This is a genomic window from Ensifer sp. 22460 (assembly GCF_052044935.1).
Taxonomy (GTDB): domain Bacteria; phylum Pseudomonadota; class Alphaproteobacteria; order Rhizobiales; family Rhizobiaceae; genus Ensifer.
The window spans coordinates 116,488-174,158 of record NZ_JBQENZ010000002.1 but is presented as its reverse complement, the minus strand read 5'-3'; the positions used below and the strand labels follow the sequence as shown (position 1 = coordinate 174,158).

At 63.3% G+C, this 57,671-nt stretch carries 48 protein-coding genes (2 of these 48 only partly in view); 29 read left to right on the top strand and 19 right to left on the bottom strand.

Annotated elements, in window-relative coordinates:
* Window positions 1-1,703: the 3' portion of a dihydroxy-acid dehydratase gene (gene ilvD, locus ACTJKM_RS03065; protein WP_058325924.1), read on the top strand. It extends 136 nt beyond the left edge of the window; only the last 1,703 of its 1,839 coding nucleotides appear in the window; its start codon lies off the left edge, out of view; its stop codon occupies window positions 1,701-1,703.
* Between the two features lie 158 nt (window positions 1,704-1,861).
* On the top strand, window positions 1,862-2,290 hold the full coding sequence (locus ACTJKM_RS03060; RefSeq protein ID WP_058325925.1) for a lipocalin-like domain-containing protein: 429 nt from the start codon (window positions 1,862-1,864) through the stop codon (window positions 2,288-2,290).
* A 20-nt stretch (window positions 2,291-2,310) separates the two neighbouring features.
* Here ACTJKM_RS03060 and ACTJKM_RS03055 read toward each other — a convergent pair whose 3' ends face one another.
* A complete protein-coding gene (locus ACTJKM_RS03055) occupies window positions 2,311-2,715 on the bottom strand; it encodes a GFA family protein (RefSeq protein ID WP_440659918.1) in 405 nt (134 codons plus the stop codon).
* Window positions 2,716-2,784: 69 nt separating this feature from the next.
* Window positions 2,785-3,084, bottom strand: coding sequence for a hypothetical protein (locus tag ACTJKM_RS03050; RefSeq protein WP_058325927.1), 300 nt, complete (start codon window positions 3,082-3,084; stop codon window positions 2,785-2,787).
* A 98-nt stretch (window positions 3,085-3,182) separates the two neighbouring features.
* Between ACTJKM_RS03050 and ACTJKM_RS03045 the strand changes: the two genes are divergently transcribed.
* Window positions 3,183-3,656 (top strand): MarR family winged helix-turn-helix transcriptional regulator, encoded by a 474-nt coding sequence (locus ACTJKM_RS03045; RefSeq protein ID WP_057254611.1) that lies wholly within the window; start codon window positions 3,183-3,185, stop codon window positions 3,654-3,656.
* Between the two features lie 113 nt (window positions 3,657-3,769).
* Here the strand turns inward: ACTJKM_RS03045 and ACTJKM_RS03040 are convergent, their stop codons facing one another.
* Window positions 3,770-4,216, bottom strand: coding sequence for a MarR family winged helix-turn-helix transcriptional regulator (locus ACTJKM_RS03040; RefSeq protein WP_057254610.1), 447 nt, complete (start codon window positions 4,214-4,216; stop codon window positions 3,770-3,772).
* 61 nt (window positions 4,217-4,277) lie between these two features.
* Here ACTJKM_RS03040 and ACTJKM_RS03035 point away from each other — a divergent pair, with 61 nt between their 5' ends.
* From ACTJKM_RS03035 to ACTJKM_RS03020, 4 genes are all read left to right on the top strand, one after another.
* Window positions 4,278-5,006 (top strand): DUF899 domain-containing protein, encoded by a 729-nt coding sequence (locus ACTJKM_RS03035; protein WP_058325928.1) that lies wholly within the window; start codon window positions 4,278-4,280, stop codon window positions 5,004-5,006.
* A gap of 103 nt (window positions 5,007-5,109) precedes the next feature.
* A complete protein-coding gene (locus ACTJKM_RS03030; RefSeq protein WP_058325929.1) occupies window positions 5,110-5,586 on the top strand; it encodes a DUF1579 domain-containing protein in 477 nt (158 codons plus the stop codon).
* Window positions 5,587-5,713: 127 nt separating this feature from the next.
* A complete protein-coding gene (locus ACTJKM_RS03025; protein ID WP_058325930.1) occupies window positions 5,714-6,481 on the top strand; it encodes a VOC family protein in 768 nt (255 codons plus the stop codon).
* Between the two features lie 305 nt (window positions 6,482-6,786).
* On the top strand, window positions 6,787-8,604 hold the full coding sequence (locus ACTJKM_RS03020; RefSeq protein WP_058326671.1) for a GGDEF domain-containing protein: 1,818 nt from the start codon (window positions 6,787-6,789) through the stop codon (window positions 8,602-8,604).
* Here the strand turns inward: ACTJKM_RS03020 and ACTJKM_RS03015 are convergent.
* Window positions 8,576-9,487 carry a LysR family transcriptional regulator gene (locus tag ACTJKM_RS03015; RefSeq protein WP_058326672.1) on the bottom strand — a complete coding sequence of 304 codons (912 nt, stop codon included), beginning with the start codon at window positions 9,485-9,487 and terminating at the stop codon, window positions 8,576-8,578. The two genes, ACTJKM_RS03020 and ACTJKM_RS03015, sit on opposite strands and share 29 nt — an antisense overlap.
* Window positions 9,488-9,619: 132 nt before the next feature.
* On the opposite strand from ACTJKM_RS03015, the gene ACTJKM_RS03010 reads away from it, so the two are divergent.
* The 12 genes from ACTJKM_RS03010 (at window position 9,620) to ACTJKM_RS02955 (ending at window position 30,863) form a co-directional block, all read left to right on the top strand.
* The gene (locus tag ACTJKM_RS03010; RefSeq protein ID WP_058326673.1) at window positions 9,620-10,654 is read left to right on the top strand and encodes an aldo/keto reductase; all 1,035 of its coding nucleotides are present in this window, start codon (window positions 9,620-9,622) and stop codon (window positions 10,652-10,654) included.
* Between the two features lie 162 nt (window positions 10,655-10,816).
* Entirely contained in the window at window positions 10,817-14,143 is a 3,327-nt protein-coding gene (locus tag ACTJKM_RS03005) for a transglutaminase family protein (RefSeq protein WP_058326674.1), read from the top strand.
* On the top strand, window positions 14,144-16,552 hold the full coding sequence (locus ACTJKM_RS03000) for a circularly permuted type 2 ATP-grasp protein (RefSeq protein WP_058326675.1): 2,409 nt from the start codon (window positions 14,144-14,146) through the stop codon (window positions 16,550-16,552).
* Window positions 16,553-16,569: 17 nt separating this feature from the next.
* On the top strand, window positions 16,570-17,448 hold the full coding sequence (locus tag ACTJKM_RS02995) for a transglutaminase family protein (RefSeq protein WP_058326676.1): 879 nt from the start codon (window positions 16,570-16,572) through the stop codon (window positions 17,446-17,448).
* 178 nt (window positions 17,449-17,626) lie between these two features.
* Window positions 17,627-18,868, top strand: a complete 1,242-nt coding sequence (locus tag ACTJKM_RS02990) for a vWA domain-containing protein (RefSeq protein WP_058326677.1) — start codon at window positions 17,627-17,629, stop codon at window positions 18,866-18,868.
* A gap of 219 nt (window positions 18,869-19,087) precedes the next feature.
* On the top strand, window positions 19,088-21,553 hold the full coding sequence (locus ACTJKM_RS02985) for a glycogen/starch/alpha-glucan phosphorylase (RefSeq protein WP_113513263.1): 2,466 nt from the start codon (window positions 19,088-19,090) through the stop codon (window positions 21,551-21,553).
* On the top strand, window positions 21,550-23,760 hold the full coding sequence (gene glgB, locus ACTJKM_RS02980; protein ID WP_058326678.1) for a 1,4-alpha-glucan branching protein GlgB: 2,211 nt from the start codon (window positions 21,550-21,552) through the stop codon (window positions 23,758-23,760). Before ACTJKM_RS02985 ends, glgB begins: the two co-directional genes overlap by 4 nt.
* A gap of 120 nt (window positions 23,761-23,880) precedes the next feature.
* Complete coding sequence (glgC, locus tag ACTJKM_RS02975; protein ID WP_057254598.1) at window positions 23,881-25,143, top strand: glucose-1-phosphate adenylyltransferase; 1,263 nt, start codon at window positions 23,881-23,883, stop codon at window positions 25,141-25,143.
* 7 nt (window positions 25,144-25,150) lie between these two features.
* Entirely contained in the window at window positions 25,151-26,593 is a 1,443-nt protein-coding gene (gene glgA, locus ACTJKM_RS02970; RefSeq protein ID WP_058325247.1) for a glycogen synthase GlgA, read from the top strand.
* Between the two features lie 6 nt (window positions 26,594-26,599).
* Window positions 26,600-28,228, top strand: a complete 1,629-nt coding sequence (locus tag ACTJKM_RS02965; protein ID WP_057254596.1) for an alpha-D-glucose phosphate-specific phosphoglucomutase — start codon at window positions 26,600-26,602, stop codon at window positions 28,226-28,228.
* 107 nt (window positions 28,229-28,335) lie between these two features.
* Window positions 28,336-30,300 (top strand): glycogen debranching protein GlgX, encoded by a 1,965-nt coding sequence (gene glgX / locus ACTJKM_RS02960; protein ID WP_440659917.1) that lies wholly within the window; start codon window positions 28,336-28,338, stop codon window positions 30,298-30,300.
* Between the two features lie 74 nt (window positions 30,301-30,374).
* Window positions 30,375-30,863 (top strand): MaoC family dehydratase, encoded by a 489-nt coding sequence (locus tag ACTJKM_RS02955; protein WP_057254595.1) that lies wholly within the window; start codon window positions 30,375-30,377, stop codon window positions 30,861-30,863.
* A gap of 103 nt (window positions 30,864-30,966) precedes the next feature.
* Here the strand turns inward: ACTJKM_RS02955 and soxG are convergent, their stop codons facing one another.
* The 4 genes from soxG to ACTJKM_RS02935 are packed head-to-tail and all read right to left on the bottom strand — an operon-like array spanning window position 30,967 to window position 36,085.
* Complete coding sequence (gene soxG / locus ACTJKM_RS02950) at window positions 30,967-31,518, bottom strand: sarcosine oxidase subunit gamma family protein (protein WP_058326846.1); 552 nt, start codon at window positions 31,516-31,518, stop codon at window positions 30,967-30,969.
* Entirely contained in the window at window positions 31,511-34,504 is a 2,994-nt protein-coding gene (locus ACTJKM_RS02945; RefSeq protein ID WP_058326847.1) for a sarcosine oxidase subunit alpha, read from the bottom strand. Before ACTJKM_RS02945 ends, soxG begins: the two co-directional genes overlap by 8 nt.
* Window positions 34,501-34,821, bottom strand: coding sequence for a sarcosine oxidase subunit delta (locus tag ACTJKM_RS02940; protein WP_057254592.1), 321 nt, complete (start codon window positions 34,819-34,821; stop codon window positions 34,501-34,503). Before ACTJKM_RS02940 ends, ACTJKM_RS02945 begins: the two co-directional genes overlap by 4 nt.
* Window positions 34,822-34,831: 10 nt before the next feature.
* The gene (locus tag ACTJKM_RS02935; RefSeq protein WP_058326848.1) at window positions 34,832-36,085 is read right to left on the bottom strand and encodes a sarcosine oxidase subunit beta family protein; all 1,254 of its coding nucleotides are present in this window, start codon (window positions 36,083-36,085) and stop codon (window positions 34,832-34,834) included.
* 324 nt (window positions 36,086-36,409) lie between these two features.
* Between ACTJKM_RS02935 and rpsU the strand changes: the two genes are divergently transcribed.
* The 3 genes from rpsU to ACTJKM_RS02920 all read left to right on the top strand — a co-directional run bounded on the left by rpsU (window position 36,410) and on the right by ACTJKM_RS02920 (window position 38,597).
* Window positions 36,410-36,622, top strand: a complete 213-nt coding sequence (gene rpsU, locus ACTJKM_RS02930) for a 30S ribosomal protein S21 (RefSeq protein ID WP_012709405.1) — start codon at window positions 36,410-36,412, stop codon at window positions 36,620-36,622.
* A 363-nt stretch (window positions 36,623-36,985) separates the two neighbouring features.
* The gene (locus ACTJKM_RS02925; RefSeq protein ID WP_057254590.1) at window positions 36,986-37,873 is read left to right on the top strand and encodes a tetratricopeptide repeat protein; all 888 of its coding nucleotides are present in this window, start codon (window positions 36,986-36,988) and stop codon (window positions 37,871-37,873) included.
* A 247-nt stretch (window positions 37,874-38,120) separates the two neighbouring features.
* Window positions 38,121-38,597: a DUF992 domain-containing protein gene (locus tag ACTJKM_RS02920; protein WP_058326849.1), complete on the top strand. Its 477-nt coding sequence runs from the start codon at window positions 38,121-38,123 to the stop codon at window positions 38,595-38,597.
* Window positions 38,598-38,716: 119 nt separating this feature from the next.
* On the opposite strand, the gene ACTJKM_RS02915 is transcribed toward ACTJKM_RS02920, so the two are convergent.
* The 6 genes from ACTJKM_RS02915 to ACTJKM_RS02890 form a co-directional block, all read right to left on the bottom strand.
* Window positions 38,717-40,117: an NAD(P)(+) transhydrogenase (Re/Si-specific) subunit beta gene (locus ACTJKM_RS02915; protein ID WP_058326850.1), complete on the bottom strand. Its 1,401-nt coding sequence runs from the start codon at window positions 40,115-40,117 to the stop codon at window positions 38,717-38,719.
* Between the two features lie 10 nt (window positions 40,118-40,127).
* On the bottom strand, window positions 40,128-40,538 hold the full coding sequence (locus ACTJKM_RS02910; RefSeq protein ID WP_057254587.1) for an NAD(P) transhydrogenase subunit alpha: 411 nt from the start codon (window positions 40,536-40,538) through the stop codon (window positions 40,128-40,130).
* Window positions 40,538-41,683, bottom strand: a complete 1,146-nt coding sequence (locus tag ACTJKM_RS02905) for a Re/Si-specific NAD(P)(+) transhydrogenase subunit alpha (protein ID WP_058326851.1) — start codon at window positions 41,681-41,683, stop codon at window positions 40,538-40,540. The genes ACTJKM_RS02910 and ACTJKM_RS02905 overlap by 1 nt, the downstream gene beginning before the upstream one ends.
* Window positions 41,684-42,134: 451 nt before the next feature.
* Window positions 42,135-42,359 (bottom strand): aa3-type cytochrome c oxidase subunit IV, encoded by a 225-nt coding sequence (locus ACTJKM_RS02900; RefSeq protein WP_057254585.1) that lies wholly within the window; start codon window positions 42,357-42,359, stop codon window positions 42,135-42,137.
* A 236-nt stretch (window positions 42,360-42,595) separates the two neighbouring features.
* Window positions 42,596-43,369 carry an N-acyl amino acid synthase FeeM domain-containing protein gene (locus tag ACTJKM_RS02895; RefSeq protein WP_058325254.1) on the bottom strand — a complete coding sequence of 258 codons (774 nt, stop codon included), beginning with the start codon at window positions 43,367-43,369 and terminating at the stop codon, window positions 42,596-42,598.
* A 228-nt stretch (window positions 43,370-43,597) separates the two neighbouring features.
* Window positions 43,598-45,907, bottom strand: coding sequence for a putative bifunctional diguanylate cyclase/phosphodiesterase (locus ACTJKM_RS02890; RefSeq protein WP_058326852.1), 2,310 nt, complete (start codon window positions 45,905-45,907; stop codon window positions 43,598-43,600).
* A gap of 429 nt (window positions 45,908-46,336) precedes the next feature.
* Here ACTJKM_RS02890 and ACTJKM_RS02885 point away from each other — a divergent pair, with 429 nt between their 5' ends.
* Window positions 46,337-47,095, top strand: coding sequence for a gamma-glutamyl-gamma-aminobutyrate hydrolase family protein (locus tag ACTJKM_RS02885; RefSeq protein ID WP_057254824.1), 759 nt, complete (start codon window positions 46,337-46,339; stop codon window positions 47,093-47,095).
* Window positions 47,096-47,143: 48 nt separating this feature from the next.
* Here ACTJKM_RS02885 and ACTJKM_RS02880 read toward each other — a convergent pair whose 3' ends face one another.
* From ACTJKM_RS02880 to ACTJKM_RS02870, 3 genes are all read right to left on the bottom strand, one after another.
* On the bottom strand, window positions 47,144-48,106 hold the full coding sequence (locus tag ACTJKM_RS02880) for a 2-hydroxyacid dehydrogenase (RefSeq protein ID WP_058326901.1): 963 nt from the start codon (window positions 48,104-48,106) through the stop codon (window positions 47,144-47,146).
* A 32-nt stretch (window positions 48,107-48,138) separates the two neighbouring features.
* Complete coding sequence (locus tag ACTJKM_RS02875) at window positions 48,139-49,161, bottom strand: LacI family DNA-binding transcriptional regulator (protein WP_057254582.1); 1,023 nt, start codon at window positions 49,159-49,161, stop codon at window positions 48,139-48,141.
* A 177-nt stretch (window positions 49,162-49,338) separates the two neighbouring features.
* Complete coding sequence (locus ACTJKM_RS02870) at window positions 49,339-49,836, bottom strand: MarR family winged helix-turn-helix transcriptional regulator (RefSeq protein ID WP_057254581.1); 498 nt, start codon at window positions 49,834-49,836, stop codon at window positions 49,339-49,341.
* Window positions 49,837-49,950: 114 nt separating this feature from the next.
* On the opposite strand from ACTJKM_RS02870, the gene ACTJKM_RS02865 reads away from it, so the two are divergent.
* The 3 genes from ACTJKM_RS02865 to ACTJKM_RS02855 all read left to right on the top strand — a co-directional run bounded on the left by ACTJKM_RS02865 (window position 49,951) and on the right by ACTJKM_RS02855 (window position 53,164).
* Window positions 49,951-50,742: a creatininase family protein gene (locus ACTJKM_RS02865; RefSeq protein ID WP_058326853.1), complete on the top strand. Its 792-nt coding sequence runs from the start codon at window positions 49,951-49,953 to the stop codon at window positions 50,740-50,742.
* A 78-nt stretch (window positions 50,743-50,820) separates the two neighbouring features.
* Window positions 50,821-52,224, top strand: a complete 1,404-nt coding sequence (locus ACTJKM_RS02860) for a hypothetical protein (protein WP_058325257.1) — start codon at window positions 50,821-50,823, stop codon at window positions 52,222-52,224.
* A 61-nt stretch (window positions 52,225-52,285) separates the two neighbouring features.
* Entirely contained in the window at window positions 52,286-53,164 is an 879-nt protein-coding gene (locus ACTJKM_RS02855; RefSeq protein ID WP_057254578.1) for a glycosyltransferase family 2 protein, read from the top strand.
* 24 nt (window positions 53,165-53,188) lie between these two features.
* Here ACTJKM_RS02855 and ACTJKM_RS02850 read toward each other — a convergent pair whose 3' ends face one another.
* A complete protein-coding gene (locus tag ACTJKM_RS02850) occupies window positions 53,189-54,280 on the bottom strand; it encodes a glycosyltransferase family 4 protein (protein WP_057254577.1) in 1,092 nt (363 codons plus the stop codon).
* A 189-nt stretch (window positions 54,281-54,469) separates the two neighbouring features.
* On the opposite strand from ACTJKM_RS02850, the gene ACTJKM_RS02845 reads away from it, so the two are divergent.
* The 3 genes from ACTJKM_RS02845 to cysE are packed head-to-tail and all read left to right on the top strand — an operon-like array spanning window position 54,470 to window position 57,385.
* Window positions 54,470-55,558 carry a CobW family GTP-binding protein gene (locus ACTJKM_RS02845; protein WP_058326854.1) on the top strand — a complete coding sequence of 363 codons (1,089 nt, stop codon included), beginning with the start codon at window positions 54,470-54,472 and terminating at the stop codon, window positions 55,556-55,558.
* Window positions 55,558-56,547 carry a WD40 repeat domain-containing protein gene (locus ACTJKM_RS02840; RefSeq protein ID WP_058326855.1) on the top strand — a complete coding sequence of 330 codons (990 nt, stop codon included), beginning with the start codon at window positions 55,558-55,560 and terminating at the stop codon, window positions 56,545-56,547. Before ACTJKM_RS02845 ends, ACTJKM_RS02840 begins: the two co-directional genes overlap by 1 nt.
* A 10-nt stretch (window positions 56,548-56,557) precedes the next feature.
* Window positions 56,558-57,385, top strand: coding sequence for a serine O-acetyltransferase (cysE, locus tag ACTJKM_RS02835; RefSeq protein WP_113513267.1), 828 nt, complete (start codon window positions 56,558-56,560; stop codon window positions 57,383-57,385).
* 33 nt (window positions 57,386-57,418) lie between these two features.
* On the opposite strand, the gene ACTJKM_RS02830 is transcribed toward cysE, so the two are convergent.
* On the bottom strand, window positions 57,419-57,671 hold the end of the coding sequence (locus tag ACTJKM_RS02830) for a ZIP family metal transporter (RefSeq protein WP_440659916.1). Its footprint extends 935 nt past the window's final position; the window shows 253 of its 1,188 coding nt (coding positions 936-1,188); the start codon falls outside the window, past its right edge — the gene reads right to left on this strand; its stop codon occupies window positions 57,419-57,421.

Below are 57,671 nucleotides of genomic sequence, written 5' to 3'. Positions count from 1 at the left end.
TCGTGCCGGGCCACGTGCACCTCAAGGATCTCGGCCAGCTCGTCGCCCGCGAGATCGAGGCGGCCGGCGGCGTCGCCAAGGAATTCAACACCATCGCCGTCGACGACGGCATCGCCATGGGCCATGACGGCATGCTCTATTCGCTGCCGTCGCGCGAGATCATCGCCGACTCGGTCGAGTACATGGTCAATGCCCACTGCGCCGACGCCATGGTCTGCATCTCGAACTGCGACAAGATCACGCCCGGCATGCTGATGGCGGCGCTCCGCCTCAATATCCCCGCCGTCTTCGTCTCCGGCGGCCCGATGGAAGCCGGCAAGGTCGTGCTGCACGGCAAGACGCATGCGCTCGATCTGGTCGACGCCATGGTCGCAGCCGCCGACGACAATGTTTCCGACGAGGACGTCAAGGTCATCGAGCGCTCCGCCTGCCCGACCTGCGGTTCCTGCTCCGGCATGTTCACCGCCAATTCGATGAACTGTCTGACCGAGGCCCTCGGCCTGTCGCTGCCCGGCAACGGCTCGACGCTCGCGACCCACGCCGACCGCAAGCGCCTGTTCGTCGAGGCCGGCCATCTGGTCGTCGATATTGCCCGCCGCTACTACGAGCAGGAGGACGAAAGCGTCCTGCCGCGCAACGTCGCCTCCAAGCAGGCTTTCGAAAACGCCATGGCACTCGATATCGCCATGGGCGGCTCGACCAATACCGTGCTGCACATCCTCGCCGCCGCCCATGAGGGCGAAGTCGATTTCACCATGGCCGACATCGACCGGCTGTCGCGCAAGGTTCCCTGCCTGTCAAAGGTGGCGCCGGCGAAAAGCGACGTGCACATGGAAGACGTGCACCGCGCCGGCGGTATCATGTCGATCCTCGGCGAACTCGAGAAAGGCGGCCTCATCAACCGCGATTGCCCGACCGTCCACAGCGCCACGATCGGCGACGCCATCGACCGATGGGACATCACTCGCACATCGAGCGAAACGGTGCGCAACTTCTTCCGCGCGGCGCCGGGCGGCATCCCGACGCAAGTTGCCTTCAGCCAGGAGGCGCGCTGGGACGAGCTCGACACCGACCGCGAAAAGGGCGTCATCCGCTCGGTCGAACATCCCTTCTCCAAGGATGGCGGCCTCGCCGTGCTCAAGGGCAACATCGCCATCGACGGCTGCATCGTGAAGACCGCTGGCGTCGACGAGAGCATCCTGAAGTTCTCCGGCCCGGCCCGTGTCTTCGAAAGCCAGGATGCATCGGTCAAGGCGATCCTCGGCAACGAGATCAAGGCCGGCGACGTGGTCGTCATCCGCTACGAAGGCCCGAAGGGTGGCCCGGGCATGCAGGAAATGCTCTATCCGACGAGCTACCTGAAGTCGAAGGGCCTCGGCAAAGCTTGCGCGCTGATCACCGACGGCCGCTTCTCCGGCGGCACCTCCGGCCTCTCGATCGGCCACGTTTCTCCGGAAGCGGCCAATGGCGGCACGATCGGTCTCGTGCGCGAAGGCGACATGATCGATATCGACATCCCGAACCGCACGATCAGCCTGCGTGTCGACGAGGCGGAGCTTGCGAGCCGGCGCGCCGAACAGGACGCCAAGGGCTGGAAACCGGCCGAGCAGCGCAAGCGCAAGGTAACGACGGCACTCAAGGCCTATGCCGCATTCGCCACCTCGGCCGACCGCGGAGCAGTGCGCGACCTCGGCGACCGCTGAGACGAAAAAAACAGAGACAGTCCGAAGGCCCCCGATGTTCGGGGGCCTTTTTTCTTTGGCCGGATGTCAGGCTCTGGCCTGTTGCGCATCGCTGCCTTCTTTGCCCGGCAGCGTGCATCTGTTATTTTAGGCTACCCTAAGATTAAAACAGGTGGGTCATGGCGAACGCTTCCGAACTGCTCGGCACCTGGAAGATGCTCTCCTGGAAACGCAAGGTTGTCGCCACCGGCGAAACCAGCGATGCCATGGGGGCCGATCCTATCGGCTACCTCTCCTACTATCCCGATGGCCGCGTCAGCGCCGTCGTGGTGAGGCGTGATCGCCCCGCATTGAAAGGCGCCGTACCGACGAGCGACGAAAAGGCGGCGCTGTTCGACTCGATGCTCGCCTATGCCGGATCCTACAGGCTTGAGGATGGCCGGGTCATCCACCAGCTGGATGCGAGCTGGAACCCGGCCTGGGGCATGTCCGATCTGATCCGCCCGTTCTACGTGGAAGGCGACAGGCTGGTGATCTACGGCGCACCAGCCATCGACCCCCGGACTGGAGAAGAGGTCACATACAATCTCGAGTTTCGTCGGATATGACCAGCCGCCATTGCCAGACGTCAGAGATGACGCGTCTCGGCCGGCGCGTGGAACCAGTTGTTGTTGCGTCCGTCCATATATTGCGCCGGCACCTCGGCGAGCACCGCCGGATCGAGGTCGTCGAGGCAGGCGACGTTGACCGAATAATAGGCACCGCCGATCTCCTCGATGTAGCCGTGGCCGAAGGCCGCGACGCCACAGATCTTGCAGAAACGGTGATGCACGCTGTTGCTGCTAAACTGGTAGTCGGCGATGTTGGCTTCGTCACACTGCAAGCGGAAACCGTCGGGCTTTACGATTGCCCCCCAATAGCGCCGCTTCCAGCAGATCGAGCAATTGCACTTGCCGGTGCCGGCATCGAGGTCGACATCGGCCTCATAGCGGATATTTCCGCAATGGCAGCTTCCCTTATAGGTCAGTTTCATAACCGTCACTCCTGCTTTCCGGGCCCAGGCAGACCCCACTTTGCCACCCACCAATTTGACAACACGCTGTCAGATGAAGCTTATACAATGCATTTGCCACATTGACAATATGTTGTCAACTGAAAGCAATTGCTCGGTGCGCCCGTCAGAGATGGCGAACCTCGACAGGTCTTTCATCCCATCGGTCGTTGCGGCCATCCAGATATTCCACCGACACCTGGGCGAGGACGGACGGATCGACATCATCCAAGCGGCAACATTGATACAGAAGGCGCAATTGCACTTGGTCGTCCCGGCATCGAGATCGAAAGTCGCCTCGTATCGCACCTTGCCGCAATGGCAGCTGCCCTTGTAAGTCCTCTTCGCCATGCTCTCCTCTCCCTTGCTGAAAGGGCTTGCTGAAACGAGAGCATCATGACAACATGATGTCATGCAAAAATTTTCACACAACGGGTGGCACTGTCAACATGAAAGACCCTGAACGCACGCACGCCGGCGACGCCTTTGCGGAATTTGCGATAACCGCGTTGCGGCTTGCCGGTCCGCTGACGCAGGCCGGCGACGCACTCGCCAAACCTTCCGGACAAACGAGCGCCCGCTGGCAGGTACTGGCAGCGGCAAACCACGCCCCCATGTCGGTCGCCGATGCCGCGCGCGCCCTCGGCCTCGCGCGCCAGGGCGTGCAGCGCATCGCCGACCTGTTGGAAGCGGAAGGCCTGATCGCCTACAGAGACAATCCGACCCACCAAAGGGCAAAACTCATGGTCCTGACGGCGGCCGGCGAAACGGCGCTGCACGAAATCAAAGAGCGGCAGGCGGCTTGGGCCGACAGGCTCGGTGCCGAATTGGGTGAAAGACGCCTGCGACAGGCCTCGGCCTTGATGGCGGAGATCATCGAAGTCCTCAAGGAACGATCCTCACCGGAAGATCCCGCCCCCTAGAGCATCCCGCTCTCAAGTGGAATCACTGGAGGCGGAAAGATGCTCTAGATTCAAAGTGCTAGAGCGTCCTTTGTGCGTTCACTTGAACGCACGGCGTTCTAAGCAACCGCCGTTCAAGCCAGTGTCAGGAGATCCGCGCGCAGGCGGTCCGGTCCACCTTCGCCAAGCACCGGATCGAGCGCCTCATGCAATGCCTTCCAGATGGGTATGGCACGCGCCAGCAGCGCTGCGCCCTCCTGCGTCAGCCGCAGCCGCCGCGACCTTCGGTCCTCCGGATCGGGAAAGCTCTCGATCAGGCCGCGCCGTTCCAAGGGCTTCAGCGCCGCAGTCAGCGTCGTCCGGTCCATGGCGAGCAGCGACGCAACCGATCCCATGTTCGGAGGCGCCGGACGATTGAGCGACATCAGCAGGGAGAACTGCCCGTTGGTGATATCGAGGGACCGCAGCGCCTCATCGAACCGGCGGGCTATGGCACGCGCGGCACGCTGCACATGCAGGCAGAGGCAGGTATCCTTCACATGCAGGGTGGTCTCGAATGGAATTAAAGGCATCTTTGACATGGCTGATTAATGTTGATATCAACGTAATTAGTCAAGTGCAACGTTGGAAGGAGGAACGGGCATGAGACAGGACCACGCAGTCGTATCGCCTCGGGAGTGGTTGGAAGCGCGCAAAGCACTGCTCGCGCTTGAAAAGGAACACACCCACGCACGCGACAAGGTCAATGCCGCCCGGCTGGCTCTGCCCTGGGTGAAAATGGAAAAGACCTACGTTTTCAACACGGTGACCGGGCGCAAGTCGCTGTCCGAACTGTTCGACGGTCGCAGTCAGCTCATTGTCTACCATTTCATGTTCGGCCCCACCTGGGAGGCCGGCTGCCCCGGCTGCTCCTTCCTGGTCGACCACTTCGCCGGCATGCTGCCACACCTCAACCACCACGACGTGACGCTGATCGCCGCATCGAATGCGCCGCTGGCGAAGATCGAAGCCTACAGGAAGCGCATGGATTGGCACTTCCCCTGGGTCTCTGCGGAGGGCAACGGCTTCAACCATGATTACCACGTCGCCTTTTCTCCGGACGAACTGGCAAGCGGCAAGGTCGCCTACAATTTCACCGAGATCGAAAGCGCCAACGCGCATGAGGAACTGCCAGGACTGAGCGCCTTCCAGAAAGGCGAGGACGGCGCGATCTATCACACCTATTCGTCCTATGCCCGCGGTCTTGAGGAACTGGTCGGCACGCTGATGCTGCTCGACCGCGCGCCGAAGGGCCGCAACGAAGACCACACCATGAGCTTCGTCCGCCGCCACGACGAGTACGAAAAGGTGCGCGGGCGCAAGGCAGGCTGATCCTCCTCGTCCTTCGCGGGCGGAACCTTTCGCCTGCGAAATCGTTTCCAGAACGCTCGCGTGCCGGGCCGATGACCTGCGCCCGGACCAAGAAGGAAATCCCGTGAAAGCAGAACCGGAAGAAGCGCATCGCTGGCTCGAACAAATGCTGGGCGACTGGCAGGTTCGCACGGCCGGATCCGATGGCGAGCCCGACGGGAGCGGCCCCTGGACCGAACACGTTCGCTCGCTTCATGGCCTTTGGATCGTCTGCGAAGGTCAGGGAACGATGCCGGGCGGCAGCTTCGGCGAAACGCTCATGACGCTCGGCTACAATCCCGAGACGAAACGCTACATCGGTACCTGGGTCGGCTCCATGCTGACCCATATGTGGGTCTATGACGGCGAACTGGATGCGGAAGGCAGATCCCTGTCTCTCTACTGCGATGGACCGGATTTCGAAAACCCCGGCAGAACCGCGCGGTACCGGGACGTCATAACGCTCCTCGATCACTCCCGGCGCTTGCTGACGGCGCAAGTGCAGGCGCCGGACGGAAGCTGGAAAGACATGATGACGGCGGAATACCTGCGCCGGGATTGACCGCGGGACGAGCGACCGTGCCCGGTTCCCGGCCGCGTCCCGCTTCAACCCGCTCCGACGTCGGCCCATTCGAACATGCAACCAAGCGGCACGAAATGCGCCGCGCCAAGCAAACTGGAGGAAGGCAATGGCAGATCACGGCAAATTTGTTTGGTATGAACTGATGACGACGGACATGGCCGCGGCGGAGACCTTCTATAAGGACGTCGTCGGCTGGAATGCCCGCGATTCCGGCATGCCCGGCATGAGCTACACGCTGTTCAATATCGGCGAGCTGCCGGTTGCCGGATTGATGACGATGCCGGAAGGTGCGCTCGAAATGAAGGTACCCCCGGCCTGGCTCGGTTATGTCGGCGTCGACGATGTCGATGCGACCGCCGCCAAGATCGCCGCCAAGGGCGGCAAGGTTCATCGGGCGCCGGATGATATCCCGGGCATTGGGCGCTTTGCCGTCGTCACCGACCCGCACGGCGCCGTGTTCGCGATCTTCAAGGGAACGGGCGATCCGCCGCCGGTCACCGATCCGATGGCGCCCGGTCTCGTCGGCTGGCACGAACTCGCGTCCGGCGACCTCGACACCGCCTTCCCCTTCTACGCCGAGCTCTTCGGCTGGACGAAGGACCAGGGCATGGACATGGGCGAGATGGGCACCTACCAGATCTTTGCCCATGGCGCCGCCCCGATCGGCGGGATGATGACCAAGCCGAAGGAAGTGCCCGCGCCCTACTGGCTCTACTACATCAACGTGCCTGCGCTCGACGCATCGATCGAGCGTATCAAGGCCGGTGGCGGCAAGGTCGTGCTCGAGCCGATGGAGGTGCCCGGCGGCGCCTGGATCGTCCAGGCGCTCGACCCGCAAGGCGCCCTTTTCGCGCTGGTCGCGCCGAAGCGCTGAACGGTCGCGTCAACCGACAAGCACGCGCATGAGACAGGGCCCGCCTCCCATCAGGAGGCGGGCCTCTTTTCTATCCGATGGGCGCTGTGCGGTGACGGAATGCAAGCCGCTGCCCTGCACCACGCGCATCCCTCGGTTGCGGCGCGACCCGTAGTATTTCAGGGTATTTCAAGGTTATTTAACACCTTATACGATAACAGGGGCAACGAGCACACTGATTTCGGATGGGTTTCTTGTCACACGACAAGAATTGTCGCGACAGCCCAAGCGATGAGCGGCGACATGAGTGGAGCAACTTCGCGTAAATGAAGAACAAAGGCGGCAGCTATACGCCCCCGGAAACGGGCGTTGCAGAAGCGCGCACGGCGAAGGCGCTGCGCCGCAAGCTCCAATGGCTGCTCGCCATCGTCGTTGCCTGCACCGGCGTGCTCGCCACCGAGATCATCGCCGCCTCCTATAGCGATTTCGTCATCGCTCGCCGCAACCTGACCGAAGTCATGGCCTTCTGCCGCGTGCTCGACGCTGCAAACTACCTCTCGGCCGAGCGCGGCCCGTCCAATGGCGTGCTCGGCATCGGCGTGGCACCCGGTTCGCCGGTCCAGGCCCGGCTTGCCGAGTTTCGTACCCGCAGCGACGCGGCGCTCGCCAAGCTCACCGAGGACATCGACGGTGCCAGCCGCACCGAACCTGCCGGCGCCCTCTCCCCCATTCTCGTCGAAGTTCGCCGCCGCCTGATGCTGGCGCGCGCCGAGATCGACCGCATTGCCGCGCTTCCGCCCGAACAGCGGGACCTGACGGAGATCCAGGCTACGATCGAGGCAATGTTCGGCGTCATCGACGCGCTTCGCCCGGCGATCGACTGGAACATCCAACGCCTGACCAACACCGACCCGAACCTTGCCGGCATCGCACTTGCGGCACAGATGCTCGCCAATCTGCGCGAGGACGGCGGTCGCCTCGGCTCGCAGGTCATGGCCCCGGTTGCTGTCGGCCAGCCGCTCGAAGCAAAGAACATCGCCGATAGCGAGCGCACACGCGGCAGGCTGCAGGAAATCTGGTCCATCGTCGGCAAGCCCGGCGCCCTTCCCGGTCTGAAACCGGCCAATATCGCAGATCTCGCCAGGATCGACCGCGAGTTCTTCGGCGAAGGATTTGCGATCATCGACAGCATCGTCGCCATCGGCAGACAATCGGGCGCCTATCCGATGACCGCCGAGCAATTGACCGACCGCTTCGTCCCGAAGATGAAGCCGCTCGAGGATCTTCGCCGCGCCTTCATGGATGCGACCGTCGAGCGGCTTGCGGCAAACAAGACGCGGGCCTCGGTCAAGCTGGCGGTCGCCAGCCTTGCAACCTTCGCCCTGTTCCTAGTCTTGCTGGTTTTGATGCGCCGCGCCCGCTCGCTGGTCTTCGAACCGCTGCTCATCGCACGCCACAGCATCATCGAGCTCGCCAACGACCGTCCGATCGCCCGCCTTCAGGGCAAGGGCGGTGAAGGCGAGATGGGGCGCCTGTTCGACGCGATCGACGTGCTGCGCAAACGCCTCGACGAACGCGCGCTGTTGATGCAGCACCTTGAACATCAGGCTGAAACCGATGAGCTGACCGGCCTGCTCAACCGCCGGGCGCTGGAGCTCATCGGCGGCGCGGAAGACACGGCCGACAGCAGCCAGGACGCCTGCCTGATCCTGATGGACATCGACCATTTCAAGCAGATCAACGATACCCACGGCCATCTGGTCGGCGACATCGTGATCAAGGAAATCGCCCGCGTCATCCGCAACTCCGTGCGCAACTCCGATCTCGTCGCCCGTTTCGGCGGCGAGGAGTTCGCGGTCATCACGCCCGGCGACAACATCGAGTCGGCCCTTGCGCTGGCGGAGCGGATCCGGGCCAACCTTGCGCGCGAGCCGATCGTCGTTGCGGATGGACAGCAACTGAAGGTCACCGCCAGCTTCGGCGTGGCGGAGGGCCGAACCGCAAACGGCGGCTGGAAGCACCTGATCGAGTGCGCCGACACGGAGCTCTATCGCGCCAAATCCGAAGGCCGCAACCGCGTCTGCGGCCACCCGGCAGAGGCGACCCTTTCCCGCTTCACAAAGACGAAATCCGCGCGCGCGTAGCCAGAAAATCGAGCACGACCCGCACACGCGACGGCAAGGCTCCGCCTTGGCCGAGAAACACGGCATGAAAAGTCTCGATATCACCGGGATTGAGATGCTCGACCAGCGGCAGCAGCCGGCCGGCCTGGATATCTTCCCTGACCGTGAAGGTCGGAAGCCGGGCAAGGCCCACACCCGCAAGCGCAAGCTGGCGCAAGCCCTCGCCATCGCTGACCCGCACCCGTTCCGTCGGCGGCAGAACGATCTGCTTTTCATTCGACAGCAACGGCCAGCCATCGAACGCCCGTGTGTAGCTATGGCTCAGCCGGTTGTGCACCTCGATATCCTCGATGGTCTGAGGCACGCCAAAACGATCGAGATAGGATGGGGCACCGACGATCGTCATCGATGTGGTGCCGAGCTTGCGTGCGATCAGGCTCGATGTCTTGAGCGGTCCGGCGCGCACGGCGATATCGACCCGCTCCGCCATCAGGTCGACCACGGCATCCGTCTGCAGGATATCGAGGGAGACCGACGGAAACGCCGCCAGGAATTCGGGCAGCACCGGCATCAACGCATGCGTCGCATAGGACGCGCTGACATTGAGGCGCACCCGGCCCTCCGGCGTTTCGCCGGCGCCCGCCGAGCGCTCCGCTTCATCAATGTCGGCGAGGATGCGTACGACCCGCTCATAGAAGACGCAGCCTTCCGCCGTCAGTTGCAGCCGCCGCGTCGACCGGTTGACGAGCCGGACACCAAGCCTTTCCTCCAGTCGCTGGACGAGTTTGCTGACAGCCGAGGGCGTCATGCAGCAGACTTTTGCCGCAGCCGAGAAGCCGCCAAGCTCCACCACCTTGGCAAAAACCGCCATCTCCCCAGAACGATTGATCGTCAAGCGCGACATGTGACTTCAACTCACAAATGATGTTCCTTCATGAGGTCTACATCGCAAATGACCCCAACACCACGTTCTCCTTGAAGCGAGCATCGACGGCCGGTGTCTCGCGCGAACAAAGCCAACGAGGAGATTGAAGACATGGAATACAGACGGCTTGGATCATCGGGACTGAAGGTGCCGGCCTTGAGCTTCGGCGCTGGGACCTTCGGCGGCAAGGGGCCGCTTTTCAGCGCCTGGGGCAACAGCGACGCAGCCGAAGCGCGACGACTGATCGACATTTCGCTGGAAGCCGGCGTCAACCTCTTCGACACGGCCGACGTCTACTCGGACGGCGCCTCCGAGAGCGTGCTCGGCGCCGCGATCAAGGGACGGCGCGATGCCGTGCTGATTTCGACCAAGATCGCGCTGCCGATGGGCGACGGGCCGAATGATGCCGGCACGTCGCGAGCGCGCCTGATCAAAGGCGTCGACGACGCCCTCAAGCGGCTCGGCACCGATTACATCGACCTCCTGCAACTGCACGCCTTCGACGCCGGCACGCCGGTCGATGAGGTGCTATCGACTCTCGATAACCTCGTTACCGCCGGCAAGCTACGCTACATCGGCGCCTCCAACTTCGCCGGCTGGCAGTTGATGAAATCTCTGGCCGTCTCGGAGAAGCACGGCCTCGTGCGCCATGTCGCCCACCAGGTCTACTATTCGCTCGTCGGCCGCGACTACGAATGGGAACTGATGCCGCTCGGCGCCGACCAGGGCGTCGGCGCGCTGGTCTGGAGCCCGCTCGGCTGGGGCCGCCTCACCGGCAAGATCCGCCGCGGCCAGCCCTGGCCGGAAGGAAGCCGCTTGCACGATACGGCCGCTTACGGCCCGCCCGTCGACGACGGCAAGCTCTACGATGTCATCGACGTGCTCGGCCAGTTGACCGAGGAGACCGGCAAGACGGTTCCGCAGATCGCCATCAACTGGCTCCTGCGGCGCCCGACCGTTTCGAGCGTCATCATCGGCGCCCGCAACGAGGAGCAGCTCCGCCAGAACCTTGGTGCCGTCGGCTGGTCGCTGTCGCCGGAACAGATCGCCCGGCTCGATGAAGCGAGCAAGACGACGCCGGCCTATCCCTACTTCCCCTATTACCGCCAGGAAGGGTTTGCCCGCATCAACCCCCCGCTCGTCTAACCGCAATGGAGCCAGTCTTTCGCACGCCTGAACGGGCGTGCGAAAGCGCTGCAGCGCCTTGATTTTCCTCAGCCACTTTCGCGCTTGCTTTCTTACTTTGCATTGCACAAACTTCCCGGAGATGGGGGCGCAAGACCTACCACGAAGGGGATCAAATTCGGCATGTCGATCAAGGCCAGTATCTATCACCTGACCCACTACACCTATGACCGTCCCGTAAGGCTGTCGCCGCAGATCATCCGGCTGAAGCCTGCGGCTCATTCCAAGACGAAGGTCATCAGCCACTCGCTGAAGGTTTCGCCCGCCAATCATTTCGTCAACCTGCAGCAGGATCCCTACGGCAACTACCTTGCCCGCTTCGTCTTTCCCGATCCGGTCAGCGAGTTGAAGATCGAGGTCGATCTCGTCGCCGACATGACCGTCTACAATCCTTTCGACTTTTTCGTCGAAGAAGAGGCGGAACACTGGCCCTTCCCCTATCCTGCAGATCTCAGCGATGATCTTGAGATCTATATGACGCCGGAACCGGTCGGGCCGGCGCTTGGCGCTTTCCTCGCGACAGTCGACCGCGCGCGGCAACGCACGATCGATATGGTGGTCGGGCTCAATGCGCGCCTGCAGCAGGAGATCGGCTACGTCATCCGCATGGAGCCCGGGGTCCAGACGCCGGAGGACACCTTGACGTCGGCCCGCGGTTCCTGTCGCGATTCGAGCTGGCTGCTGGTCCAGATCCTGCGCAATCTCGGCTTCGCCGCCCGTTTCGTCTCTGGCTATCTCATCCAGCTCACGCCCGATCTCAAGGCGCTCGACGGCCCCTCGGGCACCGACCACGACTTTACCGACCTGCATGCCTGGGCCGAGGTCTACCTGCCCGGCGCCGGCTGGGTCGGGCTCGACCCCACCTCGGGCCTCTTGACCGGCGAAAGCCACATTCCGCTTGCCGCAACGCCCCATTATCGCAACGCCGCGCCGATCTCCGGCGGCTTCTTCGGCGATCCCGACACCCGAACCGATTTCGCCTTCGACATGAAGGTGACACGTGTCGCGGAACATCCGCGCATCACCAAGCCGTTCTCCGACGAAAGCTGGGAAGCCTTGAACGCGCTCGGTGAACAGGTCGATCGCGTGCTCCAGGAAAACGACATACGGCTGACGATGGGCGGCGAGCCGACCTTCGTTTCGATCGACGACTTCGAGTCCGAGGAGTGGAACACTGACGCGGTCGGCCCAACCAAGCGCGAGAAGGCGGACGCGTTGATCCGCCGCCTGCGCGAACGCTTCGCGCCCGGCGGTTTCCTGCACTATGGCCAGGGCAAGTGGTATCCCGGCGAAAGCCTGCCGCGCTGGACCTTCTCGCTCTACTGGCGCAAGGACGGCGTGCCGATCTGGCGCCGCCCCGACCTCATCGCCGAGGAGGCAGGCCACCACGACGTCACCGCGAAGGACGCCGAACGTCTGTTGCATCTGATGGCAGGCGAATTGAGCGTGCCGACCGAGATGGTCCAACCGGCCTTCGAAGATCCCGCCGACTGGCTGCTGAAGGAGGCAAACCTCCCCGAGAACGTCGATCCCTCCAATTCCAAGCTGAAGGACCCCGAAGAGCGCAGCCGCATGGCCCGCGTCTTCGAACGCGGCCTGACGGCACCGACCGGCTACGTGCTGCCTGTGCAGGCCTGGAATGCGCGTGCCACTGGCGTGCGGTGGATGAGCGAGAAATGGCAGACGCGCCGCGGCCGCATCTTCCTCGTTCCCGGCGACAGCCCCGTCGGTTATCGCCTGCCGCTCGGCGCCTTGCCCTATGTCGCGCCCTCCGCCTATCCCTATATCCATCCGGTCGACCCGACCGTTCCCCGGAACGATCTGCCTGATTTCGCCGAAAGCAGCGCCCGCCCGCAGCATTCCCGCTTTCAAGCCGCGGAAGTACCGGAAAGCCCGCAGGCACAGCCACGCGACGAAATAGCCGGGCTGGTGCGCACCGCCATCAGCGTCGAGCCGCGCGACGGCAGGCTCTGCGTCTTCATGCCGCCGATGGCCAGCGTCGAGGAATATCTCGACCTCATCGCGTCCGCGGAACGCGCTGCAGCCGCGATCGGACTGCCCGTGCACATCGAGGGCTATGCGCCGCCTCAGGACGAGCGCATCAACGTCATCCGCGTTGCGCCGGATCCGGGCGTGATCGAGGTCAACATCCATCCGGCTGCCAGCTGGCAGGATTGCGTCGACATCACCACGGCGGTCTACGAAGAGGCGCGGCGGAGCCGGCTTGGCGCCGACAAGTTCATGATCGACGGGCGCCACACCGGTACCGGCGGCGGCAACCATGTGGTCGTGGGCGGCGCCAATCCCAATGACAGCCCGTTCCTGCGTCGTCCGGATCTTCTGAAGAGCGTCGTCCTGCACTGGCAGCGCCACCCGTCGCTTTCCTATCTGTTCTCCGGCCTCTTCATCGGCCCGACGTCGCAGGCGCCGCGCATCGACGAGGCCCGGCACGATCAGCTCTATGAGCTTGAAATCGCGCTTGCCCAGGTGCCGATACCGGGTTCGGCGACCCCGCCACCCCTGCCCTGGCTGATCGACCGGCTGTTCCGCAATCTGCTCGTCGATGTCACCGGCAACACCCACCGTGCCGAGATCTGCATCGACAAGCTGTTCTCGCCGGATGGTCCGACCGGGCGTCTCGGCCTCGTCGAGTTCCGCGGCTTCGAGATGCCGCCGAACGCCCGCATGTCGCTTGCCCAGCAATTGCTGGTGCGCGCGCTCATCGCCCGCTTCTGGAAGCACCCTGTTGATGGCCGCTTCGTGCGCTGGGGGACGACGCTGCATGATCGCTTCATGCTGCCGCACCATGTCTGGCAGGATTTTCTCGAAGTGCTCGCCGATCTTCGCGCCCACGGCTTCGACTTGAAGCCCGAATGGTTCGAGGCCCAGCTCGAGTTCCGTTTCCCCTTCTGCGGCGAGGTCGAATACCAGGACGCCAGGCTCGAAATCCGTCAGGCGCTCGAACCTTGGCACGTGATGGGCGAACAGGGCGCGATCGGCGGCACAGTGCGCTATGTCGACAGCTCGGTCGAGCGCCTCCAGGTCAAGCTCGATACCGCCAACCCCGAGCGTTACGCGGTCGCCTGCAACGGCCGGCCCGTGCCGCTGACGCGCACCGGCTCCAACGGCTCGGCTGTTGCCGGCGTCCGCTACAAGGCCTGGCAGCCTGCCTCGGGCCTGCACCCGGTCCTGCCGGTCAACACTCCCCTTACATTCGATATCTATGATACATGGTCGAATCGGGCGATTGGCGGATGCATCTACCACGTCGCCCATCCGGGTGGGCGCAGCTACGACACGTTTCCGGTCAACGGCAACGAGGCGGAGGCGCGGCGCCTGTCGCGGTTCGAGCCCTGGGGTCATACGCCAGGAGGATATCCGCTACGCCCGGAAAGCCCGTCGATGGAATTCCCGATGACGCTTGATCTCAGGCGTCCGCCAGGAGCGTAAATGGCGAAAAAGCAAACAGCCGCCGAGAGCCATCGGGGCACCGAGGACGATCCGGTCTTCGGTTACCGCGCCCTTCCTGATATCGCCGACGAGATGCTCGACCGGGAAGGCAATGTCCGCCCCGTCTGGCAGCGGCTACTCGCGACCCTGGGGCGGCTCGACGAAACGGAACTTGCCAACCGCTTCGCCCGCGCCGACCGCTACCTGCGCGATGCTGGCGTCTTCTATCGTGTCTACGGTGCCAAGGAGGCTTCTGACCGGAACTGGCCGCTGTCGCATATCCCCGTCCTGATAGACGAGAAGGAATGGGCAACGGTTTCGCAAGGGCTCGTGCAGCGTGCCGAACTGCTGGAGAAGGTGGTCGCCGATGTCTACGGCGAGAACCGGCTGGTGCGCGAGGGCCTCCTGCCGCCGGCACTGGTCGCCTCAAACCCGGAGTTCCTGCGGCCGCTCGTCGGCGTGAAGCCGGCCGATGGTCATTTCCTGCATTTCGTATCCTTCGAGATCGGCCGCGGCCCCGACGGCAATTGGTGGGTGCTTTCGGATCGCACGGAAGCGCCCTCCGGCGCCGGCTTCGCATTGGAGAACCGGGTCGCGACCACGCGCGCCTTCTCCAATCTCTACGCCGAATCCCATGTCCACCGACTGGCGGGCTTCTTCGGTGAGTTCCGAGACGCGCTTCAGAGCCGCAAGCTGCATCCGGATGACCGCATCGCCGTGCTTTCGCCCGGCATCGCCAACGAGACCTATTTCGAACACGCCTATATCGCCCGCTACCTGGGCTTCATGCTGCTTGAAGGTGAAGACCTGACGGTCCTGGGCGGCCGGGTGATGGTGCGAACCGTCGCAGGCCTCAAGCCGGTGGGCGTGCTCTGGCGCCGCCTTGATGCCGCCTTTGCAGATCCCCTCGAGCTCAACCAGTCCTCGCATATCGGCACACCCGGCATCGTCGAGGCGCTTCGCGCCGGCTCCGTCTCGATCGTCAACGCACTCGGCACCGGCATCGTCGAGACACGCGCCTTCCTCGCCTTCCTGCCGGCGATCTGCCACCATTTGCTCGGCGAAGAGCAGAAGCTGCCCTCGATCGCCACCTGGTGGTGCGGACAGCCGGCCGAGCGCGAACAGGTCGCTGCCAACCTCGATCGCATGGTCATCGGCCCGGCCTATGCGACGCGCCCCTTTTTTGATGACAACGGCCAGTCGGTGCTCGGCGCCACGCTCGACGAGAATGCCCGCGCCTCGATCGCCGATTGGCTCGGCGCCGAGGGCGGCAATCTCGTCGGCCAGGAGGTCGTCACGCTCTCGACCACCCCCGCCTGGGTTCGCGGCCGGCTGACGCCACGGCCCATGAGCCTGCGCGTCTTTGCAGCACGCACCCGTGACGGCTGGCAGATCATGCCCGGCGGTTTCGCCCGCATCGGCTCCGGCGACGATGTCGCGGCAATCGCCATGCAGGCAGGCGGCACCGCCGCCGACGTCTGGATCGTCAGCGACCGGCCGGTGGAACGCACGACGCTGCTTCCGGCCGAAGAGAGCTTCACCCGCAACATGCCGGGGAGCCTGCCGAGCCGGGCAGCCGACAATCTCTTCTGGCTCGGCCGCTACATCGAGCGTTCGGAAGGGGCGCTGCGCATCCTGCGCGCCTGGCATGGCCGCTTCGCCGAAACTGCGGACCCGGACCTGCCGCTCCTGAGGGATGTCAGCGACTATCTCGGCGCGCTGGACATCGACACGCGCCAGGCGGTGCCCGACAGCCTGCTTGCCAACATCTCCAGCGCCCTTTTCAGCGCCGGCAACATTCGCGACCGGTTCTCCCCGGACGGGTGGTTGGCGCTCAACGACCTGTCGCAGACGGCGCGCAAGTTTCACGCGACGGTGCAGGCCGGCGACGATGCGACCCGCGCGATGACGGTGCTGCTCCGCAAGCTCGCCGGCTTTGCCGGTCTCGTGCATGAAAACATGTACCGTTTCACCGGGTGGCGCTTTCTGTCGATCGGCCGATACCTGGAGCGCGGCCTTCACATGACGCGGCTGCTCGGCCATATGTCGGGCCCGGATGCGCCCGACGGCGCCTATGACATGCTGCTCGAGATCGGCGACAGCGTCATGACCCACCGCCGGCGCTACAATGTCAGCACCGCCGCCTTGACCGTGACCGACCTTTTGGCGCTCGACCCGCTCAACCCGCGCTCGGTGCTCTACCAGTTGAACGAGATCAAGACCGAGGTGGAACTGCTGCCGAACGCCTTCGTCAACGGGCAGATGTCACCCTTCTACCGCGAGGCGATGCGCCTGCATTCGGGCCTCGCGGTGATGACGCCGGAAGCGATGAACCTGGGTGTCTACAATCGCCTGGAGCGGGATCTCGAAAGCCTGTCCGATCTGCTCGCGCGAACCTATCTCGGCTAGCGGGCGAAGGGACGGACATGCTCTACGATATCAGCCTGAAGATCACCTATGACTATGAAGTACCGGTTTCCGGCGGGCGCCATCTCGTGCGCGTGATGCCGGCGACGCTCCCCGGTCGCCAACGCCTCATCGTCGGTTCGCTGAGCTGCCAGCCAATGCCGGCCGAGCGCGCCGAAAGCGTCGACTTCTTCGCCAACCCGTTCACCTCGATCCTGTTTCGGTCCTCTCACGACGACCTGACGATCCGCATGCAAGCGCGGGTACAAGTAGAGCCGCAGCCCTTGACCGCGGACTTTTCGCCTGACCTCGCCGGCCTGCCGGCCGAGCTCTCCGCTTGCTGGTCCGTCGACGCCGAAGCACCGCACCACTTCACGGGACCAAGCCCGCTCCTGCCGGAAGCACCTGACATTGCCGCCTATGCGCGGGCAATCGTCACGGACACCATGACGGTCCGACAGATCGCCGCGGCAGTTTGCAAGCGCATCCACCACGATTTCACCTATGACGGCGAGGCCACGACGGTGAACACGACACCGGGCGAGGCGTTCAAACTGAAGCGCGGCGTCTGCCAGGATTTCGCCCATGTAATGATCGTGGCGCTGCGAAGCCTCGGCATCCCCGCCGGCTATGTCAGCGGCTTCCTGCGGACAATCCCTCCACCCGGCAAGGAACGCCTCGAGGGTGCCGACGCCATGCACGCCTGGGTGCGGATCTGGTGCGGTACCACAGGCGGCTGGCTCGAACTCGACCCGACCAACAATATTCCGGCAGGAACCGACCATATCGTCGTCGGTCACGGGCGCGACTATGGCGACGTTGCGCCCGTCATCGGGGTCCTGAAGAGCTATGGCAGCCAGACGACGAAACAGGCCGTCGACGTCATTCCCGTGCCCTGACCCGAATTGACACACCACAATTCTCATTTTCATACACGGCATATGCCGCGGAACCCGCTGTAAGCACTGGTTTTCCTGCATTCCGTTAAAATTGCAGCGATCGCCGGAACGAAATCGTAAGCCATCGACGCTATTGATGCCCGCAAGCTTGCAACGTGTTCCTTTGGGGTGTGCAAAGATGGGAAGACGATACACTGTAGGCCGGTCCTTCGTAGCGATGCTCAAGGACCGGGGTGGCAATTTCGGCATTATGGCCGCACTCGCAGCGCCATTGATATTGGCAGCCGGCGGCGTCGCCATAGATATGGCCGGCATGATGACGGCCAAGAACCAAATGCAGGATGCAGCGGATGCCGCAGCGCTTGCGGCGGCCTCTTCTCTGGTTGCGAAGGATCCACCGACGATTGCGAAGGCAAAGGAAATAGCCGCGGCCTTCCTCAAGAACCAGTCGGGCGGCACCGCCGTCGACGTTCCTGGCGGGCAGGATCCAGGCGGCACGGGATCGCTGGCCAAAACCGCTTCGGCGGAAGCGTCGACGGCCGGCCAGCCGGTCATCGACATCATTGAAAGCAGCAATGGCCCTACCGGTAGGGCCTACAACGTCACGGTCCTGAACAAGCAGACGTTCCAGTTCAACGCGATGACACGCCTGCTCGGAAAGACATCAATCAACATCGAAACCCGTGCCACCGCCGAAAGCGCGACAGAGAGCAAGAATGCGCTCTCGATGTATCTGGTGCTCGACCGCTCCGGCTCCATGGCCTGGAAGACCAATACCAAGGACACGACCAAGACGTCGTGCCCGAACTACACGGAATCGAACTGGAGCAAGTATCCGAACCTGAAGGCAAGCAACCCCTGCTACGTGACGAAGATCGACGCGCTGAAAAGCGCTGTCGGCGATTTGGTCAAGCAGCTGAACACCGCCGACCCGAACACTCTGTATGTCCGCACGGCGGCCGTCTCCTACAATTCCGCGCAGGACACGGCAGGGAACCTCGCATGGGGTACAACCGGCACCTCGACTTATGTGAACGCCCTTGTCGCAACAGGTGGCACTGCATCGGGCAACGCGTTCAAGACAGCCTACAACCGCGTTGCCGCGACGACCGAGGATGACGCCCACAAGGCTAAGAACGGCCAGGTTCCCACAAAGTACATCGTCTTCATGACCGACGGCGACAACAACAACACGAGCGACGACACGACAACCCTGACGTGGTGCGACACCGCACGAAAGAACAAAGTTCAGGTCTATACCGTCGCCTTCATGGCGCCCGATCGCGGCAAGGCGTTGCTCAAGGCCTGCGCTACGACCGAAGCGAATTACTTCCAGGCGGAAGAAGCCGCCGATCTGATCGCAGCCTTCAAGGCGATCGGCGAAAAAGCCTCGGCCATGGCTACGCGCCTGACGAAATAAAACACCAAACCCGTGCCCTTCTTGCCGCCCGGTCCTGCCGGGCGGCATTTGCTTTCGGTATCGCCGGTCTGCTCCACCAACGACTTCCCACCGTTTGAGACAGTTCTAATCCATTTAAAAACATCTGTTGCAAGCGCTTCGGATCGATGCATAAATTGCCTTTATCCCCGGTCGGGTCCGGCCTGCGACCTCCCAACGCAAAAGGGTAAAGACAGTTTCATGATGAACAGGCTCTCCACCAACGACGTGCCGCAGCCCGCCCTGAGGTCGTCCGAACCCGGCCAGCTCGCCGTCGAAATCCTCGAACGCCTGAAGTATCGCATCGGCAAGGATCCGAAGGTTGCCAAGCCGCACGACTGGCTGACGGCCGCGATCCTGGTCGCCCGCGACCGCATCACCGACAAGTGGATGGATTCCACCCGCAAGACCTATGCGACCGGTGCCAAGCGCGTTTACTATCTCTCGCTCGAATTTCTCATCGGCCGGCTGATGCGCGACGCCATGACCAATATCGGCCTGATGGACGAGATGCGTGATGCGCTCGCTTCGCTCGGTGTCGATATCGATGTCGTTGCCGAACTCGAGCCGGATGCGGCGCTCGGCAATGGCGGTCTTGGCCGTCTCGCCGCCTGTTTCATGGAATCGATGGCGACCGTCGACGTGCCCGCCTATGGCTACGGCATCCGCTACATGCACGGCCTCTTCCGCCAGCAGATGGCCGATGGCTGGCAGGTGGAACTGCCGGAAACCTGGCTTGCCCACGGCAATCCCTGGGAGTTCGAGCGGCGCGAAAGCTCCTACGAAATCGGCTTCGGCGGCGTCGTCGAAACCGCCAATGTCGATGAGGAAATCCAACGTTTCGTCTGGAAGCCGGCCGAACGCGTCATCGCCACGGCCTTCGATACGCCCGCCGTCGGCTGGCGGGCAAAGCGTGTCAACACGCTTCGCCTCTGGACGGCGCAGCCGATCGACCCGATCCTGCTTGCCGCCTTCAACGCCGGCGACCACATCGGCGCGCTGCGGGAGAGCAACAAGGCGGAAAGCCTGACCCGCGTTCTCTACCCCGCCGACGCGACGCCTGCCGGCCAGGAACTGCGGCTGCGCCAGGAATATTTCTTCTCCTCCGCCTCGCTGCAGGACATCCTGCGCCGGCATCTGCAGCAATATCCGGACTTCACCTCGCTGCCGGACGCCGTCGCCATTCAGTTGAACGACACCCACCCGGCCATCTCCGTTGCCGAACTGGTGCGCCTCCTGACGGATCTGCACGGCCTCGATTTCGAGCAGGCCTGGGACATCACCCGCCGCACGATCTCCTACACCAACCACACGCTTCTGCCGGAGGCGCTCGAAAGCTGGCCGGTGCCGCTCATCGAGCGGCTGCTGCCGCGCCACATGCAGATCGTCTACGCGATCAACGCCAAGATCCTCATCGAGGCTCGCCGGCAGAAGGGCGCAACGGACGACGAGATCCGCAACATCTCGCTAATCGACGAGAGCGGCGAACGTCGCGTGCGCATGGGCAACCTTGCCTTCGTCGGTTCGCATTCGATCAATGGCGTTTCGGCACTGCATACGGAGCTGATGAAGGAAACGGTCTTTGCCAACCTGCACAGGCTTTATCCCGATCGCATCAACAACAAGACCAACGGCATCACCCCGCGCCGCTGGCTGATGCAGTGCAATCCCGGTCTTTTCGGCCTGATCCGCGACGCGATCGGCGACGAGTTCATGGACAATACCGAGGCGCTGCAGGCACTCGATGCCTTTGCGGACAAGGCGGATTTCCAGGAGCATTTCGCCGCCGTCAAGCGCGCCAACAAGGTCCGCCTCGCCCAGCTCGTTCAGAGCCGGCTCGGCATCAGGCTCGATCCGTCGGCGATGTTCGACATCCAGATCAAGCGCATCCACGAATACAAGCGCCAGCTTCTGAATATCATCGAGGCGGTGGCGCTCTACGACCAGATCCGCTCGCATCCGGAGCTCGATTGGGTCCCGCGCGTCAAGCTCTTCGCCGGCAAGGCGGCGCCCAGCTATCACAATGCCAAGCTGATCATCAAACTCGCCAACGACGTCGCCCGCGTCGTCAACAACGACCCGGCAGTGCGCGGCCTCTTGAAGATCGTCTTCGTGCCAAACTACAACGTCTCGCTCGCCGAGATCATGGTTCCGGCCGCCGACCTCTCAGAGCAGATCTCGACCGCCGGCATGGAAGCGTCTGGCACCGGCAACATGAAGTTCGCGCTGAACGGCGCCTTGACGATCGGCACGCTTGACGGCGCCAATGTCGAGATGCGCGACTGGATCGGCGAGGAAAACATCAAGATCTTCGGTATGACCGCCGAAGAGGTGACGAAGGCCCGCGCAGAGGGCCACAATCCCCGCGCCATCATCGAAGGATCGCGTGAGCTGTCGCAGGCGCTCCAGGCGATCGCCTCGGGCGTCTTCTCGCCGGACGACCGCAACCGCTTCTCCGGTCTTATCGACGGCATCTACAATCACGACTGGTTCATGGTTGCGGCCGATTTCGAGGCCTATGCCAAGGCGCAGCGCGAGATCGACCAGCTCTGGACGACACCGTCCGACTGGTATGCGCAAGCGATCCGCAACACCGCACGGATGGGCTGGTTCTCATCCGATCGCACCATCCGGCAATATGCCGGGGAAATCTGGAGAGCTGGATGACGCCTTCGGCCGGCAAGGACCCGGAACCCGCAGCTTCAGGTCTGCTGTCAGCGCCGGATATCGCGGCCATTCTTTCGGGCACGCACGAAGACCCCTTCGCAGTCCTCGGCGTGCACCCCGCCGGCAAGGCCGTCCTTGCCCGCTGCTTCATCCCCGATGCCGAGACCGTGACGGTTGAAACGCTCTCGGGCAAGGAACTCGGAGCGCTCGAGCGGCGTCACGACTCCGGCTTCTTCGAAGGGTCCGTGTCGCTGAAGAAACCCCAGCCGGTGCGCTACCGCGCCCGCAATGAGGGCGGCGAATGGATCGTCGTCGATCCCTATAGCTTCGGTCCGGTGCTCGGCCCGATGGACGACTACTACATCCGCGAAGGTTCGCACCTCCGGCTCTTTGACAAGATGGGCGCGCACCCGATCCACCATGACGGCGCCGACGGCTACCACTTCGCCGTCTGGGCACCCAATGCCAAGCGCGTTTCCGTCGTCGGCCAGTTCAACGACTGGGACGGCCGGCGACACGTCATGCGGCTGCGCACCGACACCGGCATCTGGGAAATCTTCATTCCCGGCGTCGAGGGCGGCCTTGCCTATAAATACGAGATCCTCGATCGCAACGGCACGCGGCTGCCGCTGAAAGCCGATCCCTTTGCCCGGCGCTCCGAGCTTCGCCCCAATACCGCTTCCGTGACGACGCCGGAGATTGCGCAAACCTGGGACGACGAGGCACATCGCAAGCATTGGGCAACGGTCGATGCCCGTCGCCAGCCGATCTCGATCTACGAGGTCCATGCCGGATCCTGGCAGCGCCGCGACAATGGCGAGATGCTCTCCTGGGACGAACTGGCGGACCGGCTGATTCCCTATTGCGTCGACATGGGCTTCACCCATATCGAGTTCCTGCCGATCTCCGAATTTCCCTTCGATCCGTCCTGGGGCTACCAGACGACCGGGCTCTATGCGCCCACCGCCCGCTTCGGCGAGCCGGAAGGTTTTGCCCGTTTCGTCAACGGCTGCCACAAGGTGGGCATCGGCGTCATCCTCGATTGGGTGCCGGCACATTTCCCGACCGACGAGCACGGGCTGCGCTGGTTCGACGGCACGGCACTTTACGAGCACGAGGACCCGCGCCAGGGCTTTCACCCGGACTGGAACACAGCAATCTACAATTTCGGCCGCCAGGAAGTCCTGTCGTTCCTCGTCAACAACGCGCTCTATTGGGCGGAGAAGTTCCACGTCGACGGCTTGCGCGTCGATGCGGTCGCCTCGATGCTCTACCTCGACTACTCGCGCAAGCACGGCGAGTGGGTGCCGAACGAGTATGGCGGCAACGAGAACCTCGAGGCGGTTCGCTTCCTGCAGACGCTGAACACAGAAATCTACGGATCCCATAAGGGCATCCTGACGATCGCCGAGGAATCGACCTCCTGGCCGAATGTATCGCATCCGGTCCATGCCGGGGGTCTCGGCTTCGGCTTCAAGTGGAACATGGGCTTCATGCACGACACGCTGCAATATCTGTCGCGCGAGCCGGTGCACCGCAAGTTCCACCACAATGACCTGACCTTCGGCCTGCTCTACGCCTTCAGCGAAAACTTCGTTTTGCCGCTGTCCCATGACGAAGTCGTGCACGGCAAGGGATCGCTGATCGCCAAGATGGCCGGCGACGACTGGCAGAAGTTTGCCAATCTCAGGGCCTATTACGCCTTCATGTGGGGTTATCCCGGCAAGAAGCTCCTGTTCATGGGACAGGAATTCGCGCAATGGCGCGAATGGTCCGAGGAGCGCGCGCTCGACTGGAACCTGCTCGAATATCACCTGCACGAGGGCATGCGGCGCCTCGTGCGTGACCTCAACGGCACCTACCGCGCCAAGCCCGCCCTTCATGCCCGCGACTGCGAAGGCGACGGCTTTGAGTGGCTGCTTGCCGACGACCGCGACAATTCGGTCTTTGCCTGGCTGCGCAAGGCGCCCGGTGAAAAACTCGTCGCCGTCATCACCAATTTCACGCCCGTGTACCGGGAGAGCTACGCCATCCCGCTGCCGGTTGAAGGTCGCTGGAAGGAGATCCTCAACTCTGACGCGGAAATCTACGGAGGAAGCGGCAAGGGCAACGGCGGCGCCGTCTATGCCGGGAAGAGCACCACGGGAGCGATCATGGCCAACATCACGCTGCCGCCGCTGGCGACACTGATGCTGGAGCAGGAGTAAACTTCATCCGGTCCGCCCGCCGAAATCGGCAGGCGGAACGAGACTGTAAAATTCGAGGGCCGCAAGGCGTCGCCAAAAGCCGCCGTGACGACCCCGGAAGTCAATGATTGGGGAGGACAAATGGTGGAAAAGCGTTCGCAACCTCTGGCACGTGATGCCATGGCCTATGTTCTCGCTGGCGGTCGCGGCAGTCGTCTGAAAGAACTGACGGACCGACGGGCGAAGCCGGCGGTCTATTTCGGCGGCAAGGCCCGCATCATCGACTTCGCGCTATCGAATGCGCTGAACTCCGGTATCCGCCGCATCGGCGTCGCCACCCAGTACAAGGCGCATTCCCTGATCCGACACCTGCAGCGCGGCTGGAACTTCTTCCGCCCCGAGCGAAACGAAAGCTTCGACATCCTGCCCGCCAGCCAACGCGTTTCCGAAACGCAGTGGTACGAGGGCACCGCCGATGCCGTCTATCAGAACATTGACATCATCGAGGACCACGGCGTCGAGTACATGGTGATCCTTGCCGGCGACCATATTTACAAGATGGACTACGAATTGATGCTGCAGCAGCACGTCGATTCCGGCGCCGACGTCACCATCGGCTGCCTCGAAGTGCCACGCATGGAAGCGACCGGCTTCGGCGTCATGCATGTCGACGACAAGGACCGCATCATCGCCTTCGTCGAGAAGCCGGCCGATCCGCCGGGAATCCCCGGCAATCCGGACATGGCGCTTGCCTCGATGGGCATCTATGTTTTCCACACGAAGTTCCTGATGGATCTTCTGCGCCGCGACGCCGCCGATCCGAAATCGAGCCGCGACTTCGGCAAGGACATCATTCCCTACATCGTCGACAACGGCAAAGCCGTCGCCCACCGCTTTGCTCAGTCCTGCGTGCGGTCCGATTTCGAGCGCGAGGCCTATTGGCGCGACGTCGGCACGATCGATGCCTACTGGCAGGCCAATATCGACCTGACCCATGTGACGCCGGAGCTCGACATCTACGACAGCACCTGGCCGATCTGGACTTTTGCCGAGATCAAGCCGCCGGCGAAATTCGTGCATGACGACGAGAACCGGCGCGGCTCGGCGACGTCGTCGCTTATATCAGGCGACTGCATCATCTCCGGTGCTGCGCTCAACCGCAGCCTGTTATTCACAGGCGTCAGAGTAAATTCATATTCCCGTCTGGAGAATGCCGTAGTTCTTCCCGATGTGAAGATCGGTCGCCATGCGCTCTTGAGCAACGTGGTCATCGACAGCCGTGTCGTGATCCCGGAGGGCCTGGTTGTCGGCGACGATCCGGAGCTCGATGCCAAGCGTTTCCGGCGTTCGGAGAACGGCGTCTGCCTGATCACGCAAACGATGATCGACAAGCTGGGAATGTAGGCACTCCATGAACGTCCTGTCCGTTGCGTCCGAAGTCTATCCGCTGATCAAGACCGGGGGGCTCGCCGACGTCGTCGGCGCGCTCCCCGCAGCGCTTGTGCCGCACGGCGTCAAGACCCGCACCCTGGTGCCCGGCTATCCTGCCGTGCTGCAGAAGCTGAAAAAGAAAAAGAAGGTCGGCAGCTTCGACAATCTATTCGGCAATCCGGCGACAATTCTCGCCGCCGAGGTCGACGGGCTCGACCTCCTGGTCCTCGACCAGGCCGCACTCTACGCGCGCGACGGCGGGCCTTATGTCGATGCGACCGGCCGCGACTATGTCGACAACTTCCGCCGCTTCGCAGCACTCTCGCTTGCGGCCGCCGAGATCGCCGGCGGCGATGTCGTTTCCGGCTGGAAGCCCGATATCGTCCACGCTCATGACTGGCAGACGGCGTTGACGCCGGTTTACATGCATTTCGGCTCCGCTGCCGCGACCCCGACGGTCATGACGATCCACAATATCGCCTTTCAGGGCCAATTCGGCGCCTCGGTCTTCCCCGAGCTTGCGCTTCCCCCGGAAGCCTTCTCGATGCAGTTCGTCGAATACTACGGCGATGTCGGCTTTCTGAAGGGCGGTCTGCAGACCGCAAACGCGGTCACCACGGTCAGCCCGTCCTATGCACAGGAGATCCTGACGCCGGAATTCGGCATGGGCCTCGAAGGCCTGTTGAAGAGCCGCGTCGCCGATCTCTCGGGCATCGTCAACGGCATCGACGCCGATATCTGGGATCCGCAGACCGATCCGCACATCGCCCAGCATTTCAGCGCGACGACCTTGAAGCAGCGCGCCGGCAACCGCCGGGCGCTCGAAGAACGCTTCGGCCTCGAAAAGGGCAACGGCCCGATCTTCTGCGTCGTCAGCCGGCTGACCTGGCAGAAAGGCATGGATCTCGTCGCCGAGGTCGCGGACGAAATCGTCGCTATGGGTGGCAAGCTCGTCGTGCTCGGTTCCGGCGATGCGGCGCTCGAAGGCGCGCTGCTGGCCGCCGCCTCCCGCCATCGTGGCCATATCGGCATGGTCACCGGCTACAACGAGCCGCTGTCGCATCTGATGCAGGCGGGGTCCGACGCGATCCTCATCCCGTCGCGATTTGAGCCCTGCGGGCTGACCCAACTCTATGGCCTGCGCTACGGTTGCGTGCCGGTTGTCGCCCGGACCGGCGGGCTTGCCGATACCATCATCGACGCGAACGAAGCCGGGCTTGCGGCCAAGGTCGCCACAGGCTTCCAGTTCACGCCAGTGAACGCCGACGGGCTGCGTCTTGCGATCCGGCGCGTACTGCGTGCATACAGCGAACCCAAGGTCTGGGCGAAAATTCAGACCCAGGGCATGAAATCGGACGTTTCCTGGGCCACAAGTGCCGATCGTTACGTCTCTCTATATTCCGGTCTTCTCGGGAAAGGTTAAGTCAGCATGATAAGAACGGTTACCACAACCCCCTATGGCGACCAGAAGCCTGGCACGTCGGGGCTGCGCAAGAAGGTCCCGGTCTTCCAGCAGAAGAACTATGCCGAGAACTTCATCCAGTCGATCTTCGATTCGCTCGAAGGCTTTCAGGGCGAAACACTGGTGATCGGCGGCGACGGCCGCTACTACAACCGCGAAGTCATCCAGATCGCCATCAAGATGGCGGCGGCGAACGGCTTCGGCCGCGTACTCGTCGGCCGTGGCGGCATTCTGTCGACGCCGGCCGCCTCCAACGTCATCCGCAAATACAAGGCCTTTGGCGGTATTGTGCTCTCGGCCAGCCACAATCCCGGCGGCCCAACGGAAGATTTCGGCATCAAATACAATATCGGCAATGGCGGCCCGGCACCGGAAAAGGTCACCGACGCGATCTATGCCCGCAGCAAGGTGATCGACAGCTACAAGACGTCTGACGTCGCCGACATCAACCTCGATGCCGAAGGTACGCAAGAGATCGACGGCATGACGGTGACCGTCATCGATCCGGTGGCCGACTACGCCGAGCTGATGGAAAGCCTGTTCGACTTCGCAGCCATCCGCAAGCTGATCTCGGGCGGCTTCCGCGTCGTCTTCGACGCCATGAGCGCCGTCACCGGGCCTTACGCCAAGGAGATCATCGAGAAACGCTTGGGCGCACCCAAGGGCTCGGTGATGAACTTCATTCCGCTGCCGGACTTCGGCGGCCACCACCCGGACCCGAACCTGGTGCACGCCCGCGCGCTCTACGAGACGATGATGGCGCCCGACGCGCCGGATTTCGGCGCCGCCTCCGACGGTGACGGCGACCGCAACCTCGTCATCGGCCGCGGCATCTTTATCACGCCCTCCGACAGCCTCGCGATGCTTGCCGCCAACGCGCATCTGGCGCCCGGCTACGCCAAGGGCCTTGCCGGCATTGCCCGTTCGATGCCGACCAGCGGCGCGGCCGACCGCGTCGCCGAGAAGCTCGGCATCGGCATCTACGAGACGCCGACCGGCTGGAAGTTCTTCGGCAACCTGCTCGACGAGGGCATGGCGACGATCTGCGGCGAGGAAAGCGCCGGCACCGGCTCAAACCATGTGCGCGAAAAGGACGGCCTCTGGGCCGTCTTGCTCTGGCTCAACATTCTCGCCGTGCGCAAGGAAAGTGCCCTCGACATCGCTCAGAAGCACTGGGCGACCTACGGCCGCAACTACTACTCGCGCCACGACTACGAGGAAGTGGATAGCGATGCCGCCAACGGTCTGATCGCCAACCTGCGCGACCAGCTTGCCACGCTTCCCGGCATGTCCTTCGGCGCGCTCAAGGTGGCGACATCAGACGACTTCGCCTACAACGACCCAGTCGATCATTCCATCAGCAAGAACCAGGGCATCCGCATCCTGTTCGAGGGCGGCTCGCGCGTCGTCTTCCGCCTGTCAGGCACCGGCACCTCGGGCGCGACTTTGCGCGTCTACATCGAGCGCTTCGAGCCCGATGCGGCGCGCCACGACATCGAAACGCAGACAGCGCTTGCCGATCTCATCGCCGTTGCCGACGAGATCGCCGGCATCAAGACCCGCACCGGCCGCACCGAGCCGAGCGTCATCACCTGAGATACTGGGCCGCTTTATGCGGCCCTTTTTCTGTCGACCGAACACCCCCTTTGCCCGGAAGGGCAGAGGGGGTGTTCGGGCACATCTGGAACAAGAGGGCCGCCTTCATGCCGACCACCGGAAATCCACCCCTCGGCGCCACCGTCACGCCTGAGGGCACAGTGTTTTCCGTCTGGTCGCGCAACGCCGCGCGCATCGATCTCTGCCTGTTCGACAAGACCGGCTCCAAGCAATTGCGGCAGCTACCGATGGCGCGCAAGGGCGACCTGCACAGCCTGACGATCACCGATGCCGCGAAGGGCACGCGCTACGGCTTTCGCGCCGATGGCGTCTATTCCCCCGATCACGGGCTCTGGTTCGACCCCTCCAAGCTCCTGGTCGATCCCTATGCCGTCGAACTCGACCGACCATTCCAGCATGATCCGCGCCTGATGATTTTTGGCGAAGACACCGCTGATCTGGTGCCAAAAGCCATTGTCACCGAGGCGAAGATCGTCAAGCCGAAGGCGCCACTCTTCCGTGCTGGCGGCCTTATCTACGAGATCGCCGTCAAGCCCTTCACGATCCTCCATCCGGATATCCCGGAAGCCAAGCGCGGCACCGTGGCGGCACTGGCCGAGCCCGTCATCATCGAGCATCTCAAGCGCCTCGGTGTTTCCGCGATCGAACTGATGCCGATCGTCGCCTGGATCGACGAACGCCACCTGCCGCCCCTCGGTCTCAGGAACGGCTGGGGCTACAATCCGATCGCGCCGATGGCGCTCGATCCGCGCCTGGTGCCGGGCGGTATCAAAGAACTGCGCAAGACGGTCGAGGCGCTGCGCAAGGCCGGCATCGGCGTCATCCTCGATCTCGTCTTCAACCACTCCGGCGAAAGCGACCGCTTCGGCACCACGCTGTCGATGCGCGGCCTCGACAACCTGACCTATTATCGACATGTCACCGATCGCCCAGGCGAACTCATCAACGACACCGGCTGCGGCAATACCATTGCCTGCGACCACCCGGTGGTCGAAGCGCTGATCCTCGACAGCCTGCGCCATTTCGTGCATACCGCCGGTGTCGACGGCTTCCGCTTCGACCTCGCCTCGATCCTCGGCCGCGACATGGGTGGTTTCCATCGCGAGGCGCGGCTCTTCCAGGCGATCTCGGCCGATCCGCTGCTTGGCGACCGCGTGCTGATCGCCGAACCCTGGGACATCGGCCCGGGCGGCTACCAACTCGGCAACTTCCCCTCCCCCTTCCTTGAATGGAACGACCGCGCTCGCGACGACATCCGCATCTACTGGCGCGGCGACCGCCACGCCATCGGCGCTCTGGCGACGGCGCTCGCCGGCTCGTCGAGCAGTTTTTCCCGCTGGGGCGAGAGCGGGACACGCACCGTCAACTTCATCGCCGCCCATGACGGCTTCACGCTCGCCGACATCGTCTCCTACGCCGGCAAGCACAACGAGGCGAACGGCGAAGAGAACCGCGACGGCCACAACGAGAACCACTCCTGGAACAACGGCGCGGAAGGCGCCACCGGAGATCCGGAAATCCTGACGGCCCGACGTCATGACGTGATGGCGCTCATCGGCACGCTGTTTTCCTCCCGCGGGACGATCATGCTGACCGCCGGCGACGAAGGCGGGCGCAGCCAGAACGGCAACAACAACGCCTATTGTCAGGACAATGCGATTACCTGGCTCGACTGGACCGCGATGGACGACGATATCGTCGCCCACACTGCTGCCCTGTCAGTAATGCGCGGCCGCTTCAGCGTTTTCGATGAGACCGCGTTCCTGACCGGAAACGGCGATGTCGATTGGCGGCGGCTGGACGGACAGCCCATGGCCGTCGGCGACTGGGAGCATCCGGCGACGGACAATCTGATGATGGTGCTCGCCACCCATGACCGCATGCAGAAGCGGGCGACGCGCCTTGCCGTCGTCATCAACCGCAGCCACGCGCCCCACCCGGTCAGGCTTCCTGACAGCATCGACGGAAAGTGGCAGAACGTGCTGGCAAGACCTGCCGTTCCGGACCATGTCGCGCCGCGGTCCGTCACCTTCCTTGTCGAAGTTTTCTAAAGCTTTTCCACCGCTTGCAGGTTGCACCGGGCGGGCCTATAGATCGTTCGGGGGGCTTGTTTCGGGGCGTTTACATGCTGCAGGACATATCACTTTCTGAGATCAAGGTACTGGTCGGCAAGGAGGTCGGCGTTTCCGACTGGATCACGGTCACTCAGGAAACGATCGACAAGTTCGCCGAAGCGACCAGCGACTACCAGTATATCCACGTCGATCCGGTCCGCGCCGCCGCCGAAACACCCTTTGGCGGCACGATTGCGCACGGGTTCCTGTCGCTCTCGCTGCTTTCGGCGATGAACTACAATTGCCTGCCGAAGATCCGCGAGCAGACCATGGGCATCAATTACGGCTTCGAAAAAGTGCGCTTCATCGCTCCGGTGAAGAGCGGCGCCAAGGTGCGCGGCCACTTCGTGATGGCCGATGCGCGCTTCCGCGGCGCCAGCATGCTGATGATCACCTACGACGTCAGCGTCGAAATCGAGGGCGAGCGCAAGCCGGCGCTGACGGCCACCTGGCAGACGATCATCCAGTTCGATCCGAAGGATCGCCCCGCCGACGCTTGAGGCGGCATGGCCCACGCGTCCTGCCAGCACAATGAGAGCGGACAATTTTCAGACGGTCTGAGAAAGCCGGGAAGCGCTTGCAGGCACTTCCCGGCTCTTCTATTCAATGCCCCGCGTCGGCAGCACCTTCGGACAGCAGACCGAAGACGAAGGGCGAGAACGACCGCCAGCACTCGACCCGGAACTGGTCCTCACCGGTGCGGAGGAGAATGATCTCCGCCTTGCCGAAGATGGTGCGCGAGCAGGCGCCGACAGGGAAGATCGGCAGCGACAGATCCTGCGGGCAGCCGCTGTTAACAGCCACGTGCGCGCCCGCACCGCTGACGATGACGGCAACGTTGCGATGCGAAATGTCGACCGCCGAATGTAGCGTTCCGCTCGAAGCAGCCGCCGCCATCAGGTCGGCTTCGCTTTCATCGAACACCAGCCACTCGTCCGGGCCGATCCACAGCGCATGACGCTGACCTGACGAGGCCGAGGTCTTCGGCCGCGTCGGCAGGGTGACGCCGAGCGCTGCGGAGAGCGCCGGCAGCGAGTCGGTGCCGGCGCGCAACGAGATGCGCGTCGCCGCCGGCGCCGGCGTCAGGATCGCTTCGGCCGAGCCACCGCGCGAGATGAGCGCCGCCTTGCGGCTTGCAATTGCCTGATCAACCATGGAGGCGACCCCCTTCCTTGTCAAAGAACACCATGTCGCTCACCTCGACGGCGATCGTGCGATCGGCCATCGGCACGTAGAGTGTCTGGCCGAGGCGCTCGCGCCCGCCGGCAACCATCGCCAGCGCGATCGAACGACCGCAGTTTTCCGACCAGTAGGACGACGTCACATGGCCAAGCATGGTCATCGGCTTCGGCTGGTTCGGATCGGCCACGATCTGCGCGCCCTCCTCCAGCACCACCTTCGGATCCTTGGTGAGCAGGCCGACGAGCTGTTTGCGGCCATCCTTGACGAGATCCGGGCGCTTGAGGCCGCGGATACCGACGAAGTCGGGCTTCTTCTTCGACACCGCCCAGGAGAGGCCGGCATCGTCGGGCGTCAGCGTACCGTCGGTATCCTGGCCGACGATGATGTAACCCTTCTCGGCGCGCAGCACGTGCATGGTTTCCGTGCCGTAGGCGCAGGCGCCCATTGGCTCGGCCCGCGCCCAGATCGCTTCCCAGACCGCCTGGCCGTAATCGGCCGGAACGTTGACTTCGAAGCCGAGCTCGCCAGTGAACGACATGCGGAAAAGCCGGGTCGGGACGCCGCAGATCTTGCCTTCCGCAACGCTCATATGCGGGAAGGCCTCGTTGGAAAGGTCGATGCCTTCAACCAGCGGCGCGATGATCTCGCGTGCCTTCGGCCCCTGGACGGCGATGACGGCCCACTGTTCCGTCGTCGAGGTCAGCCACACCTTCAGATGCGGGAACTCGGTCTGCAGATAGTCTTCCATGTGGTTCATGACGCGCGGCGCACCGCCGGTCGTCGTCGTCACGTGGAAGCGGTCCTCTGCCAGGCGGCCGACCACGCCGTCGTCATAGACGAAGCCGTCGTCGCGCAGCATGATCCCGTAGCGGCAGCGGCCCGGCTTCAGGTTGTCCCAGGCATTGGTGTACATGAGATTGAGGAACTGCGCGGCATCCGGGCCGACGACCTCGATCTTGCCGAGCGTCGAGGCGTCGAAGACACCGGCGACGTCACGCACGGTCTTGCATTCGCGCCCGACCGCCTCGTGCATGTCTTCGCCGGCGCGCGGATAGAACCAGGCGCGCTTCCAGTTGCCAACGTCTTCGAACTCGGCGCCATGCGCCTCCTCCCAGGCATGGATGGGCGTCTTGCGCGCCGGATCGAAGAGGGGCCCACGCGAATGGTTGACGATCGCGCCGAAGGTCACCGGCGTATAGGGCTGGCGGAAGGTGGTGAGGCCCACCTGCGGGATGTCCTTGCCGAGCGCCTCGGCGGCGATCGCCAGACCGTGCATGTTGGACAGCTTGCCCTGGTCGGACGCCATGCCGTTGGTGGTGAAGCGCTTGATGTGCTCGATCGAGTGCATGCCTTCGCGCACCGCCAGACGGATGTCCTTGGCGCAGACGTCGTGCTGGAAGTCGATGAAGGCCTTGACCGTCGTGTCCGGCCCGGCGCCTTCCGCAGCGCCGATCATGCCGCCGGTCCAGCCGAAGCGATTTTCACCCGAAAGCGCCACCTGCGCCCCGCCTTCGGCACCGGCCGCACGAGCCGTCAGTTCGCCGGCGGCAAGCGCCTCGTCGATGGTAGCCTGAAGATCGTCGGTACCGTTGCAGGCGCCGATCGACAGGCAATCCTGCAGATAGGTGCCCGGCAGGAAGCGCTGCGTTGCCGCATCGAACTTCACCTTGCCGCGCGACTGCGAGAACAGATGCACCGACGGCGTCCAGCCGGCCGAGACCAGCAGCGCGTCGACGGCGATCTTGCGCGCCGAACCACCGCCATTGCGGGCAACGCTGATCGAGTTCACACGCAGCTTGCCGCCGGCCTTGATCACCGAATGCCCTGTCATCACTTCGATGCCGAGCTTGCGCGCCTCGGCAAGAACCGCCTCGCCGGGATTCTCGCGGCAATCGACGATGGCCGCCACGGTAACGCCGGCGCGCTTCAGGTCGAAGGCCGCTTCATAGGCCGAGTCATGGGCGGTGTAGACGCCGACCTTCGAGCCGACGGCGACGCCGAAATGGTTGAGATAGGTGCGGCCGGCCGAAGCGAGCATGATGCCCGGCCGGTCATTGTTGGCAAACACCATGTGCCGTTCGATCTGGCCGTTGGCAAGGATCACCTTCTTGGCACGCACCTGCCACAGCCGCTCGCGCGGCAGCGACTTGTCGAGCGCCGCCAGATGATCGGTCACCCGTTCGACCAGGCCGACGAAATTGTGGTTGTAGTAGCCGAACCCGGTGGTGCGGGTCAAAAGCGTGACGTTGTCCATGGCGGCAAGCGCCTTGGCGGTCTCCTGCGCCCAGTCCCAGCCATCCTTGCCGTCGATCGTCGTGCCGCTTTCATAGCGCAGCGCACCGCCCACTTCCGGCTGTTCGTCGCAGATGATTACCTTGGCGCCCGCCTTGGCGGCGGCAAGTGCTGCCGAAAGTCCGGCAACCCCGGCACCGATGACGAGCACGTCGCAATGGGCGTAGCGGCTCGCATAGTGATCCGGATCGGCTTCCGTCGGGGCGACGCCGAGACCGGCCGCGCGGCGGATGAAGGGTTCATAGATCGCGTGCCAGGCGGCCTTCGGCCACATGAAGGTCTTGTAGTAGAAGCCGGCGGCGAAGAACGGCGACATGAGATCGTTGAGACCGCCGACGTCGAAGGCGAGCGACGGCCAGCGGTTCTGCGATTCCACCTTCATGCCGTCGAAGACTTCCTGCACCGTGGCGCGCACGTTCGGCTGCCGTCGGGCGGCATCACGCGACACGTCGAGCAGCGCGTTCGGCTCTTCCGCACCGGCCGACAGAATGCCGCGCGGGCGGTGATACTTGAACGAACGGCCGACAAGGTGAATGCCGTTGGCAAGCAACGCCGAGGCGACCGTATCGCCCTCGAGCGCCGTCAGCGTGCGGCCGTCGAAGGTGAAGCGTGCGGTGCGCGCCGGTGTCAGGCGGCCCACGCCTGGAATGCGATTGGCCCCCATCATTTCGCAGCTCCCTTATCCTGCTCGCTCTGAAGAATGGCGGCGATGTCAGGCTTCGGCTCGCCAGCCTTGTAAGTGGTGTAGAAGCGGTCGCTGACCGTGTCGCGCGCGGCGTTGAAGAAACGGCCGCAGCCATGGATATGGCGCCAGCGTTCGAAGATCAGACCCTTCGGGTTCTGACGCAGGAAGAAATATTCCTCGAATTCCTCGTCGGTGATGTCGGCGATGTTGGTCGGACGGGCGATATGGGCGTCGCCAGCGCCGCGGAATTCGAGCTCGGAGCGCTCTTCTTCGCAATAGGGGCAGTAGATCAGAAGCATCTCGAAATCCTCAGTGCGCAACGGCAGCGGCAGCCGCCTCGTCGATGAGCCGGCCGGTGCGGAAGCGCTCCAGCGTCAGGCCCGCGGCGAGACGATGCGGCTCGCCCTTGGCGATCAGATGGGCGAAGAGATTGGCCGAGCCCGGCGTCGCCTTGAAGCCGCCCGTACCCCAGCCGGCATTCAGGAACAGGCCCGGAACCGGCGTGACCCCCTGGATCGGCGAGCGGTCCTGGGTGACGTCGACGATGCCGCCCCACTGCCGCATCATCTTGACGCGGCGGAACATCGGAAAGAGCTCGCAGATCGCGTCCAGCGTATGGGTGATGATCTGCAGGCCGCCGGTCTGCGAATAGGAATTGTACTGGTCGGTGCCGGCGCCGATGACGAACTCGCCCTTGTCGGACTGCGAGATGTAGGCATGCACCGAGTTCGACATGACGACGCAGGGGAAGATCGGCTTCAGCGGCTCGGAGACCAGCGCCTGCAGCGGCTGGCTCTGCAGCGGCACACGCACGTCGGCCATCTGCATCAGCACCGAGGAATGGCCGGCGGCGGAGACGCCGACCTTCTTGGCGCCGATGTAACCGCGGTTGGTGTCGACGCCGACGACCCGGCCGGTCTCGTCACGGCGGATGCCGGTCACTTCGCAGTTCTGGATGATGTGCACGCCGCGGTCAGAGGCGGCGCGTGCGTAACCCCAGGCAACCGCATCGTGGCGGGCCGTGCCGCCGCGGCGCTGAAGGGCCGCGCCGTTGATCGGGTAACGCGCCGTCTTGGCGATATCGAGCGGCGGACAATAGGCCTTGGCCTGTTCCGGCGTCAGCCATTCATTGTCGATGCCGTAGAGGCGGTTGGCATTGATATGGCGCTTGAACGACTGCTGGTCGTGGATGTTGTGCGACAGCATCATGACGCCGCGCGGCGAATACATGACGTTGTAGTTCAGATCCTGCGACAGGTTTTCCCAGAGCTTCAGCGAATGCTCGTAGATGTCCATGCTCTCTTCATAGAGATAGTTGGACCGGATGATCGTGGTGTTGCGACCGGTATTGCCGCCGCCGATCCAACCCTTTTCGAGCACCGCGACATTGGTGATGCCGTGCTCCTTGGCGAGGTAATAGGCCGCACCGAGGCCATGGCCACCACCGCCGATGATGATCGCATCATACTCTTTGCGCGGCTCCGGCGACGCCCATTGCGGCGCCCACCCCTTGTGGCCGCGCAACGCCTCGCGCGCCACGGCGAAAACTGAATATTTGCGCATCGGCCTCACTCCATGAACCCCGTTCTCATTGGCGTTAGAGATCGCAAATCCGACGCCCGCGCAACGTTTCTTTTGCGACGCAATTGCGTGGACTTGCGCGCAGTTGCGACATGGTCGCCGATCGGCTACTGCCGGGGCGGGAACAGGTGCCGCCGCGCATCCCAGGATTTTTCAGCGCTTCCTCATGTCGTCGCTGGACTTTCGCCTGATGATCTGGTATCCGCTCCTCTAATCGTAAAGCTTCCAGCTTAGCGAATGTCATTCTTTTGCCTCCGGCACCTGACGGAGTCACAAACAACTCGAACCAAAGGAACGGGATTTCACGTGCAGGTACTTGTCCGCGATAACAATGTCGATCAGGCGCTCCGCGCTCTCAAGAAGAAGATGCAGCGCGAAGGCATTTTCCGCGAAATGAAGATGCGCGATTTCTATGAAAAGCCGTCCCAGAAGCGCGCCCGCGAAAAGGCTGAAGCCGTTCGCCGCGTCCGCAAGCTGGCACGCAAGCGTGCACAGCGCGAAGGCCTCCTGGCCCGCTGATTTGTCGTTTTTTCGACGCTTTCCGATGTAAGTCGTGGCGGGGGCGAAATATCGCCACCGCCTTTTTTGGTATGGACATCTTTTCCGCCGACAGGCTAGCGTGATCGACGCTGCCGGTGACGGATGGCCGGCCGGAGCGTTTAACCGGACGGCTTGCCGAGGCACGATGAAGCCCGGCTGCGGAGCCCGCGGGGAGTTTCAGCGGCTCTACTGCATAGTTCCTTAAATCGGATTCGATTTAAGGGCAGAATTATGCAGAAACTCAACGTGTTACAGCGACCTTGGCGCGTCATGACGACACGCGGCGCTGTAGGAACGGAAGCCGATAGCTTTCGAGACCTTGTCGATTTGAGGGATCAACCTTTGACACTTGCTGCCATGACTGCGGACGTCTCCGGTTTTACTGTCCACGAGGCGTCTCGCCGCCACCAGCGCAAGCCGAGGCTTGCCGCCATGCTGCTCCTTGGTTCGGCCCTTCTTCTCGCAGGCTGCACGACCGACGGCCCGGACTCGATGACCAACAAGGTCGAGCGCGAACAGGGCTCGCAGGAAAACATCGCCTCGCTCTCGAGCGTCATCGCCTCGAACCCGAGCGATCCCGAAGGCTACAATGTCCGCGGCTCGTCCTATGGCCGCGCCGGCGAATACCGCCGCGCCATTGCCGATTTCGACCAGGCGATCCAGCTGAACCCACGCTTCTACCAGGCCTATGCCAACCGGGCGCTGGTTCATCGCAACATGGGCAACACCCAGGCCGCACTTGCCGACTACAACATGGCGCTGCAGCTCAACGCCAACTACGACGTCGCCTATATCGGCCGCGGCAACCTCTATCGCCAGGCCGGCCAGCTCGATTCCGCCTTCAACGATTTCAACAAGGCGATCCAGCTCGACACGACCGATCCCCGCGCCTATCACAATCGCGGCCTGATCTACCAGGCACGCAACCAGCACGGTCAGGCGATCGAAGACTTCTCGACCGCGATCTCGCTGTCGCCGAGCTCGCCGGAGCCCTATAACGGCCGCGGCATTTCCTATGTCGCCCAGGGCGACGACGACAACGCCTTCTCGGATTTCAACACTGCGATCAACCTCAATGGCAAGGTCGCCGAATCCTGGGCCAACCAGGCGCTGATCTACGAGCGCAAGGGCGACAAGGCCAAGGCATCGAAGTCCTATTCGCACGCCTTGCAGCTCGACCCGAAATACGAGCCGGCGCGCGCCGGCCTTGCCCGCGTCAAGGCTTCGTAAGCCCTTCCCTATCATGTTCCTCGAAACGCCCGCGACAGTTCGCGGGCGTTTTGGTTTGTGCGGGTTGCCACTTGCCCTTTCCGCCAAAGCGGAACCTTCCCGGCCATCGTTCGTTTGCCAGAGGCGTCACACTGCCTGTTTCCTCGGATCGGCTCCGATCCAAGGGCAAGACATGCAGCTATTCGAAGTACTACCGCGACCAAGCGCCCCAAGGGACGCGCGGCGCAGTAAGAACGGAGACCAAGCCATGATCAAACGAACCCTCGTCACTGCGCTGGCACTGGCCGCGCTTGCCAGCGGCCCGGCCGCCGCGCAGAACTATGTCGCACTCGGCCGTCTCGTCTGCGGTTCGGAAGGCGGCACCGGCATGATCGTGACCTCGACGAAGAACCTGATGTGCACGTTCACCCCCACCAATGGCGGACCGAAGGCCGTCTATGCCGGCACGATCCGCAAGATCGGCATCGACATCGGCAAGACGGGCAAGAGCACGATGGTCTGGGACGTCTTTGCCAAGACCGGAACGCCGGTTAGCGCGTTCGCGCTTGCCGGCGAATACTACGGCGTCGGCGCCGATGCGAGCCTCGCGGTCGGCGGCGGCGCCAAGGTGATCGGCGGCGGCACGAACAAGGCCTTCATGCTGCAGCCGGTCAACGTTCAGGTCCAGGAGGGGCTGAACGTCGCGGTCGGCATCGACCAACTGACGCTGGCACCGGCCGGTTAGATCGGCCTCGAAGACGCATGACGCCTTGTTGCGGAATGCGTCGCATGCCCCACAATGCCTTCCAACGCAAAACGCCCGCCGAAAGGCGGGCGTTTCATTGTCGATCGATGCGAACAGCGTTAAGCGTGCAGCGCCTTGACGATATCTTCCGTCACCTTCTTGGCGTCGCCGAGCAGCATCATCGTGCCGTCCTTGTAGAACAGCGTGTTGTCGATGCCGGCATAGCCGGAGCCGAGCGAACGCTTGACGAAAAGGCAGGTCTTGGCCTTGTCGACGTCGAGGATCGGCATGCCGTAGATCGGCGAGGACTTGTCGTCACGCGCGGCCGGATTGGTGACGTCATTGGCGCCGATGACATAGGCGACATCGGCCTGAGCGAACTCGGAGTTGATGTCCTCGAGCTCGAACACTTCGTCATAGGGCACGTTCGCTTCCGCGAGCAGCACGTTCATGTGGCCGGGCATGCGGCCCGCGACCGGATGGATCGCGTACTTGACCTCAACGCCCGCGGCCTTCAGCTGGTCGCCCATTTCGCGCAGAGCATGCTGTGCCTGGGCAACGGCCATGCCGTAGCCCGGCACGATGATCACCTTGGAGGCGTTCGCCATCAGGAAGGCCGCATCGTCGGCAGAGCCCTGCTTGACCGTGCGCTGAATGCCATCGTCGCTGGCGGCCGCCGCGGTCTCGCCGCCGAAGCCGCCGAGGATGACCGAGATAAACGAGCGGTTCATGCCCTTGCACATGATGTAGGAGAGGATCGCACCGGAGGAGCCGACGAGCGCCCCGGTGATGATCAGCGCCAGGTTGCCGAGCGTGAAGCCGATGCCGGCTGCGGCCCAACCCGAATAGGAGTTGAGCATCGACACGACCACCGGCATGTCGGCGCCGCCGATCGGGATGATGATCAGCACGCCGAGTATGAGCGACAGCGCGACGATCAGCCAGAACACCGTGGTGCTCTGCGTCAGCACGAGCATGACCACCAGCACGACCAGCGCGATTGCCAGACCCGCATTGATGGCGTGGCGTCCCGCAAGCATAATCGGCTTGCCGGACATGCGCCCGTCGAGCTTCAGGAAGGCGATGACCGAACCGGTAAAGGTGATCGCGCCGATGGCAACACCGAGCGACATTTCGACCAGTGCCTGGGCGTGGATGTCGCCGAGGGTGCCGATGCCGAAGCTTTCCGGCGCGTACATGGCGGCAGCCGCCACCATGACAGCGGCAAGACCGACCAGCGAGTGGAAGGCGGCAACGAGCTGCGGCATCGAGGTCATGGCGATGCGACGGGCAATGACAGCACCGGCGCCGCCGCCGATGGCAAGGCCAAGCACGATCAGCATCAGGCCACCAAAGCTGGGCTTTGCCAAAAGCAACGTCGTGACGATGGCAATGCCCATGCCGACCATGCCGTAGGTATTGCCCTTGCGGCTGGTGGTCGGATGCGAAAGGCCGCGTAGCGCCATGACGAACAGGACGCCGGAGACGAGATAGAGGAAGGCTGCGAAGTTAGCGTTCATCGGGCCGGCCTCACTTGTCTTTTTTCTTGTACATGGCGAGCATGCGCTGGGTGACGAGGAAGCCGCCGAAGATGTTGACGGCGGCCAGCACCAGCGCCACGAAGCCGAAGCCGGTGGCAAGCCCAGAGGCGGAGATGCCGACGGCAAGCAGAGCACCGACGACGATGACCGAGGAAATCGCGTTGGTGACCGCCATCAGCGGCGTGTGCAGCGCCGGGGTCACCGACCAGACGACGTAGTAGCCAACGAAGATCGCCAGCACGAAGATCGCCAGACGAAAGACGAAAGGATCGATCGCGCCGCCGGTCGCGCCATGGGCGACAGCACCAGCCGCGTCCGGCACGTATTCGGCAGCGGTGCGGACCGCTTCCACCGCCCGGTCGAGATCGGCGAGCGCCTTGTCGAGAAGTTCATTCGCCATCACTTGTCCCCCTTACTGGCGCCGAAGTTCGGATGCACGACCTCACCACCATGGGTGAGCGCCGTCGCCTTGACGAGTTCGTCCTCCATGTTGAGCGCGAGTGCCTTGGTTTCCTTGGACACCATCGTTTCCAGGAAGGTGACGAGGTTCTTGGCGTAGAGACCGGACGCGGAGGCCGCGATGCGGCCCGGCACGTTGAGATGGCCGATGACCTTGACGCCCTCGACCTCGGCGACCTTGCCGGGCTCAGCACCCTCGACGTTGCCGCCGCGTTCGACCGCAAGATCGACCGCGATCGAGCCGGGTTTCATGCTTTTCAGCATGTCACGGGTGACGAGCCGCGGCGCCGGACGGCCGGGGATGAGTGCAGTGGTGATGACGATGTCCTGCTTGGCGATATGCTCGGCAACGAGTGCGGCCTGCTTGGCCTGATACTCCTTGGACATCTCCTTGGCGTAGCCGCCAGCCGTTTCGGCCGCCTTGAATTCCTCGTCCTCGACGGCGATGAACTTGGCGCCGAGCGACGCGACCTGTTCCTTGGCTGCCGGACGCACGTCCGTCGCCGAGACCACGGCACCGAGACGGCGGGCCGTCGCGATTGCCTGCAGGCCGGCAACGCCCGCGCCCATGACGAAGACCTTGGCGGCAGGAACCGTCCCGGCCGCCGTCATCATCATCGGCAACGCCCGATCATATTCGCAGGCGGCGTCGATCACGGCCTGGTAACCGGCGAGGTTCGCCTGGCTCGACAGCACGTCCATCGACTGCGCGCGGGTGATACGCGGCATCAGTTCCATCGCGAAGGCGGTAAGCCCGCCATTCGCCATCTCGGCGATCGCCGCCTCGTTGCCATAGGGATCCATGATGGCGAGCACGATAGCGCCCGACTTGTAGCCGCCGATTTCGGCGGTCGTCGGCCGGCGCACTTTCAGCACGACATCGGCCGTCTTGGCGTCGGCGATCGTCCCGATCCGGGCCCCGACCTTTTCGAACTCAGCGTCCGGAATGCGCGACAAAAACCCGGCGTCCGCCTCGATGACGACGTCGAAGCCGAGGCTTTTCAGTTTCTTCACTGTGTCCGGTGATGCGGCAACGCGACCCTCGTTTGGGTCCGTTTCCTTGGCGACAAAGACAATCTCGCTCACAAATCCCCCTCCTTGGCCGCAATCGAGCCAAGGCCGGAATGCGGGCATTCTCTCCGACTGCAAAGCGTGCGGCCAATCGAGCCTGCACGCCCCCATATGCCAGGCACTGGGGTGCCAGGCACATATATTCTGGAAACAGACACCCAAGGTGTTCGAACCGCAGGCGGTCCGACGCCGATCGACGCCGAACCGTGCTCGGCATCGCGGGTCTGCATTCCACTCCCCCCTCACGCAGTGAGGAAACACGTCCCATTGCAGTGAATTCCCGGGCGTGGAGATCTCTAGGCTCTACAGCACTGCACACCCTATTGGCTGCACAAAGGTCGCTGTAGCATTTTGAAGTGCTGCGCAGCGTCGACGCCTCCAGTCGACGGCATGCACCTTCGTCCGGGCTCGCGCCCGGTTGCCGAGGAAACGTCAAGCCCCTCGGCAATCGGTCCGATGACGCTGATTAGCGCAGGAAGAAGAAACCTGCGACGTTGAGCAGAATGAAGAGCACGAGCGAGGAGAAGAAGCCCATCGTCGTGAAGAATGCGGCAGCCATGGCAATCAACAGGGCCACGCAAAACAGCGTGCCGTACTTCGATGCGCTCAGGAACATGAGATAGGTCTTCTCGTGCTCCGGATAATCCATCGAAGCGCCCACATCGACCGGTCCAGAATGATGCTCAGCCATCGTTCAAATTCTCCCTGAATGCCACGGCGCGACCCTTGATCGCCGCCGCTCCTAATCGAAGCATGGCTCCCGCGAAAAGTCGCGAAAACCCTTATAGCTGCCCTTACACAATGCTTAGGCCGGGTGCAACGAAAACCCGTCCTTTAGCAGTACCTGATGGGGCGATATGTCGCGGCCGGCGGCAAGGGTGGCGCGCACGGGCGCGCCTCACCATCCGATGTCGACATCGAAGACTGCTAGCGGAAGACGGAGGTTCGATAAGAGCGTCCATAACCGGTTTGCGCCATGCGCGCGGTCGGCAGGATCGTCAGCGGCGCGAACGGCACCTCGCTGCGATCGGCAAACATCATGCGGCGTTCGAAAGGCTCCGAATCGAAAATCGGGTAGCGGTCGAGGATCGAGGGCCGCTGCCCCCTCACCTGCGCCACGAGCAGGGCGCCATCGGCATTGTAGACCCCCAGGTTCTCGCGCTTGGCGACCACGGTCTCGGAGGCGAAAATGCGCTTGTAGAAGGCGGTGTGGCGCGGCCGGCAGGCCGTCAGGCAACGGTCGGCGGAAAAGTATTCGCAGGCCATGGCGACCGGGCGGAGCGTCAGGTAGGGAAGCGCCCGCATATCGTCACCGATGACATCAGGGTCGACCGCCAATCGGCCCGGATCGACCAAAACCATGCCGGCATCGAGGAACGCGTCGATCTCGGAGCCGAAGATCAGGCCCGATGTGCTGGCGCGGTGCTCCGGCGTTACGTGATGTACGCGCACGGTGCTGACGAGGCTCTCATCGAGATAGATGCCGAAGACATACGCGTGGCTGTCGAAGTCGAGATCGTCGATCAGCGTGGAGCCCGTCAATTCCATCAGATTGACGGACTTGTAGGACTTGTAACGCAGCCGCGCGATGTCCTCCATGTCCTCGCCGGTTTCGACCCGCCGATATTCGACACGATCGAGCAATTGCATCAGCTTTTCAGAAAAACGCCCAGGCTCCGCCTGGTGAATCGTCTCACCCATATTCCAGACCTCATGGTTAACAAATCGTTAACCTATTGACGGAAAATGGGGCGGCAACCGCAAAACGGAACAGTTCACTGTTAACTTTTTGTTAACCCTAAAAATTCGTAAATTAATTCGGTTGATTTGGAGCAAAACGCACCAAATCGAGATGCATTTGCCCAACTAATCAAGGGCTTGCTGCCGAATGCGCAGCATCAAAACGGAACGGAATTTGGGGTCGCAGCGTCAGGCGATGCGCTTGCTGCTGGGTTTAGCGCCTCGTTTTGGCACACCGTTCTTGCAAAGCGTTGCAATAGCAGAAGCGGGCATGGGGGCGGCGAAGACGAAGCCCTGTATCAAATCGGCACAATTATGCTCGGTGATGAGCTGCAACTGATCCGTCGTCTCGACGCCTTCGACGACGATGCGCAGGCCGAGGGCGCGGGCAAGATTTGCCGTCCCGCGCAGGAGCTTGAAGCGGCGCGAATCCTCACGGATGTTGCGCACGAAGGACCGATCGATCTTGATGATGTCGACCGGCAGGGCATCGAGATAACTGAGACTGGAGTATCCGGTGCCGAAATCGTCGATGGCAATGGTGATGCCGAGACCCCGCAGCTCGCGCAGGATCGCCTGCACCTTGAGCGGCTCGTCCATCAGGCAGCTTTCGGTGACCTCCAGATGCAGCCGCGAAGCATCGAGGCCGGTTGCCTGAAGCGCATCCGTGACCATCGTGACGATTTCGCTGCTGCGTAGATCGAGCACCGAGAGGTTGACGGAGACGGACACATCGCTCGGCCAGTCCATGCAATCCCGGCATGCATGGTCGAGCACGAAACGCGTGATCTCCGTGACCAGCCCCAGTTCCTCGGCGAGCTGAATGAACACGTTCGGCGGCACCGGCCCGCGCTCCGGATGCGTCCAGCGGGCCAACGCTTCGCAGCATTCGACCCGGCCGCCGCTCGGCGCGAACATCGGCTGGTAGGAAAGCGTCAGGCTGAGCGCATTGATCGCCTCGCGCAAATCCGCCTTCAGCTTCTGGCGGTCGACATAGCGGGCGTCCATCTCGACTTCGAACGCAGTGCAGCCACCGCGGTTGCGCAGCTTGGTTTCCGAAAGCGCGAGATCCGCCTTGATCTGCAGGTCTTCGAGTTTCAGATCCACGTTCGGCGCGATGACGAAGCCCGCGCTCATGGTCATGTTGAAGGTGAAGCCGCTGGCAACATAGGTGCCGCGCAGTTCCGTGTGCAGCCCCCGCATCCGCTCTTCCAGATCGGCCACGTCAGCCCTGTTCGGAAAGAACACGACAAACTCGTCGCCCATCAGCCGCGCCGCGATCGCATCATCACCGGCGAGCGCCTTCAACCGGCCGGCGATCGCCTGCAGCAGCTTGTCGCCGACGATGTGGCCGCGCATGTCGTTGACATGCTTGAACTCGGTGACGTCGAGGACCATCAGGCCGACGAGCCGGTCCTCCTTCTCGTCGCCGCTTGCGGCGGCCACAACCAGCTCTCCGAAGTAGTCGCGGCTCGGCAGCTCGGTCAGCTTGTCGAAGCGCACCATGTGCAGAATCTGCTTGTCCGCCTGTACGCGTGCCGTCACGTCCTCGAAGATCAGCACGATATCGCCATTGTCGCGGCGGCTGGCGGAAAACTCGAGGTGCAGTTCCTCGCTGACCGGGATCAATACCTGCGGGCGCTTGCCCTTGAGCAGAAGATCGAGCTGGCGCGAGATCGCCTTGGTCTTTTCGGCATCGAGCCGCATGCGCCGCGCACCGCGCCGGATCACGTCATCGAGCAGCCAATCCTTGAGTTCGGTCCTGTCGCCAAGCGCCAGCAACTCGCTGGCACGCTCATTGGCCACCACCACGCGGCCGTCGCCATCCAGCATGAACAAGCCATGCGTCATATTGTTGAGCGCCGCGTCGAACTGGCCGGCAATCGTCGCGATCTCGCGCGCCGCCAAAACATTCTCATAGAGAAAGGCGCGCACATTGTTGGCCATCATCCAGGTGGAAAGGATGAACGGCAGGATGAGCAAGGCAAGCGCCAGCATGAACACGTCCTGCAGCGTCATCAGGCCGATCACGATCGGCAGGCATGCGGACGAGGACAGGAGAAGCACGGCCCGCTCCGAGCCGTAGTTGCGCCCAACGAGCGAGATCATCGAGGCCAGCGTCACCGATATGGTCGCAAGCTCTGAAAAGGAATCCTGACTGACGGCAATGGCATAACCGCAAGCGATGCCGCAGGTGAGCGTGACGCTGACACCGCCGACGATATAGCGGTTCTCCCATTTGCGGACCATCGCCCGGTCGGCATTGGAGAAATCCTGCCGGTCGAACCGCGCCATATCGACATTGCGCAGCGCCCAGAGCACGAAGATCACGCCGGAGCAGGCGAGATAAAGCGGATCACTGGTCTTGAGATAGACGAGCAGAAACGTCACGACATGCGACAACATGCCGATCAGCAACGTCTTGCGATGTTCGTAGAGCGAGCTCACGGATGACAGATACACGTCAGTCGGAAGAGCGCTCTGTCCAAGTCGCATCATGAACCAAGCTCCGGTTTACCGGATTGTTAGGGGTGATGACTTAACGAATGATTTCGTCTAACGCCCCGAAAAAAGTACCGAATCCCAGAATAACCACAGGGCCGTACCGGCAAGACCCAAGAGTTCAACTCAATAGTGCGAACCGCGCTGAACAGTACTCGGTTTCTGCAACCAAACATAGGTATCCGCGACACAAAAGGCCCGACTGCAACTTCGACAATTCAGCGATGCGGGCGGACGATCCAGAATTTGCGTGCGCGATGGTTACTCGATCTTAAAGAATTACCTGCGATTTCTTGCCGTTTTTAGTTCGTGTTCGCTACCGATCCGCCTTGGATCAGCGCGGTGATCACGCTCACTACGTTCTCAGTTGACTTTCATCAGCATCTGAAGGCAAGGCTTTTCTTAAGCGTATTACGGAGCCTGATGATGTCGAAACCTGTCGTTGCCATCCCCTGCGATTTCCGCGAATTCGACGGCAATGTCTGGCATGTCGTTGCCCATCAATATGTGCGCGCCGCCGTCGAAGGCGCCGGCGTTATGCCCTTCCTCATCCCGGCGCTCGAAACCGGCAACGACATTGACGAAATCCTCGACCGCGTCGACGGCGTGCTTGCAAGCGGCGCCCGCTCCAATGTTCATCCCTCGCTCTATGGCCGCGAGGCCAAGGACAGTGACGGACCTTTCGATCCCGGCCGCGACGCGACCAGCCTGCCCCTGATCCGGCGCGCGATCGAGCGCGGTGTGCCGTTGTTTGCCATCTGCCGCGGCATCCAGGAACTGAACGTCGCACTCGGCGGCACGCTGGCGAGTGAAATCCAAGACCAGCCGGGGATCTGGGATCACCGCAAGCCCGACGTGAAGGAACTCGACGTTGCCTACGGCATCCGCCAGGACGTCATCGTCAAGGAAGGGAGCTGCCTCGCGCCCGTGCTTGGCGCCGGCCGCATCCGCGTCAACTCGTTGCACCGACAGGCGATCGGCGCCGCTGCTCCGCGCCTGGCTGTCGAAGCGGTCGCTGACGACGGCACGATCGAAGCGGTTTCGGTGATCGGCGCCAAGGCCTTTGCCGTCGGCGTGCAATGGCATCCGGAATACTGGGTGCGCACCGACACCCCCTCGGCCAGCCTGTTCAGGGCCTTCGGCGACGCCGTGCGGACTTACGCCGCTGGCCGTTTGGCCGCCTGACCCTTTCCGCTTTCGGATCGTCGCCTGAGGCGGAAAGGACGCCTGCCGTCAACTCGCGCGCCGCGTGAACGGCGTTTCCGGCACCGGCGTCAGGGCCCTGCCCGCTTCAAACCAGGCTTCGATATTGCCGACGACGAGATCGGCCATGGCATTGCGTGTGACCACCGAGGCCGAGGCCACATGCGGCAGGAGCGACACGTTCGGCAAAGCCATCAGCGCGTCCGGCACCTGCGGCTCGTTTTCGAAAACGTCGAGGCCAGCCCCGGCGATCACGCCGCTCTGAAGCGCCGCGATCAGCGCCGGTTCGTCGACGGTCGAGCCGCGGCCGACATTGATCAGCACGCCGTTGCTGCCGAGTGCTGCCAGCACCTGGGCATCGACCGTGCGCCGCGTCGCCTCGGTGCCGGGCACGATGACAATGAGCGTATCGACCGCCGCCGCGAGGCCGACGAGCGTCGGATGGTAGGCATAGGGCAGGCCCTCGCGCGGGCTGCGCGTGTGATAGGCGATCGACACCCCGAAGGCTTCCAGCCGCCTGGCGATCGAAAGCCCGATGCGACCGAGGCCGTAAAGACCGACGCTTCGGCCGCGCAGGGACAGCGGCGAGAGCGGGAACGCGCCCTCGCGGCTCCAGCGTCCCTGGCGCAGCCATTGTTCTGCCTGAGGCAATTGCCGGAGTGTATTCAGCAGAAGACCAACCGCCGTGTCGGCCACCTCTTCGGTCAGAACATCCGGTGTATTGCTGACGGCAATGCCCTTGGCGGCGGCATGTGCGACCTCGACGCCGTCATAGCCGACGCCGAAATTGGCGATGATCTCGAGCTGCGGCAGGACATCCATCAGGGCACCGGGCAGCCGGCCGGCTACGGCAACCGCTTTCACGTCCTGCATATCCGGCGTCACCAATGCTGGATCGGCACTCTCGATCCTGACGACTTCGAATTGCCCGACCAGTCGATCGATGACCCGTTGATTGATCTTTCCGGGCACGAGAACGCGCGTGCGGTTCACAGACATGGGCAGCTCCTGTCGGGAGGGAGATCTCAGGCGATGACGCGCAACGGGCCCGTTGATTGGCGGATGCGCATTTCCGGCTTGATCAGATGGATACCGTCGGGTTCGTGGCTGCCGGAAAGCTTGTCGAGCAGCGCGCGGGCAGCACTGCGGCCGACATCGGCCTGGCCATTCCAGACGGTGGTCAATGCCGGCGTGGCGATCGACGCCTCTTCGAGGTCGTCGTAGCCGGTGACAGAGATATCGACGCCGGGCACCAGACCGGCGCGGGCGATGCCGTTCATCATGCCGATCGCCACCAGGTCGTTCCAGCAGACGACTGCCGTCGGCTTCTGCGGCAGGGAGAGCAGATGCACCGCCGCCTCGAAGCCGCCCTGCTTCGTGCGGGGACCGGGGATGCGCAGCTCCGGATCGACCTCGATATTGGCCTTGCGCAACGCGTTGACATAGCCCTGATAGCGGTCGCGCCCGGTCGACGTCTGGTCGGTGCCGCCGACCATGGCGATGCAGCGATGGCCAAGGCCGATCAGGTGGTTGGTGGCAAGCGAGATGCCGTAGGCGTCGTCGCCGCGGAAGATCGGCACGTCCACGCCCTCGATCGAACGGGCGATCAGGATCGCCGGCATGCCGTTGTCCTCGGCAAGCTGGATGTCCTCCAGCGGCGTACCGATCGCCGGCGACATGATCACGCCATCACCGCCGAGCTGCAGCAGCGTCTCGATGAAATCGCGCTGCTTGTCGACCGAATCGTAGTGGTTGGAGAGAATGAAGGTCTGCTTGTCGCGGTCGAGCTCCGCTTCGATCGCCTTCAGGATTTCCCCGTAGAACGGGTTCATGATGTCGTGCACGACGACGCCGATGATGCCGGAGCGGGATGTTCTGAGACTGGCAGCGCGGCGGTTGTAGATATAGCCGAGCGCGCGGGCCTGCTCCTTGATTTTATCGCGGGTGACGGTCGCCACCAAAGGACTGTCGCGTAGAGCCAGGGATACCGTTGCCGTCGAAAGACCGAGTGTTTCCGCAATCGTCGAAAGCTTGACCTTTTGCGCCACGATGCCCCCTGTAGCCTTGTTCCGCCCTCGGCCGCAGCCCCACAATCCAATCCGAGTGAGGTTCTTGCAGCATGCCTCACGGCACTTTTCGTACATCCCAACGGACGTACGCGTGCCATAAATTTAAATCCCTTTTAAACTGTTTAAATCGCCACGGCAATATGCGGCGAACAAGGCTCAGTCGGCGGCCCGTGCGGCCTGGAGATTACTGTCGACGGCGCGCAGCAGTTTCATCAGAGTGCGCACCTGCTTGTCGGTCAGGCCGCGTGTCGCGAGCTTTTCCGAATGCTGCCCCGCCTCGGCGATGATCTGCAGCCGGTTGCGGCCGGGCTCAGTAAGATAGACCTTGGTGAGCCGCGCATCGTCCTCGTCCGGACGGCGCTCGAGGAAGCCCTGCGCTTCCATCCGCCCGATCGTGCGGGTCATGGTCGGCGCCTTGACCCCAAGCCTGGCGGCAAGCCCACCCGCGGTCATGCCGTCGGCTTCGGCCAGCGCCAGCATTACGCCGTCTTGCCCGGCGTAAAGACCACTTTCAAGAAGATTGCGGGAGAGTACGGTGCGCATGGAACGCGCTGCCTGGACAAGGATAGCGGCAAGATCGTGCGGCTCATTCAGGAACTCGTCCTTCTTCTTGCCGTTCTTGCCTTTCTTTTCGGCCTTGTTCTTCTTGCCCATTGGACCTCCTGCCGAATCCCCGAGTCGAACACTTATAACAATACAGCTTGCGATTACGAACTGTATGACTCAAATAACAATTTTACGACAATTGACGTGGAGGATCGAAGAGAAATGTCGATGCCTGAGCCGCGATGGCAGGACAATCGGACCGACCTTCCGGCCGACGCTCGCCGTGACTGGATCGCCGTGCTGCCGCTCGGCGCCCATGAACAGCACGGTCCGCATCTGCCCTTCGAAACCGACACGCTGATCGCCGAGGGCATCGTCTCCCGCACGATCGCCGCCATGCCCGCCGGCCTGCCGGTAACCTTCCTGCCGGCCGAGCCGGTCGGTTACTCCATCGAGCACATGGATGTCGCCGGCAGCCGAACCCTTGCCTATGGCGAGGCGGTCGAGCGCTGGCTCGGCATTGCCGGTGATCTTCACAACCAAGGTATCCGCAAGTTCGTGATGCTGAACGCCCATGGCGGCAACTCGCCGTTGATGACGATCGTCGCGACCGAAGCGCGCGTGCGCTTCAAAATGCTGGCCGTCGCGACGAGCTGGACCCGCTTCGGCCAACCGGACGGATGGATCAAGCCGGAGGATAAGGCGTTGGACATTCACGGCGGCGACATCGAGACATCGGTGATGCTGGCGCTCCATCCGGACAGGGTCGACATCGCCAAGGCCGCAAACTTTGCGTCCCGCCAAGGCGAATTTTCTGAACGCTTCAAGCATCTGCGCGCTTACGGTCCCCACGCCTTCGGCTGGAAGATGCGCGACCTGAATGGCGAAGGTGTCGCCGGCAATGCCTCGGTTGCCACGGCGGCACGGGGTGAGATTTTGATCGCCCATGCCGTCCGAGGGTTTATCGAACTCCTTGACGATGTCAGGGATTTCGACCCCGACGAACTGGCTTGAGGCCGCGCCGGCAAACACTTTCTTTGTGCTTTTGCGCTATCAGATGCCCAAATGCGCGCGGCGTAGGGCAGAGAAACCATGGCGAAGATCATTGCGCTCGGCGCCTATTTCTACCAGGCGGTCATTGCCTTCGGCCTGCTGATCGTCGTCGCCCACTGGTTGGCGCCGGCCGACTATGCCAGCTACTCACTGTTCATCTCCATCTGCCAGTTCGCGGCGATCGCCGCCTTCGAATGGGTGCGTTTCGCCTGCATGCGTTTCTACCCTGGGGCGGATGCGGACAGTGAAGCGGCGGAGCGGCGGGCGATCCTGACCGAAGCCCTCGCCTGCGCCATGCTGTGCCTGATCGCGGCGGGCGTGTCCTTGATCTTCGGCGTGCCGCCGGTCGTGGCGCTTGTCGGCGGCCTGGTCTCGATCGCACAAGGCGGCAGCGATCTGCATCTGACCATGCTGCGTTTTCGCCAGGATTTCCGCGCCTTCTCGGTGCTGCAGGGCTCCCGCGCCACCATTCTCGCCGCGGGTACGCTCCTCGGCGCACTCATCTCGCCAAGCTTCCTGTCGACCGTCACGGGCCTGCTCGCCGGTTACATTGCCTATGGCCTGCTTGCATTCCTTCTTTCCCGCCGCGCCGACACGCGCCCAGCCGCCGCGCTCGACAATGTCCGTATCCGCAAGCATCTCATCTATGGCAGCGTGTCGGCCGGGGCCGCCACTGCCGCCATGTTCGCGCCCTTGGCACTGAAGGCGATCTTCACCTCGGCGCTCGGCGCGACGGGTGCTGCCGGCGCCCTGCTTGCGCTCGACCTGCTGCAACGCCCGTTCGTGCTCATCGTTTCGGCCCTTCAGGCGATCCAATATCCGGAGATCGTTGCCGCGCATGACCGGACCGGCGATCGCGCCGCTCTTCCCCGCCAACTCGGGCAATACTACGCGCTGCTGACGAGCTTTGCGCTGATGATGGCCGCCGGTATCTTCGCTGCACTTCTCCCGGCCACCTGGCTCGTCATCAGCCCGGACCTGCAGCAAGGTTTCCTCGCAACCGCGCCTGCCATCATCGTCCTCTCGCTCGTTCGCACGCTGACGCAGATCATGCTGCCGACGCCGCTGCACCTGAGGCAACGCCTTGCGTTGATCCTGCTGCTCGCCGTGGCCGACTGCGTGCTTCTAAGCCTTGGAGCATTGGCAGTCCTGGCCTTGGCTGGGGCGAACGATGCGGCGTTAGCCTGGGGCAGCGCCATCGGCGCGATCCTCGCCGCCCTCATCGGCCTTCGCCTGATGTCCTCGCTCGCCTTCGATTTCTCCTGGCCGCCCGTGCTCTTCGCCGCCGCCGGACTTGGCGCGGCCGTGCTGGCCTTCTCCCTCTCCGGTGAAACCAGCTACGTTACGATCGGTACCGGTATTGTTGTCGGTGGTCTGTTCTGCCTGCTCTCGCTCAACCAGTTGCGGCTGATGATGCGGTCGCCGAGACCCAGCACGGCCTAGGCGCTAAGAAAAACTGCACGAATTTCCGGTTAGATCGCGCCGAAAGAGCGGAGAGCGCCCCATGAACATCGTCGTCGGCATAGCGACCGCGGGCCGCCGCGAGGTCCTCTCCGAAACCCTGCTGCATCTGACGCGGCAGACGCGACTACCGGACGCCGTCGTCATCTGCCCAAGCACGCCGGAGGACGTCGACGAAGCCAGAATCGGCTCGCTTCCCTTGAAGGCCCGTATCGTCGCGGGCAACAAGGGTTCCAGCGCACAGCGCAACGCCATCCTCGACCAGGCGACAACCGCCGATCTGATCGTCTTTTTCGACGACGATTTCCTGCCGCGCAGCGATTTTCTTACCGAGGCTGAAAGGCTGTTCGATCGCGAGGCTGATCTCGTCGTGGCAACCGGCCTGGTTCTGGCCGACGGCATTCATGGCCCGGGCATATCGATTGCCGATGCCAAGGCGATCCTCGAGACGGATCCCGGCGCTCAGCCGCACGATGTCACACAGCCGGCCTTCAACGCCTATGGCTGCAACATGGCCTTCCGCGTATCGGCGATTGCCGCCGAACGCACCCGTTTCGACGAGCGGCTGCCGCTCTATGGCTGGCAGGAGGATGTCGATTTCTGCCGGCGTCTGGCCGCGCACGGGCGCATCGTGAAATCGCCGGCGCTGCGCGGCGTCCACCTCGGCAACAAGCGCGGCCGCACCTCGGGCCTGCGCTTCGGTTACTCGCAGGTCGCAAATCCGCTCTATCTGCGCAACAAGGGCACGGTCGGACTGAAATGGGCACTTCGCCTCATGGGCGGCAACTTCGCCGCCAACATCCTCGGCAGCCTCAAACCGCAAGGCCTCGTCGATCGACGCGGTCGGCTCAAGGGCAATCTGATTGCATTTGGTGATTTTGTCCGGGGTCGACTGGACCCGATGCGGGTTCTCGACCTTTGACGCTCCAAAATCGCGCAGAATGGATCAGATGTGCTGCGCCGCCAGCATGTTGAGCAGCACGACCGCACTCCCGTCCCAGGAAAAGCGCTTCGCATTGTCAAAGCCGGAACGCCGCAAATCTCGGCGAACGGCCTCGTCGGCGGAGATCGTCCGCATCGCGTCGACCAAAGCCTCCGTCTTCAACGGATCGAAGTAGCAAACGGCATCGCCGCAGGCCTCGCGAACCGGCGGAATATCGGCGGCGAGCACCGGGCACCCCTGCGTCATCGCTTCCAGCGGCGGGATGCCGAAACCTTCATAGAGGCTGGGAAAGACGAAGGCGACAGCGCGCCGCTGCAGCCCGGCGATCTCGTCATCGGTCAGGCGGCCCGGAAAGATCAGGTTGCCCTTCGACGTGGGCGCGATATCGCGGAACACGGTCGGGTCGGTGCCACCCACGACCACGAGCTTGTGGTCGCCGGCACCAAGTGCCTCGAAGGCGCGCACCGCAAACTCGACATTCTTGTTGGGCTTCAGCGTGCCGACCAGCAGGAAGAAGGGCGTATCGGCAAGCCCGAGCCGCTGGATGACGCCCTCGTCCGGCTGAAGTCGCGCGAAGTGATCCGTCGCGTTGTAGATGACGTCGATGCCAGCAGCCGGCACGCGGAAGACATCGGCAAGCTCCTGGCGCGAAAAGTTCGAGACGGTGCCGAGCTTTGCCCGCCTTGCAAGGATGAAACCGAGCGCCCCATGAAACAGCCGGTAGCCGCGCCCGAACGAGGCCGGATGGCGAAACAGGGTGACGTCGTGGATCACCACCACCTGGTCGCCGTGCAGCACCGGGCCGCTGCCGCCGAAGCCGATCAGCGTATCGCGGCGCGCGCGCCAATAGAGCGCGCCCTGCTCCCAGACATGGCCCGGTCCGGAGCCGAACCGCTCGACCGAAATCGCCTTGAGCCCGAGATCGTCGACAGCCTTGCCCGGAGTAAGCAGCCGCCAGCGCGCGTCCTTCAGCGCATGCGGCACCTGCCCGGAAGCGATGCGCACATCCAGCGCTCGGGTCATCTCACGGGCGAAGCGCTGCACGCCGGTGAGCGGCTGGGTCAGGAACCGGCCGTTGATGGAAATCGTCTTCACGCGCGCACCCCTAGGATCTGCCGCGCACTCTCTCCGATTTTGATGAAAGGAGGGTTATCGCAGACCGCTGAGGCGATCCGCCCGCGCCCGCCAAAATCGCCCGCGCCATTTGCGCATCGCCGCCGCATCTCCTATATGAAACCCGACTTGGATGCCTGCCCGCCGCATCCGGAAATCCTAGAGGTTCCCATGACCGAAACATCCCCGCAGAAGCCGATCCCCGTCACTGTGCTCACCGGCTATCTCGGCGCCGGCAAGACGACGCTTTTGAACCGCATCCTCAGCGAGAACCATGGTCGCAAATACGCGGTCATCGTCAACGAGTTCGGCGAGATCGGCATCGACAACGACCTGATCGTGGAATCCGACGAGGAAATCTACGAGATGAACAACGGCTGCGTCTGCTGCACCGTGCGCGGCGACCTGATCCGCGTGGTCGAGGGCCTGATGCGCCGCCCCGGCCGCTTCGACGCGATCATCGTCGAGACGACCGGCCTTGCCGATCCGGTGCCGGTCGCCCAGACCTTCTTCATGGACGATGACGTGCGCGCCAAGACCGAGCTCGACGCGGTCGTTGCGCTGGTCGATGCCAAGCACCTGCCGCTGCGGCTAAAGGACAGCCGCGAGGCCGAAGACCAGATCGCCTTTGCCGACGTCGTGCTTCTCAACAAGACCGACTTGGTCACGCCTGAGGAACTGGAGCGCATCGAAGCGACCGTGCGCGTCATCAATCCGTCGGCCCGCATCTACCGCACCCAGCGCTCCGACATCGATCTTGCCAAGGTCCTCGATCAGGGCGCCTTCAACCTGGAAAGGGCGCTGGAAAACGATCCGCACTTCCTCGACCAGGACGATCATGACCATGATCACACCTGCGGCCCGGACTGCGATCACGACCATCACCACCACCATGATCATGACCACGATCACGACCACCATCACCACCACGATCACGCGCCTTCGCCGATCCATGACGTGACGGTGCAGTCGATCTCGCTGCGCGGCGGCGAAATGAACCCGGATCGCTTCTTCCCCTGGATCCAGAAGATCACCCAGACGGACGGCCCGAACATCCTGCGCCTGAAGGGCATCATCGCCTTTGCCGGCGACGCCGAGCGCTATGTCGTCCAGGGCGTGCACATGATCATCGAGGGCGATCATCAGCGGGCGTGGAAGGATGGCGAAAAGCGGGAGAGCCGTCTCGTCTTCATCGGCCGTGATCTCGATCGTGAAAAGCTCGAGCGCACCTTCAAAGCCTGCGAGGCGCAGCCGAACTGATGCCGACTGTCGCTCCCCTCGATCTCGAAGGTCACGTCGTCGGCGTGGCCTTTCTCAAAGGCGTCCCCTTCTTCGCCGAAGCCACCGGTGCGATCCATCGCCTCAACCTCGGCCACAAGACGACGGAGGTCCACGAGGGCCTGCTGTCGCTCGTGGTGGACGACGCCAACGACACGCTGCTGACCGGCGGCGAGGACGGCAAGGTCATGCGTACGGCCGCCGACGGCACCACCTCGCTGGTCGCCGAAGCGCCACGCAAGTGGATCGCGCAAGTTGCGGCAGGCCCGCAAGGCGCCGTCGCCTATGCCTATGGCAAGACTACGCATGTGCGTCTTGCGGAGGGGACGACGAAGGAATTTACCGAGGAACGCACCGTCGAGGGCCTTGCCTTCGCGCCGAAGGGTTTGCGCATCGCCGCTGCCCGCTACAACGGCGTGTCGTTGCACTGGGTCGGCACATCGGGCCAGCCGATCGACCTCGAATGGAAGGGCGCCCACACCGGCGTCACCTTCTCGCCCGATGGCCGCTTCCTCGTCACCACGATGCAGGAAAACGCGCTGCACGGCTGGAAACTCGACGCCAAGCCCGGCGCGGAAGCCCGCCACATGCGCATGACCGGCTATCCGGCCAAGGTGAAGTCGGTCTCCTGGTCGGCCAAGGGCAAATGGCTCGCCTCCTCAGGCGCCCCGGCCGCGATTGTCTGGCCCTTCCAGGGCAAGGACGGCCCGATGGGCAAGGCGCCGCTGGAACTCGGCACCCGCGCCGACATCATGGTGACCTCGGTCTGCTGCCATCCAGCCGAAGACATCGTCGCGATCGGCTATCAGGACGGCATGATCCTCGGCGCGCGCTTTGCCGACAGCAAGGAAGTGCTGCTGCGCCGACCCGGCAAGGGCGCCATCACCGCCATGGCCTGGAACAAGGACGGCCGGCAGCTCGTCTTCGGCTCCGCCGAGGGCGACTGCGGTGTCGTCGATATCGCGGGATAACAGGCAAACAATGACCGCAGGCGCAGAAGCTCCACTCTATGCTGATTCGGCCGTCGTGCCTCTGGCGGACGGCGAAGTCTGGAACCGCATCCGTGCGGAAGCCCGGGCGCTCGCCATGCGCGAGCCGGTCATGGAGCAAACCCTGCGGCCGATCACCGAGGTGCGGTCGGATGCGGCTGTGCTCGCAGGTGTTCTCGCCTCCCGCCTTTCCGTTGCCCGCGTCGACGAACGATCGCTGGCGCAGCTGCTTTCGGACGTCTTCGAAGCCGATGCAGAAGCTCTGCGCGCTGCCGAAGCGGACTTGCAGGCGGTGATGGAACGTGATCCCGCCTGCCCGGGACTGCTGCATGTCCTCCTCAATCTCAAGGGCTTCCAGGCGCTGCAGACCTATCGCGCCGCCCATCGGCTCTGGACCGATGGCCGCGAGGACATCGCCAACTGGCTCTCGAGCCTCGCCTCGCTTGTCTTCGGCCCCGATATCCACCCGGCCGCCCGCATCGGCAAGGCGGTGATGCTCGACCATGGATCCGGCATCGTCATCGGCGAGACCTCCGTGATCGAAGACCAGGTTTCGATCCTTCAGAACGTCACGCTCGGCGGCACCGGCAAGGAAACCGGCGATCGGCATCCAAAAATCCGCCAAGGCGTGATGATCGGCGCCGGCGCCAAGATCCTCGGCAATATCGAGGTCGGAGCCTACAGCAAGGTCGCGGCCGGCAGCGTCGTACTGAAGTCCGTGCCGCCGCGCACCACGGTCGCGGGCGTGCCGGCAACGGTGGTGCGCATTCACCGTGTCGACGAGGTGCCGGCGGCAGAGATGGACCAGACGATCGTCTGATCCATCTGCGCCCGCGTCAGACCCGCTCCCGCTTCAGATCTTCACCAGCGCGGCGGTGACATACATGAAGGCGGCGCCGGTCGCGAGACCGGCCAGAACCGGCGGCGTCAGGAACACGTCGCGCCCGCGCTCGCTTTGTCGCATCAGATAGGCGCCGACTTCGACGATCACCTGCAGGATCGCCCCTGCACCAACCGCTAGCGCCAACGCCGACCACTGCGCCGAGGTCGCAAGGCTTCCGAGCCACATGCCGATCACCGCCGGACTGCCGGCAAGCAGCGTCAGC

What these genes read in the sequence shown, in the direction of transcription:
- ACTJKM_RS03015 (WP_058326672.1), bottom strand. Translation starts at nt 9,487, where the DNA reads ATGTCGCGCTTGACGATCAATCGTTCTGGGGAGATGGCGGTTTTTGCC.
- ACTJKM_RS02900 (WP_057254585.1), bottom strand. Translation starts at nt 42,359, where the DNA reads ATGGCTGAGCATCATTCTGGACCGGTCGATGTGGGCGCTTCGATGGAT.
- ACTJKM_RS02915 (WP_058326850.1), bottom strand. Translation starts at nt 40,117, where the DNA reads ATGAACGCTAACTTCGCAGCCTTCCTCTATCTCGTCTCCGGCGTCCTG.
- ACTJKM_RS02920 (WP_058326849.1), top strand. Translation starts at nt 38,121, where the DNA reads ATGATCAAACGAACCCTCGTCACTGCGCTGGCACTGGCCGCGCTTGCC.
- ACTJKM_RS03000 (WP_058326675.1), top strand. Translation starts at nt 14,144, where the DNA reads ATGGCGAAAAAGCAAACAGCCGCCGAGAGCCATCGGGGCACCGAGGAC.
- ACTJKM_RS02965 (WP_057254596.1), top strand. Translation starts at nt 26,600, where the DNA reads ATGATAAGAACGGTTACCACAACCCCCTATGGCGACCAGAAGCCTGGC.
- ACTJKM_RS02840 (WP_058326855.1), top strand. Translation starts at nt 55,558, where the DNA reads ATGCCGACTGTCGCTCCCCTCGATCTCGAAGGTCACGTCGTCGGCGTG.
- ACTJKM_RS03020 (WP_058326671.1), top strand. Translation starts at nt 6,787, where the DNA reads ATGAAGAACAAAGGCGGCAGCTATACGCCCCCGGAAACGGGCGTTGCA.
- ACTJKM_RS03060 (WP_058325925.1), top strand. Translation starts at nt 1,862, where the DNA reads ATGGCGAACGCTTCCGAACTGCTCGGCACCTGGAAGATGCTCTCCTGG.
- ACTJKM_RS02940 (WP_057254592.1), bottom strand. Translation starts at nt 34,821, where the DNA reads ATGCTTCTGATCTACTGCCCCTATTGCGAAGAAGAGCGCTCCGAGCTC.
- ACTJKM_RS03040 (WP_057254610.1), bottom strand. Translation starts at nt 4,216, where the DNA reads ATGTCAAAGATGCCTTTAATTCCATTCGAGACCACCCTGCATGTGAAG.
- ACTJKM_RS02935 (WP_058326848.1), bottom strand. Translation starts at nt 36,085, where the DNA reads ATGCGCAAATATTCAGTTTTCGCCGTGGCGCGCGAGGCGTTGCGCGGC.
- ACTJKM_RS02865 (WP_058326853.1), top strand. Translation starts at nt 49,951, where the DNA reads ATGTCGATGCCTGAGCCGCGATGGCAGGACAATCGGACCGACCTTCCG.
- ACTJKM_RS02885 (WP_057254824.1), top strand. Translation starts at nt 46,337, where the DNA reads ATGTCGAAACCTGTCGTTGCCATCCCCTGCGATTTCCGCGAATTCGAC.
- ACTJKM_RS02890 (WP_058326852.1), bottom strand. Translation starts at nt 45,907, where the DNA reads ATGATGCGACTTGGACAGAGCGCTCTTCCGACTGACGTGTATCTGTCA.
- ACTJKM_RS02910 (WP_057254587.1), bottom strand. Translation starts at nt 40,538, where the DNA reads ATGGCGAATGAACTTCTCGACAAGGCGCTCGCCGATCTCGACCGGGCG.
- glgC (WP_057254598.1), top strand. Translation starts at nt 23,881, where the DNA reads ATGGTGGAAAAGCGTTCGCAACCTCTGGCACGTGATGCCATGGCCTAT.
- ACTJKM_RS02860 (WP_058325257.1), top strand. Translation starts at nt 50,821, where the DNA reads ATGGCGAAGATCATTGCGCTCGGCGCCTATTTCTACCAGGCGGTCATT.
- ACTJKM_RS02845 (WP_058326854.1), top strand. Translation starts at nt 54,470, where the DNA reads ATGACCGAAACATCCCCGCAGAAGCCGATCCCCGTCACTGTGCTCACC.
- soxG (WP_058326846.1), bottom strand. Translation starts at nt 31,518, where the DNA reads ATGGTTGATCAGGCAATTGCAAGCCGCAAGGCGGCGCTCATCTCGCGC.
- ACTJKM_RS03045 (WP_057254611.1), top strand. Translation starts at nt 3,183, where the DNA reads ATGAAAGACCCTGAACGCACGCACGCCGGCGACGCCTTTGCGGAATTT.
- ACTJKM_RS02870 (WP_057254581.1), bottom strand. Translation starts at nt 49,836, where the DNA reads ATGGGCAAGAAGAACAAGGCCGAAAAGAAAGGCAAGAACGGCAAGAAG.
- ACTJKM_RS02985 (WP_113513263.1), top strand. Translation starts at nt 19,088, where the DNA reads ATGATGAACAGGCTCTCCACCAACGACGTGCCGCAGCCCGCCCTGAGG.
- glgA (WP_058325247.1), top strand. Translation starts at nt 25,151, where the DNA reads ATGAACGTCCTGTCCGTTGCGTCCGAAGTCTATCCGCTGATCAAGACC.
- glgX (WP_440659917.1), top strand. Translation starts at nt 28,336, where the DNA reads ATGCCGACCACCGGAAATCCACCCCTCGGCGCCACCGTCACGCCTGAG.
- ACTJKM_RS03010 (WP_058326673.1), top strand. Translation starts at nt 9,620, where the DNA reads ATGGAATACAGACGGCTTGGATCATCGGGACTGAAGGTGCCGGCCTTG.
- ACTJKM_RS02955 (WP_057254595.1), top strand. Translation starts at nt 30,375, where the DNA reads ATGCTGCAGGACATATCACTTTCTGAGATCAAGGTACTGGTCGGCAAG.
- ACTJKM_RS02990 (WP_058326677.1), top strand. Translation starts at nt 17,627, where the DNA reads ATGGGAAGACGATACACTGTAGGCCGGTCCTTCGTAGCGATGCTCAAG.
- ACTJKM_RS03050 (WP_058325927.1), bottom strand. Translation starts at nt 3,084, where the DNA reads ATGGCGAAGAGGACTTACAAGGGCAGCTGCCATTGCGGCAAGGTGCGA.
- ACTJKM_RS03025 (WP_058325930.1), top strand. Translation starts at nt 5,714, where the DNA reads ATGGCAGATCACGGCAAATTTGTTTGGTATGAACTGATGACGACGGAC.
- glgB (WP_058326678.1), top strand. Translation starts at nt 21,550, where the DNA reads ATGACGCCTTCGGCCGGCAAGGACCCGGAACCCGCAGCTTCAGGTCTG.
- ACTJKM_RS03055 (WP_440659918.1), bottom strand. Translation starts at nt 2,715, where the DNA reads ATGAAACTGACCTATAAGGGAAGCTGCCATTGCGGAAATATCCGCTAT.
- ACTJKM_RS03005 (WP_058326674.1), top strand. Translation starts at nt 10,817, where the DNA reads ATGTCGATCAAGGCCAGTATCTATCACCTGACCCACTACACCTATGAC.
- ACTJKM_RS02945 (WP_058326847.1), bottom strand. Translation starts at nt 34,504, where the DNA reads ATGATGGGGGCCAATCGCATTCCAGGCGTGGGCCGCCTGACACCGGCG.
- ACTJKM_RS02995 (WP_058326676.1), top strand. Translation starts at nt 16,570, where the DNA reads ATGCTCTACGATATCAGCCTGAAGATCACCTATGACTATGAAGTACCG.
- ACTJKM_RS02895 (WP_058325254.1), bottom strand. Translation starts at nt 43,369, where the DNA reads ATGGGTGAGACGATTCACCAGGCGGAGCCTGGGCGTTTTTCTGAAAAG.
- ACTJKM_RS02855 (WP_057254578.1), top strand. Translation starts at nt 52,286, where the DNA reads ATGAACATCGTCGTCGGCATAGCGACCGCGGGCCGCCGCGAGGTCCTC.
- cysE (WP_113513267.1), top strand. Translation starts at nt 56,558, where the DNA reads ATGACCGCAGGCGCAGAAGCTCCACTCTATGCTGATTCGGCCGTCGTG.
- ACTJKM_RS03035 (WP_058325928.1), top strand. Translation starts at nt 4,278, where the DNA reads ATGAGACAGGACCACGCAGTCGTATCGCCTCGGGAGTGGTTGGAAGCG.